Consider the following 50,446-nt stretch of genomic DNA (forward strand, 5'->3'; position numbering starts at 1 on the left):
GGTGCGACGACGCCGCGTCGTCGTCACTCTTACAGTGGTGATCGGCGCTGCGGTGCTTGGCTTTTCGTTGCGGCGTGCGCCCGGCGATTCCAACTTCTATTGGCTGACCCTGGCGTTGGCCGCCGTCTGGCTCGCGGGTGCATTCCTGTCCGGGCCGCTGCATCTGGGCGGTATCAACTGGCGCGGCCGCAATCAGCGCCCGGTGATCAGCGGCACGGCCATCGGCCTGCTGCTCGGTGGTATTTTCGTGCTCGGCGGCCTGGCTGCCCGCGAGATCCCGGCCGTTGCGTCCTTGGTCGCCCGGGTGCTGCAGTACGCGCATCAGGGATCGTTTTGGCTGGTCGTGGTGATTACCCTGATTAACGGTGTCGCCGAGGAGGTGTTCTTCCGCGGAGCGTTGTACACCGCGTTGGGTCGCCTTGCGCCAGTGGCGATTTCAACCTTGCTGTACCTGTGCGTGACGTTGGCCAGCGGCAACCCGATGCTCGGCTTTGCCGCAGTCATCCTCGGCACTGTGTGCGCGCTGGAGCGCCGGGCCAGCGGCGGGATCCTGGCTCCGATGCTGACCCACTTTTTCTGGGGCCTGATCATGGTGCTGGTGCTGCCGCCGATGTTCGGCGTCTAGACACGCCGGCTACTCGCGGGTGCCAATCACGTTGCGGGCCAGCGCGGCCAGTGCGCTGATGTGCAGCGGCCGCGCCAAGAACCAGTACAGGCGCCCCCGCAGTCCAGCCGGCACAAAGATCGCCCGCTGTGTGTACCTGCTGCCGCCGTCTTGCGGCGTGACCGTCATTTCCAGCCACGCCGTTCCCCGGGTGCGTCTGCGGGAACACAGTCGCAGCGTCGTACCGGGCTTGCACTCCGCCACCTGCCAACGTGCGTCGTTGTTGGCGGCGTTGTACGCGGCCGCCCATACTTGTTCGGGGCCTGCGGTTGTCGACGCAATCCGCAGGTCGGTGTAGACGACTTCGCCCGCCCAGTCCGGGTCGCTGGGCAGCGGTTCTGCCGGTTCCCGCTGCGGCGAGGGCCGGCCGGCGTCCGGCAGTCCCTGCGCCCCCCGGTTGAGCGCCAGCGACACGGCGCGGCGGTAGGGGGTGAGCCCGCCCGGCGGCGGGTCGATGATGGTATTGATGTCCGAATTACCCATCACCGCATCGCATTCCAGCGATTCGATCAGCGGGCGCGCTAAGCCGGATGGAATCGGGGTCACTGTCCCCACCCACAGGCTGGCGATCGACGGTGTCAGAAACGGCAGCACGAAGATGTAGCGCCGATGCAAGCCGGCGACGTCGGCGTAGACCCGCATCATGTCGCCGTACTCCAGCACGTCGGGTCCGCCGATATCCCAGGTGCGCGCTCGCTGTGTGCCGGGTACCTCAGCCGATGCCGCGGCGACCAGGTAGTGCAGCGCGTCGCGAACCGCGATGGGCTGGATCCGGTTGTGTACCCACTTCGGTGTAGTCATCACCGGTAGCCGCTCGGTGAGGTGCCGGATCATCTCGAACGACGCCGACCCCGAGCCGATCACCACACCGGCCTGCAGCACCACCGTCTCGATTCCCGAATCGATCAGCGCTTCACCCACGGCCCGGCGCGACTCGAGGTGTGGCGAGAGCCCGCTGCCTTCGGGATGCAACCCGGACAGGTACACCACCCGCCGCACGCCGGTGCGACGCGCGGCGGTCACGACGTTGCGGACCGAGCGACTCTCCTCGGCGGCGAAATCCTTCGACGTCCCCATCGAGTGGACCAGGTAGTAGACGACGTCCATGTGAGCGAATGCTGCGATCAGCGAGTCAACGTCGGCCAGGTCGCCGCGCGCCACCTCGACCCGCTCGCGCCATGGTACGTCGGCCAACTTGCCCGGGTTTCGCGCCAGGGCGCGCACGCGGTGACCTTCGTCGAGCAAGCGCGGCACCAATCGAGCACCGATGTAGCCGGTCGCACCGGTCACCAGACAGCGCAGTTGTCCCACCATTGATTCCCTCTCTGCATGTCAGTTATTCGCAACTGATGCAAAGAAGGATTGCCGGTTCGGTGGCCGCTAACCGTATTAGCGGTCGGTGAAGTTCGGCGTGCGGTGCTGTTGGAATGCCGTTGCGCCCTCGGCGAAGTCGTGCGATCTCAACAGCGCGGCCTGGCCGTGGAATTCGCGCTCCAGGGCCGCGTCCAATTCGGTCAATGTGGCCGCGTTGATCGAGTCCTTGGTCTTGGCGTAGGCCACGGCGGGACCCGCCAACAACGCCGAGATCACCTTGTCGACCTCCGCGTCGAACTCCTCGGCCGGGTAGACCGCGCTGACCAGGCCCGCGGACAACGCCTCGGCGGCCGGCAACCGCTCCGCCAGGAGTGCCATCCGCATGGCGCGGATCCGGCCGATCGCCGCGGCGACCAACGCCGAGGCGCCGCCGTCGGGCATCAATCCGATCTTGGTGAAGGCAAGCATGAAAAATGCTTTGTCAGAAGCCAATACAACGTCACATGCCAGCGCCAGGGAAACACCGACGCCTGCCGCGGGCCCCTGCACAATCGCGACGACCGGGCGCGGCGATGCGGTGATCGCCCGGATGGCGCGGTTGACCTCCGCGATGATCTCGGTGCCCGGCCCGCCGTTGGCGAGGTCGTCAGCACTCATGCCCGCACCCGAGCAGAAGCCGCGACCCGCGCCGCCCAAGCGCACCACTTTGACGCGCGGATCGGTGGCCGCGCTTTCCATCGCGTCGGCGATCCCGGTCAGCACCGGCGCGGTCACCGAGTTCAGGCTGTCCGGCCGGTCGATGGTCACCGCCAGCACACCGTCGGAAAGCGTGACGTCAAGACCTGCCACGGATGTCTGTGTGTCGAGCGCGGATTCCGGCATGGGGCCCACCCTAACCACCGGGTAAGCGACCGGGGTGCGCGGCCGTCGAGCGCGGCTGCGAAGATGCCAACGACCGGGTTGACGCGCGTCAGAGCAGACGAAAGGTCGGTGGATCATGGCGGGACCGCTGGGTGGATTACGGGTAGTGGAGCTGGCCGGCATCGGGCCGGGCCCCCATGCCGCAATGATTCTGGGAGATCTGGGTGCCGACGTGGTGCGCATCGATCGCCCGTCGTCCGGCCCCGGTGGTGTCGCCAAGGACGCCATGATGCGCAACCGGCGGGTGGTGACCGCCGATCTCAAGTCCGACGAAGGGCGCGAGACCGTCCTCAAACTGATCGCCAAGGCCGACGTGCTGATCGAGGGCTACCGCCCCGGCGTCACCGAGCGACTCGGTCTGGGTCCGCAGGACTGCGCGAAGGTGAACGAGGGGCTGGTCTACGCCCGGATGACCGGCTGGGGTCAGACCGGACCGCGCAGCCAGCAGGCGGGCCACGACATCAACTACATCTCGCTGAACGGCATCTTGCACTCCATCGGCCGGGTGAACGAACGGCCAGTCCCACCGCTGAACCTCGTCGGTGACTTCGGCGGCGGTTCGATGTTCCTGTTGCTTGGCATCCTGTCCGCGCTGTGGGAGCGGCAGAGCTCCGGTAAGGGTCAGGTCGTTGATGCCGCAATGGTGGACGGCTCCAGCGTGCTGGTCCAGATGATGTGGCAGATGCGCGCCTCGGGGATGTGGACCGACGCGCGCGGTACCAACCTGCTCGACGGCGGCGCTCCCTACTACGACAGCTACGAATGCGCCGACGGCCGCTATGTGGCGGTCGGGGCCATCGAGCCGCAGTTCTACGCGGCCATGCTGACCGGGCTGGGCCTGGAAGGCGCCGATTTGCCCGGGCAGAACGACGTCAGCCGCTGGACCGAACTGAGAGCGGTGCTCACCGAAAAGTTCGCCAGTCAAGACCGCGACCACTGGGCCAAGGTGTTCGCCGAGTCCGATGCGTGCGTGACGCCGATCCTCGCGTTCGGCGAGGTGCAGACCGAGCCGCACATCACCGAGCGCAACACCTTCTACGAGGTCAACGGCGGTCTACAACCGCTTCCGGCGCCGCGGTTCTCCCGCACCGCGCCGGGCACACCGCGCCCCGCGGCGCCGGTGACCGACGTCGCGGCTGTGCTCAACGACTGGGTATAGTCCCCAACCAACAAGTTGGTCGGCAAGACTCGAAAGGACTCGCATGGAGATCAAAGACGCCGTCGCCGTCGTCACCGGGGGTGCCTCAGGTCTGGGCCTGGCCACCACCAAGCGACTGCTCGACCGCGGTGCCCAGGTGGTCGTGATCGACCTGCGTGGCGAAGACGCAGTCCGCGAGCTGGGTGACCGTGCGCGCTTCGTCGAAGCCGACGTCACCGACGAGGCCGCCGTCGGCGCCGCGCTGGACGCCGCGGAGTCGATGGGCACGGTGCGAATCAACGTCAACTGCGCCGGCATCGGCAACGCCATCAAGACGCTGTCCAAGGACGGCCCGTTCCCGCTGGAGCAGTTCAAGAAGGTGGTCGGGGTCAACCTGATCGGTACGTTCAACGTGCTGCGGCTGGCTGCTGAGCGCATCGCCAAGGCCGAGCCGGTCGGCCCCGAAACAAGCCCAGAGCGTGGCGTCATCATCAACACCGCCTCGGTCGCCGCGTTCGAAGGCCAGATCGGCCAGGCTGCCTACTCGGCGTCCAAGGGCGGCGTCGTCGGCATGACACTTCCAATCGCGCGCGACCTGTCGCGCGAGTTCATCCGCGTGGTGACCATCGCGCCGGGGTTGTTCAAGACTCCGCTGCTGGGCTCGTTGCCCGAGGAGGCGCAAGCGTCGCTGGGTAAGCAGGTGCCGCACCCGGCGCGGCTGGGTGACCCCGACGAGTACGGCGCGCTGGCCGTGCACATCGTGGAAAACCCGATGCTCAACGGCGAGGTCATCCGCCTCGATGGCGCGATCCGCATGGCGCCTCGCTGAGCGCGACCTAAGGTCCAAACACAAAAACCCCCGCGATAGCGGGGGTTTTGTTGGCAGAAAGATCAGTGAGATCTACGGAACCAACGGGAGACTTGGGGTTCGGCCATAAGTAGCCGTGCAAGCAAGCTCATGATGGTCAGCTCGCGTTAGGTAGCGGGTGCCAGTCTTCAAGCTGCTCGGAGGTCTCACCTTCCACCAGCACGTCGCCGTGGTAGAGGGCCTCGAAGTCAACCTTGATGACGTCTGCGCTTGAGTCGTCGATCCACATGACACTTAGCCTAAGAGCAACCATTAAGGATTCTTTGAGTCACGATTCGGAAAATGGTGGCAATTTACTCGCCAGTAGGTTCGTCTGAGGTGTAGCGCCGGATTTGGCCCATGAGCGGCTTAGTTACCGCCCACTTTTCTAGCCAGACTCTTACTGTTCGCGAGTTTGAAACCGCATCGAACCAATTGGGCTCGTACCCCGTAGCTCGTGTTGGAATCGTTTGACACCTGTCACTTACCGCGGCTAGGTTGCCGCGCATATGGTGGGCGCCCCCGCGGGACTGCCACCGGGGGAGGAAGCACAGATGCTGCCACGGATCGCTCGGCTGGCCATCGCCGCTCCGCGCCGAATCATCGCGGTCGGGGTGCTGGTTTTCATCGCCGCAGCGGTCTTCGGTATCCCGGTCGCCAATACCTTGGCCCCCGGCGGTTTCCAGGACCCGAACTCGGAGTCCGCACGCGCCATCGCGGTGCTGGCCGACAAGTTCGGGCAGAGCGGTCAGAAGATGCTGATCCTGGTGACCGCACCCGCGGGCGCCAACAGCGAAGCGGCCCGCAAGGTGGGCACCGATCTCGTCGACCGGCTGCAGCACTCGCCGTTGGTGTACAACGTGACTTCCCCCTGGTCGGCGCCGTCGCAGGCCGCCGCCGACCTGATAAGTAAGGACGGCAAGTCCGGGTTGATCGTGATCAACCTCAAGGGCGGGGAAAACGATGCGCAGAAAAACGCCCAAGCCCTGTCGGATCGGCTGGTGCACGACCGTGACGGCGTCACCGTCCGCGCCGGCGGGTCGGCGATGGAATATGCCCAAATCAACACCCAGAACCAAGACGACCTCTTGGTCATGGAGATGATCGCGCTGCCGCTGAGCTTCCTGGTGTTGATCTGGGTGTTCGGTGGGCTGCTGGCGGCGGCGTTGCCGATGGCGCTGGGCGCGCTGGCCGTCGTCGGCTCGATGTCGGTGTTGCGACTCATCACCTACACCACTGAAGTGTCGATCTTCGCGCTGAACCTGAGCACCGCGATGGGCTTGGCACTGGCGATCGACTACACGCTGCTGATCGTCAGCCGCTACCGTGACGAGCTCGCCGAGGGCCGCGACCGGCACGAGGCGCTGATCCGGACCATGGCCACGTCCGGGCGTACGGTGCTGTTTTCCGCGATCACCGTCGCGTTGTCGATGTCGGCCACCGCGCTGTTCCCGATGTACTTCCTTAAGTCGTTCGCCTACGCCGGGGTCGCCACCGTCGCGTTCGTCGCGACCGCATCCATCGTGCTGACCCCGGCCGCGATCGTGCTGCTGGGCCCGCGGCTGGACTCGCTGGACGTGCGCCGGCTGCTGCGACGGATGCTGGGCCGCCCCGATCCCGTGCGCAAGCCGGTCGAGCTGGGGGCACCTCCCGATCTCGGGGGAATGTTCTGGTACCGGTCGAGCAAGTTCGTGATGCGCCACTGGCTGCCGGTCGGTCTGACCGTCGTCGCGCTGCTGGTGATGCTCGGCCTGCCGTTCCTGCGGGTGACGTGGGGCTTCCCCGATGACCGGGTGCTGCCGCGATCCGCGTCGGCGCACCAGGTCGGCGACCAGATGCGCACCAACTTCGCGCACGATTCCGCGACGTCGGTGCCCGTCGTCATCCCAGATGTGCGCGGCGTCAGCCCGGCGGGCCTCGACGTCTATGCCGCGGCGTTGTCGCGGGTGCCCGACGTGTCGGCGGTATCAGCGCCGAGCGCGACGTTCGTCGGCGGAAACCCGGTCGGGCCGCCCGCGGGAGCCACCGGGCTGGCTGACGGCAGCGCGTTCTTGACCGTCAGCAGCACGGCGCCGCTGTTTTCACCGGCGTTCGACACGCAACTCAGACGTTTGCATCAGGTGCCCGGGCCGGCCGGCCGCTCGGTTGAGATGGCCGGCGTCGCGCAGGTCAACCGCGACAGTGTCGATGCGGTGACGGATCGACTTCCGGCGGTGCTGGGCGTGATGGCCGTGATCACCTTCATCTTGCTGTTCCTGCTCACCGGCAGCGTGGTGCTGCCGGTGAAGGCGCTGATGTGCAACATGCTCTCGCTGACCGCGGCGTTCGGCGCGCTGGTGTGGATCTTCCAGGACGGCCATCTCGGCGCGTTGGGAACGACGCCGAGCGGCACCCTGGTGGCGAACATGCCGGTGCTGTTGTTCTGCATCGCGTTCGGCTTGTCGATGGACTACGAGGTGTTCCTGCTCTCCCGGATCCGTGAGTACTGGCTGCAGTATCGGCCGGCAAACTCGACCGCCAAACAGGCGCACGCCGCCAACGACGAGGCGGTGGCGCACGGTGTTGCGCGCACCGGCCGGGTGATCACCGCGGCCGCGCTGGTCATGTCGATGTCGTTCGCCGCGCTGATCGCCGCGCACGTGTCGTTCATGCGCATGTTCGGTCTCGGCCTGACGCTGGCCGTGTTCGCCGACGCGACCCTGGTGCGGATGGTCGTGGTCCCGGCATTCATGCATGTGATGGGCCGCTGGAACTGGTGGGCGCCCAAGCCGTTGGTGTGGCTGCACGAACGATTCGGCATCAGCGAGGGGCCGGCCGAACGGGCCTTGCCGATCGAGCCGATCACGATCCCGGTGCAGCACAATGGGCACCCGGTTGCCGAGCCGGTGACGAAAATCGGTTGAATAGGGCTCACGCCGCGTTGGCGATATCGATAGCCATGTTGCGGATCGTCAGTCACGGGCGTCGCGGAGCTTTATGCTGAGGTCCGTTGTGGGTCAGATAGGTGGGGGAATGACAGCAGCGGCGACAGCGACGCTTGACAACCCGTTTTTCGCGCGTGTGTGGCCGGTCGCGGCCGCTCACGAAGCCGCGGCGGTTCGGGCCCTGCGGCGGGAGAACCTAGCCGGCTTGTCGGGCCGGGTGCTGGAAGTCGGTGCGGGTGTCGGAACGAATTTTCCGAACTACCCCGCTTCCGTCGAGCAGGTAATTGCGGTGGAGCCCGAGTGGCGACTGGCGGTCCGCGCCCGCGCTGCTGCCCTCGCGGCGCCTGTTCCGATTGTCTTGACCAACGAGACCGTGGAGGGGTTCAGCGGCGGGGAGTCGTTCGACGCGGTGGTGTGCTCGCTGGTGCTGTGCTCGGTGCGCGACCCCGCGGCGGTGCTGCGGCGGCTGTACGCCTTGCTGCGGCCGGGCGGGGAGTTGCGCTTTCTTGAGCACGTGGCCAGCCCCGGTATCCGCGGACGGCTGCAACGGTTTGCCGATGCGACAGTGTGGCCGCGGTTCCTGGGTAACTGCCACACCCATCGCAATACCGAACGCGCGATCGTCGACGCCGGATTCGAGGTGCACACGTCCCGGCGGGAGTGGACGCTACCCGCCTGGTCGCCCATGCCGGTGTCGGAGCTGCTGCTGGGGCGCGCGCCGGGGAGTTACTTAAGCAGGGCCGGCAGCCGCTGTAGCAACCCCGGCAACGCCTCACTCGCCGACTCGCGGATGCTGATGGTGGCGCTGTCGGACAGCGGCGTGGGCTCGGGATTGACCTCGATCACGACGGTGCCGCGCGACACCGCAAGATCGGCGAGGCCGGCGGCCGGATAGACGATCGCCGAGGTCCCCACTACCACCATCACGTCGGCCGCCTGGGTCGCCTCGACCGCCTGCTGCCAGGGTCCTTCGGGCAGCTGCTCGCCGAACCAAACGATGTCGGGCCGGATCAGGCCGCCGCACTCCGGGCACAGCGGCGGTTGCACCTCGAGTGCCGGTTCGGTCATCTCGGGCAGAGTCTCGCTGTAAGCTATATCGCAACTTGCACAACGGAATTCGAAAAGGCTGCCGTGTAGATGGTGCACCGGCGCACTGCCTGCGCGTTCGTGCAAGTCGTCGACGTTCTGGGTGATGACGCTGACGTCGGCGTAGTCTTGCCACGCGGCGATGGCCCGGTGCCCGTCGTTAGGTTCGACGGTGCCCACCAGATAGTGCCGCCACAAATACCAGCCCCACACCCGCTCGGGATTGTCGAGCCAGCCCTGGGTGCTGGACAGCTCGTAGGGGTCGAAACGGGCCCACAATCCGTTCTTGTCGTCGCGAAATGTCGGCACCCCGCTCTCTGCGGAGATCCCCGCGCCGCTAAGCACCGTCACTCGCATGCCCACAAACATAGCGGTGGTTGGGTAATACTGGATACGTGGAGCTGGGCGAATGGCTGCGGGTCGACCTCAAGGGCGGCCGGCCGTTGTTCGACCAGCTCCGGACGCAGGTCATCGATGGTGTGCGAGAAGGCGCTTTGGCGCCCGGCAGCCGCTTGCCCACGGTCCGCGACCTGGCCGGGCAACTCGGAGTGGCCGTCAATACGGTGGCGCGTGCATATCGTGAGCTAGAGACTGCGGCCATTGTCGAAACCCGTGGTCGCTTCGGCACTTTCATTGCCCGCTACGACCCGACCGACGCGGCGATTGCGGCCGCGGCCCGCGAATACGTCCATGTCGCGCGCGGACTCGGGCTGGGGAAGGCAGACGCGCTGCGCTACATCGAGGCGGTGCCCGACGAGGATCCGCGCTAGCCGAATTCGAGCAGCGTTAGGCATGGCCGCAGCGCTCTGAAAACACGGGCGCGATAGATCATCGACACCGCGGCGTTGAAGGCGCGACCGCGTCCCGGTGGTAGCCGCAAATCGTGGACCGCCCGGACACCCGGCACGTTGTGCACCAGGTCAGCCACCTGGGCAATCGACAGGCTGAACGGCAACGGCGGCCCCTTGTAACGTCGCGAGGTTCGCGTGCCGCGCCGGCTCACCCGGGACACCCAAGTGGGGGGCAGGTCGAACATCATCGCGCCGCCGGGAAATCTTTTGGCGCACTGGGTAATCAACCCCATCGACTGCTCGGGTTGTAGATACATCAGCAGCCCCTCGGCGGTGATGAACACGCCGCCGGCCGGGTCCACCGAGTCCATCCAGCTGTAGTCCAGGGCCGACTGCGCGCACACCGACACCCGCGGCGAGGTCGGCAGCAGCCGGGCTCGAACATCGACAACCTCGGGTAAATCGACTGTCAGCCAACGGAATTGAGCGTCCGGAAGGGCATCGTCCAGCCGCCAGAAGCTGGTTTGCAGGCCCTCGGCCAACGCAGCGACCGTGGCAGTCGGGCGCGCAGCCAGATAAGACGCGGTCTGGGTGTCGAAGAGCCGTGCGCGCAGCGCGATGTCCTGGCGAGGCGGGCCGAACTTCGCGAAGTCGTAGTCGATCGAATCGGCCAGCGCGATCGCCGTCGGATCGACGATCAGGGGTTCGGGGCGGCGTGCTTCTTGTGCCCGCGCATTCAGCGTCAGCAGGGCGGTCTCGGAGACGCCGTCCAGGGAAACCTTGTCTTTCTCGGGATCTTGAGCGGGGGCCATCGAGCCAAACCTTACCGATGTTTGCCCGTGGACATCAGCGCAGCAGTTTGGCCAGAGTGCGCAGGTTGCGTGTCGTGGTCGACGACTTGTACCGCGCCTTGCCCATCGTCTTGCCGATCGTGCTGTCCAGCGTGCTGCCCTTGGGCACCTGCCAGTAGATGACGCCGTCACCGCGGCTGATCTTCTCGTCGGGGCCGGCTTTATCGGCCAGCGCGGCGAGCTCTTCGAGCACCGCGGCGCCACCGTCTGGTGCGGCGACGAACGTGACGTAGGACTGATAGCCGTCGACCTCGGGCTCGAACGGGTAGGCGTCGAGGATGGCGCGCACCGCCTCGACGTCGTAGGCCAGCACCCACGCGTCGTAACCGAACCTTTCGCGCAAGGTGGCTTCGGCCTTCTTGCGCACCCCGGCCGTCTTGGCCGACGACTCCAGCGCCACGTTGCCACTGGCCAGGATGGTGCGCACGGCTGTGAACCCCGCGTCGGTGAGGGCCGCCGCGACTTCGGCCATTTTGAGATTGATGCCGCCGACGTTGACGCCGCGCAGGAACAGGGCGTACTTGGTCATGATCCGATTGCACCAGAACGACGTAGTCTCTGGGGATGGGACGCCAAGTCTTCGACGACAAGCTGCTGGCACTGATCAAAGGGAACTCCCTCGGGGTGCTGGCCACGATCAAGCGCGACGGGCGGCCGCAACTGTCAAACGTGAGCTATCACTTCGACCCGCGTGAGTTGGTGATTCGGGTATCGATCACCGAGCCGCGGGCCAAAACTCGCAATCTGCGCCGGGACCCGCGGGCTTCGGTGCTAGTCGACTCCGACGACGGCTGGTGCTATGCCGTCGCCGAGGGCACGGCGGAACTGACGCCCCCGGCCGCCGCGCCCGACGACGACACCGTCGAAGCGCTGATTGCGTTGTATCGCAACATCGCCGGTGAGCATCCGGATTGGGACGAGTACCGCGACGCGATGGTCACCGATCGGCGAGTGGTGCTGACGCTGCCGATCTCGCACCTCTATGGCATGCCTCCGGGCAAGCGGTAGTCGGGCTAGGCTTGCCGGTATGGCTGAATCGAACTCCAAGCAGGACGCTTCGGGGGCAGAGGACGAGAACAAGCGCAAGTTTCGCGAAGCCCTGGAACGCAAGATGTCCAACTCTGCGGGCGGATCCGACCACAAAGATGGTGGCGGCAAGCAGTCTCGCGCGCATGGAGCCGCGGGCAGCCGTCGGGAATTCCGTCGCAAGAGCGGCGGCTAAACCCGTTGGTATAACCGGCTTTTCGGCTAGCTTTGGCGCGAGCGCAATAGGCTGACCGAAGGGTCTGCTTGGCCCGGCTTTCCACGCAGGCTTCCCCGGGTGCTGGGATGCTCGAAGTTGAGCTGAGACGGATCGTTTTGGTATGCCCAATCCGCGATGATCGTGCGCTGGAGGAACTTCCAGCGGCCGTCGTGGCGGATGTAGGTGTCCAGGTACCGGCCGCCGATGACGACGTCGATGTCGTGTTCTGGACCGGCGAAGGTGTGAAACACCAGGCAGTAGATCTCGCCGCGGGCGCCGTCCTCCTCGACTACGAAGTTCGTGGTGGTGATGTTGTGTTGGGAGACACGTACATACGGCTCCGCCGCCTGTAGCTGCGCGATGAACTGTTCGACGCCGCCCGACGAGAACGAGCCGTGCGCGTCGGTCGCCTCGGGGTGGTAGAGGCTGCGAAGCGTTTCATAGTCGGCACGGTCGACGGCCCGGCAATAGGCGGCGACGAGCGCGTGCAGTTCGTCGCGGTCCAGCATCAGTGCCAATTTCGCCTCGTCTACCACCAGGTCACGATAACTCGGCGGTTATCCGCTGGTCGCTACCGCCTTTCCGGTAGGTAGTCTGTCGATCACATAGGTCATCGGTCTTTGGGTGTTCAGCGGAAGGTTGGTCGTTGACAGTGAAACTTTGGCTCGCTCAAGATCCAGAGGCCGACGCGCTGCTGGACAAGGATCCGCTGGCCCTGCTCATCGGGATGGTTCTCGATCAGCAGGTGCCTTTCGAGACCGCCTTCTCGGGGCCGAAGAAGATCGCGGACCGCATCGGCAGCTTCGATGCAGCTGAGATCGCCGAATACGACCCCGACAAGTTCGCTGCCCTGTGCTCGGAAAAGCCTGCGATACATCGCTTTCCGGGATCAATGGCCAAACGTATCCAGACCTTGGCCCAGATCGTCGTGGATCGCTACGACGGCGACGCCGCCGGGTTGTGGACCGCCGGCGACCCCGACGGCAGCGAGTTGCTGCGGCGAATCAAGTCGCTGCCCGGTTTCGGCGAGGTGAAGGCGCAGATCTTCCTGGCATTGCTGGGTAAGCAGTACGGCGTCACACCGAAAGGCTGGCGCGCGGCCGCCGGGCAGTTCGGCAAGGCCGGCACCCACATCTCCGTTGCCGACATCGTCGACGCCCAATCGATGGGTGAAGTGCGTTCATACAAGAAGCAGATGAAAGCGGCAGCCAAGGCGGCTAAGTAGTAGGTCACCAGAAGGGAAGGGCGGCAACGTGAAGACACACCTAACGTGTCCGTGCGGAGAAGCCATCGTCGGCAAAGATGAGGACGAGCTGGTCGAGCTGACTCAGTCTCACCTGTCCAGCGTTCATCCGGGTTTGGAATACGACCGCGACGCAATTCTGTTCATGGCGTACTGACTAACACCCCCCCCGCACATAGGCGAGCGCGCGTGCCGTGCGGGACACGCGCGCTCGCGCTAGGGGAGGGGTTGGTTGGCTTCTAGGGCACCACGGTCGAGCCGATGGTGGGCAGGAACTGGCACTGCTTCTCTTTGGTCGTGACCTGACCGAAGATCGTCGACATGATGCTGCCCGAACCCGTGTCGGCGATTCCGGTCAATGTCGTCGGCCCCTCGGGATTGATGTCGGTGCGTGGCTTGAGCGTCAAGGTGCCCGACTTGCCGGTGGTCAGGTTCACCCAGGTGACATTCAGCGGCAGCTTCTGCACCTCGGCCGGTCCGGGTGTGCCGACCGCGGTGAACACGTAGGCGGTCTGGCCGGCCTGCGGGCCTGGCAGCGGAATTGTGGCCGGGCCGGCCACCGACAGTGCGGCAGCTATCGCGCTACTGCCGTCCGCGAGGCAATTGCTGCCGATCGAGGGATACATGAAGTCTTGCGTAATCGGGGCGCCGGGGCCGAAATCCGGACCCGCCGCCGCGGGGGCGCCCGGCGCCGGAGTCGGGTTTGGTGCTGGTGCGGGTGCAGCGGCCGGGGCGGGGTCCGGGCCCGGGACGGGCGCAGCTGCCGGTGCGGCTACCGGAGGAAGTGCCGCGTCCGGTGCGGACGGGGCGGGGCCGGGTGCCGCACCCGGAGCGATCCCGTGGGGTGCCGGTGCCGCCGGCGGCGTGGCCGCCGGCGGATTAGCCGAAGGAGCGGCAATCGGGGCCGGACCCGCGGCACGTGCCGGGTCGATGCCCGTCGGCAGATGTGCCTGGGCCCCCGGTACGACGCCGACCGCGGGCACGTGCTCGGCCGGCGCGGCGCCCGGCGCCGGAGCCGGCGCGCCCGGAATCGGGGCGCCCGGCTCCTGTACGAACTGGTTCACCGTCGCGGCCACATTCTTCGATTCGGTGGGCGCGGACGGGTTGTGGGCGAACGCTTGCGCGGCGGCCATCAGCAGTTGGGTCGCTTGGCTGGGGTCGCTTGCCGCTTGCTGGATGATCGGGCTCAACTGCGACAGCGCGGGTAGGCCCGGTAGCCCCTGGGCGGGGCTGGGTTGCGGCGGTGTCGGCTGCGGTGCCGCCGGGTCGGCTGCCGCGCTCGGGCAGAGCCCGAACGCGGCAGCCGATGCCACGACGACAGCGGCGAAACCTCTGGACAGATTCCAAGTGCTTGCCACGATGTCCTCCGGTCCTTCGGTGGTGGGTTAGCCGTTTAGCAGACTGATCAGGGCAGGGCCGAGAACAGCGACGGAGCCGGCGCGGCTGCGGCGGGTGCGGCCGGCGTCCCCGGGACGGCGCCCGTGGCCAGTGCCGGCAGGTCGCCCGGAAGCGACAGTTTCGGCGGCACACTCAGCGGCAGGCCGGGCAGGCTGGGCAGCGCCGGCATGTTGACATTCGCCACCTGGGACAGCGGTGACGTGGCCGGCGCGGCTGCGGCAGGTGCCGTCGGCGTCGACAAGCCCGGGATCATCGAGCCCAGCCCGGGGATTCCGGAACTCGCCGGAGCGGCGGGGGCCGCCGGTGTCGACTGCGCCAGTCCGGGGATCGAGCCCAGTCCGGGGATCGTCGGGCTGGCCGCCGTGGGGGCGGTCGGCGCGGTTGCGGCCGGCGTGAGTCCCGGAATGGACGGGATACCCGCCGGGGCAGCTGCCGCGGGCTGTGCGGCCGAGGCCAGGCCCGGGAAGGTGATGCCGGGCTGGGCCGGCGCGGCCGGCGGCTGAGCGCCGAGCGCGGTGGCGAGGTTTTGCAGAATCTGCGGAGCGTTGGCCGCCGAGGCGATCAGCTGCTGCGGGATGTTCTGCACCGGGTCGGGCATCGCCGGCACGGGGTCGGCGTGGGCGATACCGCCGGTGAGTAGGGCGGCGGACGAACCGACGACGACTGCGGCGGCTTTCGCGTAAGTCCAGATGGTTGGCATTGCTCCCCCAAGGGATCGACAACAGGTGACAGGCCCAAAAGCTACTGTGATGCTGGTGGGACTCAAGTGACACGTGTGGCATTTATTTGATCGTTACCGATACGAGCGGTGGCGGTGACCAGACGGTTGCTGGGCCACCCCGAACCGGGGATCGACGGCGAAGTCCGCAACGGCAGGTCAGACGGCGGTGGCGACGGAGAACGCCATGGCACCAGCCGCATCGCTAAAGTCAGGCGGGTAGACACCAATCCGGCCGCCCCGGCGGCACCCGCCTCCCGGCGGCTGGCGAGTCTGATCGGCTCCGCAGCGCCGTTGTTGTTGGTCGTGAGCATCGCCGCGCGGCTCGGCTTGACGTACCTGACGCCCAACGGCACGAACTTTGTCGACCTGCACGTATATCTCGGCGGTGCGGCCGCTATCGACCATCCCGGCACCCTGTACAACTTCGTCTACAGCGAGCACACGCCGGACTTCCCGCTGCCATTCACCTATCCGCCGTTCGCGGCGGTCGTCTTCTACCCGTTGCACCTGCTCCCGTTCGGCCTGGTGGGTTTTCTGTGGCAGGTCGCCATGATCGCCGCGTTGTACGGCTCGGTGCGGATCAGCCAGCGCTTACTCGGTGTCCAGCGCGGCACCGATCAGCGTGTCGCGATGGCGTGGACGGCGATCACCATGTGGATTGAGCCGCTGCGCAACAACTTCGACTACGGGCAGATCAACGTCTTCCTGATGCTGGGCGTGCTCTGGGCGATCTACACCACGCGCTGGTGGCTGACTGGGCTGTTGGTCGGCGTGGCCTCAGGAATCAAATTGACCCCGGCCATCGCGGGTGTCTACCTCGTCGGCGTCCGGCGGTTCGCCGCGGCAGCGTTTTCGGCGGTGGTTTTCTTTGCCACCGTCGCGCTGTCGGCGTTGATCGTCGGTGATCAGACTCGCTACTACTTCACCGATCTACTTGGCGACGCGCGCCGGGTGGGGCCCATCGCGACGTCGATCAACCAATCCTGGCGGGGCGGCATCTCCCGGATCCTGGGTTACGACGCCGGCTTTTCTCCGCTGGTCCTGGGCGCGATCGCCGTCACCGCGGTGCTGGCCGTCCTGGCGTGGCGCGCGGTGGACTCCTCGGATCGGCTCGGCAAGTTGTTGGTGGTCGAGATGTTCGGACTGCTGATGTCACCCATTTCGTGGACCCACCATTGGGTATGGCTGGTGCCGTTGATGATGTGGCTGATTCACGGCCCATTGCGCCAGCGAGCCGGCATGCGGATAGCGGGCTGGGGTTGGCTCGCGCTCACCATCGTCGGCGTGCCGTGGCTGCTGCTGTTCGCTCAGCCGAACATCTGGCAGATCAGCCGGCCCTGGTATCTGGCCTGGGCTGCGCTGGTCTACATCGTGGCGGCAATGGCAACGCTGATTGTCATCGCGGCATCCGGCCGTCGGGCTGCCGGGCGCGACTCGGCGCCGGTTCAGCAGCCGCAAGCGCGCACCGCGTCGTCGCTGGGCTAGCCCGCGACGATCCCGTTGATGTCGCGGGCCATCTCAACGTCGTTGCGCGTGATGCCGCCCTCGGAATGTGTAACCAGCGCGAAAGTCACTGTCCGCCAACGAATATCGATGTCGGGATGATGATCCTTGCTTTCGGCGTGCTCACCCACCCGGCGCACCGCATCAATGCCGGCCAGGAAGCTGTCGAATTTGATCGAGCGGCGCAAGGCTCCGTCGCTGTGCTCCCAGCCGTCGAGATCGGGCAGTGCGGCGTCGACTTGCTCGTCTGTCAAAACAGCCATGAGCCCAACGTACCGCCGGATGCCGCATCGGAGCCCCGTGGTTTCAGAGCGCCGATTTTGGGAAGCCAGAGTGAACCAGTTGCGCGGCCACCTCGTGAAACAATGAATGGCCCCGGAGTAGGGAGGCGCAAGGCCGCCATGAGCGAGAATCTGACGCCACACTTCGAAGACGTCCAGGCACATTACGACTTGTCTGACGACTTCTTCCGGCTGTTCCTTGACCCCACCATGACCTACAGCTGCGCCTACTTCGATCGGCTGCGAGACATCAGCCTCGAAGAGGCGCAGTTCCGCAAGATCGACCTGTCGCTGGGCAAGCTGGGGCTGCGGCCCGGTATGACGCTGTTGGACGTCGGCTGTGGCTGGGGCGCGACGGCGCGCCGCGCGATCGAGAAGTACGACGTGAACGTCGTCGGGCTGACGCTGTCCAAACACCAGGCCGCGCACGTGCAGAAAACCTTCGACGCACTCGACACCGCACGCAGCAGGCGGGTGTTATTGCACGGCTGGGAAGAATTCGACGAGCGGGCCGACCGGATCGTCTCCATCGGTGCTTTCGAGCACTTCGGCTATGACCGGTACGACGATTTCTTCGCGATGGCCTACCGCACCTTGCCCGATGACGGGGTGATGATGGTGCACACGATCACCATGCTGACCGCGGCACAGATCATGGAACACGGCTTGCCGATGACCGAGGAGCAGACAAGCTTCAACGATTTCATCGGCCGCGAGATCTTCCCCGGCGGCCAGTTGCCGGCGATCGAGATGGTGGAGTTCCACGCCTCGAAGATGGGATTCAACTTGGTGCGGCGGCAATCGCTGCGCCTGCATTACGCGAGAACGCTGGACCTCTGGGCCGCGGCATTGCAGGAGCGCCGAAGTGAGGCCATCAGGATTCAATCCGAAGAGGTCTACCAGCGATACATGAGGTACCTGACCGGTTGCGCCGATGCATTCCGGGACGGCTACATCGATGTCAACCAGTTCACGCTACGTAAGTAGCAGAACCTATTGCACCGCAAATAAATTCGGTCACCTCTCGTTGTGCGCTTCGATCGCCGTGGATGCCCTTGGCGAACCGCTGGTGGCGATCGGTTAACCTGCCGCATGGCCCCGATACAGCTCTCGATGGGAATCCCCTCCTTTGCGGCCGAGGCGCCGGGCAGCTGGGAGCACCTCACCGACTGGGCGCACCTGCTTCAGAGCTGCGGGTTCGACCGCGTGCTGGTCTCCGAGCACATCGCGTTCGGCATGCACATGGACGCGTACGCCGACCCCGGGGTAGGGGGGACTACCGGCGGTCGCCAGCCCACCGGCCCGGACGGGCCCTGGCTGGAGCCGCTCACGGTGCTGACTTACCTCGCGGCACGCACCGAGCGCATCCGGTTGGGCACCAACATCCTGCTCGCCGCGCTGCGTCCGGCCGCTGTTCTCGCGAAAACCGTTGCCACGCTTGATGTTTTATCCGGAGGTCGCGTCGATCTGGGGGTGGGCGTCGGCTGGCAACGCGAAGAGTACGACGTGGCCGGAGTGGATTTCGACAAACGCGGGGCCATCCTGGACCAGACGCTCGAGGTGTGCACCCGATTGTGGCGTGAGAACGAAGTCAGCTACGCGTCGCCGGAGTTGACCTTCGATCGGATCCACCAGATGCCCAAACCCCTGCAGCCCGGCGGGGTGCCGATCTGGGTGAGCGGCACGGTCAATCGTGCCGTCGCGCGCCGGCTCGCGCGATTCGGAAAGTATTGGATCCCTTGGGGTCAGGACGCCCGCGACATCGCCGACGGCATCGGGCGAATGCGGGAGGCGGTCGAACGCGCCGGCGGCGACCCGCAAGGTTTCGGCGTCACCGGCTCACTTCGGGTGAAGGCCGACGCCGACGACGGGCCGGATCTGGCTACCGTCGCCGCCGACGCGGCGGCGCTGGCGAAAGCAGGCGTCACGGACTTGCGGCTGACGCACTGGCCGCTGCGCTTCGGGAATCGCGAGCGCGACCTGCGCGCGTTCGTCGAAGCGGCGCGGGGCGCAGTAGCGGGCTGACCCGGCCATGCCGACCCAGATCGTCGTCGCCGGCGCCGTCATCCGCGGCTCCACCGTCTTGGTCGCGCAGCGCACCCGGCCACCGGAGTTGGCCGGCCGCTGGGAACTGCCGGGCGGGAAAGTCGCGCCCGGCGAAACCGAGCGCGCGGCCCTGGCCCGCGAGCTGGCCGAGGAGTTGGGCGTCCAGATCGGCGACGTCGTGGTGGGGGATCGTCTCGGCGACGATATTTCGCTGAACGACACGACGACGCTGCGGGCCTACCTGGTGCGCCTGGCCGCCGGTGAACCCCATCCGCACGATCATCGGGCGCTGCGCTGGGTGACGGCGTCCGAATTGCCCGGGGTCGACTGGGTACCCGCCGATCGCGAATGGTTAAAAGACCTGGCCCAAGCTCTTTGAGCCGCTTCTCGATAAGTCCACAGTCTTTCCGCAGTCAACATTCAGTTCTATTGCAGCCGACACGCGTGAAACTGGAAGGTACAAGCGTCACCGAACCCTTAACCTCGTTGTGCATGCAGTTAGCTATCCCGAAGGTGGTCAGGGCGGTGGGGCACGGCTTTCACGCCGGGGCCCGACCGTCCTCGACGCACAACTCTCAGGTTGATGGCGCGGACACTGACCAAAGGCTGCGGGGGCGAGCAGCCGAGAACTCTCCAGCACATCGCGATCGGGGTCGGGGAATTCGAACCCGGCGCCGCGACGCCGCGTCATTGAGTTAGGGAGGATTAACGCTTGACTGCGACACCACACGTCGGTGGGGCGCTCGAGGAGCTACTGGAACGCAGTGGGCGATTCTTCACGCCCGGTGAGTTCTCGGCGGATATGCGCACCGTCACCCGGCGCGGCGGGCGTGAAGGCGATGTGTTTTACCGCGATCGATGGAGCCACGACAAGGTGGTTCGCTCGACGCACGGCGTCAATTGCACGGGATCGTGCTCGTGGAAGATCTACGTCAAGGACGGGATCATCACCTGGGAGACCCAGCAGACCGACTATCCCTCCGTCGGCCCGGACCGGCCCGAATACGAGCCGCGGGGGTGCCCCCGGGGCGCCTCGTTCTCCTGGTACAGCTATTCGCCCACCCGGGTGCGCTATCCGTATGCCCGCGGCGTGCTGGTCGAGATGTACCGCGAGGCCAAAGCCCGGCTGAGTGATCCCGTGCTGGCCTGGGCCGACATCCAGGCCGATCCCGAGCGCCGGCGTCGCTACCAGCAGGCCCGCGGCAAGGGCGGGCTGGTCCGGGTGACTTGGGCCGAGGCCAGCGAGATGATCGCGGCGGCCCACGTGCACACCATCAAGACCTACGGTCCGGACCGCGTTGCCGGCTTCACGCCGATCCCGGCGATGTCGATGGTCAGCCATGCCGCGGGGTCGCGGTTCGTTTCCCTGCTGGGCGGCGTGATGACGTCGTTCTATGACTGGTACGCCGACCTGCCGGTAGCGTCGCCGCAGGTGTTCGGCGACCAGACCGATGTGCCCGAATCCGGCGATTGGTGGGACGCGTCGTATCTGATGATGTGGGGTTCCAACGTCCCGATTACCCGAACCCCGGATGCTCACTGGATGGCAGAAGCGCGCTACCGCGGCTCCAAAGTTGTTGTGGTGAGCCCGGATTACGCTGACAACACCAAGTTCGCGGACGAGTGGATGCGTTGCGCCGCCGGTACGGACGCCGCGCTCGCCATGGCGATGGGCCACGTCATTTTGACGGAATGCTATGTGCGTAACCATGTTCCGTTCTTTGTAGATTACGTCCGCCGCTACACCGATCTGGCGTTTTTGATCAAGCTCGACCAGCGCGGCGACGCGATGGTGCCGGGAAAGTTCCTTACCGCAGCCGATATCGGCGAGGAAGTCGAGAACTCGGCGTTCAAACCCGCGCTGCTCGACGAGGTTACCGACAAGGTCGTCGTGCCACACGGATCGCTGGGGTTCCGCTACGGCGAAGACGGCGTCGGAAAGTGGAACCTCGACCTGGGCTCGTTGATACCGGCGCTCAGCGTCGCACGGGCAGCAGGCGAATACGACTGCGCGCCGGTCGATCTGCCCAGCTTCGACACGATCGACGGCCACGGCGAAACAGCGCGCCGCGGGATACCCGTGCGCCGGGTCGGCAAGCATCTGGTCTGCACGGTGTTCGACCTGATGCTGGCGCATTACTCGGTCCGGCGCGACGGCCTGCCCGGCGAATGGCCCACCGGCTATGACGACCCCACTCAGCAGAACACCCCGGCATGGCAGGAATCCATCACCGGTGTTCCGGGGGCACAGGCGATCCGGATCGCCAAGGAATTTGCCCGCAACGCAGAGGAATCCGGCGGCCGGTCGATGGTCATCATGGGCGGTGGCATCTGCCATTGGTTCCACAGCGACGTGATCTACCGCTCGGTTTTGGCGCTGTTGATGCTGACCGGATCGATGGGACGCAACGGCGGCGGGTGGGCACACTACGTCGGCCAGGAGAAGGTGCGTCCACTGACCGGCTGGCAGACCATGGCGAACGCCAGCGACTGGTCGCGCCCGCCGCGCCAGGTACCCGGCGCCTCCTACTGGTATGTGCACACCGACCAATGGCGCTATGACAGCTACGGCGCGGACAAGCTGGCCAGCCCACTGGGCACCGGCAAGTTCGAGGACAAGCACACGGTCGACCTGCTGGCATCCGCGTCGGCGATGGGCTGGAGTCCGTTCTACCCGCAGTTCGACCGATCCAGTCTCGACGTGGCCGACGAGGCGGAAGCCGACGGGCGCGACGTATCCGACTATGTCACCGAACAACTCGCCCAACGCAAGCTGAAACTCTCGATCGCCGATCCCGACAATCCGATCAACTGGCCGCGGGTACTCACCGTCTGGCGCTCGAACCTGATCGGCTCCTCGGGCAAGGGCGGCGAGTATTTCCTGAAGCATCTGCTGGGCACGGACTCCAACGTGCAATCCGAGCCGCCGGCGGAAGGCGTACGGCCTCAAGACGTCAACTGGGACACCGAAATTCCCGAGGGCAAACTCGACCTGATGATGTCGATCGATTTCCGGATGACGTCGACGACGTTGGTGTCCGACGTGGTGTTGCCCGCCGCCACCTGGTACGAGAAGAACGACCTGTCCAGCACCGACATGCACCCGTACGTGCATGCGTTCAGCCCGGCGATCGACCCGCCGTGGGAAACGCGTTCGGACTTCGATGCATTCGCCGCCATCGCACGCGCGTTCAGCGCGATGGCGCAGCGCCATCTGGGAATCCGCCGCGATGTGGTGCTGACCGCGCTCCAGCATGACACCCCGGACGCGATGGCGTATCCAGATGGCGTACAGCGTGATTGGCTGCAAGGCGACGAGGTCCCGGTGCCCGGCCGGACGATGGGCAAGCTCACCGTGGTGGAGCGCGACTACACCGCGATCTACGACAAGTGGGTGACCCTGGGGCCGCTCGTGGACAAGTTCGGCGTGACCGTCAAGGGCTACACCGTGCATCCCTTCCGCGAGGTCAGCGAGCTGGCCGCCAAGTTCGGGGTGATGAATTCCGGTGTGGCCGCTGGCCGTCCGGCGATCACCACGGCCAAGCGGATGGCCGACGTGATTCTCACCCTGTCCGGTACCTGCAATGGCCGGCTGGCGGTCGAGGGTTTCCTGGAGCTGGAGAAGCGCACCGGGCAACGGCTGGCGCATCTGGCCGAGGGCAGCGAGGAACGGCGCATCACCTACGCCGACACCCAGACGCGGCCGGTCCCGGTGATCACCAGCCCGGAGTGGTCCGGCAGCGAGACGGGCGGCCGTCGCTACGCCCCGTTCACGATCAACATCGAACACCTCAAACCATTCCACACGCTTACCGGGCGAATGCACTTCTACCTTGCCCACGACTGGGTCGAGGAGCTTGGCGAACAGCTGCCCGTGTACCGGCCACCGCTGGACATGGCGCGGCTGTTCAACCAGCCCGAGCTTGGATACGACGGAATTGGGCTCACCGTTAGGTATTTGACGCCGCATTCGAAGTGGTCCTTCCACTCGACTTACCAGGACAACCTGTACATGTTGTCGTTGTCCCGCGGTGGTCCGACCATGTGGATGAGTCCCGGGGATGCCGCGAAAATTCAAGTACGCGACAATGATTGGATCGAGGCGGTGAATGCCAACGGCATCTATGTGTGCAGGGCGATCGTCTCGCACCGCATGCCCGACGGCGTGGTGTTCGTCTACCACGTGCAAGAACGCACGATCGACACGCCACGCACCGAGACCAACAACAAGCGCGGCGGCAACCACAACGCGCTGACTCGGGTGCGAATCAAGCCCAGCCACTTGGCCGGTGGCTATGGCCAGCACGCATTCGCGTTCAACTACCTGGGTCCTACCGGTAACCAGCGCGACGAGGTGACCGTGGTGCGCCGCCGCAGCCAGGACGTGACGTATTGATAGCCCGACCGACCCTTGCGGAGCGAGATCAACTATGAAGGTCATGGCGCAAATGGCGATGGTGATGAACCTCGACAAGTGCATCGGCTGCCACACCTGCTCGGTGACCTGCAAACAGGCCTGGACCAACCGCTCCGGGACCGAGTACGTGTGGTTCAACAACGTCGAAACCCGGCCCGGGGTGGGCTATCCGCGCACCTATGAGGACCAGGACCGCTGGCGCGGCGGGTGGATTCGCGACAAGAAGGGCCGGCTGCGGCTGCGCGATGGCGGGCGCCTGCAGAAGTTGCTGCGAATTTTTGCCAACCCCAGACTGCCCACCATCGGCGACTACTACGAGCCGTGGACCTACGACTACGAAAACCTGACCCAGGCGCCGGCCGGTGACACCTTCCCGACGGCCGCGCCGCGCAGCCTGATCAGCGGCGAGCAGATGAAGGTTTCGTGGGGATCGAACTGGGACGACAACCTGGCCGGCTCACCCGAGATCGTGCCCAACGACCCGATTTTGAAGAAGGTCAGCGAAGAGATCAAGCTGAAGCTCGAAGAGACCTTCATGTTCTACCTGCCGCGGATCTGCGAGCACTGCCTGAACCCTTCCTGCGTGGCCTCGTGCCCGTCGGGGGCGATGTACAAACGCACCGAGGACGGCATCGTGCTCGTCGACCAGGACCGCTGTCGCGGCTGGCGGATGTGCGTGTCCGGATGTCCTTACAAGAAGGTGTATTTCAACCACAAGACCGGCAAGGCCGAGAAGTGCACGCTGTGCTACCCGCGCATCGAGGTCGGGCTGCCCACCGTATGCTCGGAGACCTGTGTGGGTCGGCTGCGATACCTGGGGCTGGTTCTCTACGATGCCGACAAGGTACTCGAGGCGGCATCGGTGGAGAACGACGCCGACCTCTACGAGGCGCAGCGTCAGATCCTGTTGGACCCCAACGACCCCGAGGTGATCGCCGGCGCGCGGGCAGAGGGCATCGCGGACGAGTGGATCGAGGCGGCCCAGCAGTCACCGGTCTACGCCCTGATCAACACCTTCCGGGTGGCCCTGCCGCTGCACCCGGAATACCGGACCATGCCGATGGTTTGGTACATCCCGCCGCTGTCACCGGTGGTCGATGCGGTCAGCCACGACGGTCACGACGGCGAAGACCTGGGCAATCTGTTCGGCGCGCTGGAATCGCTGCGCATCCCTATCCAGTACCTGGCCGAGTTGTTCACCGCGGGTGACACCGAAGTCGTTGCGGGCGTGCTGAAGAGGTTGGCCGCGATGCGGTCCTATATGCGTGACATCAACCTCGGCCGCGAAACCCAACCGCACATTCCGCACTCGGTCGGGATGACCGAGGAAGAGATCTACGAGATGTACCGGCTGCTGGCCATCGCGAAATACGAAGAGCGCTATGTCATTCCGACGGCCTACGCGGCGGATCTGCCGGCCGCGGCTTTCGATTCGTCCAAGCCGGACGAGATGGGCTGCTCGTTGTCGTACGACGACGGTCCGGGCATGTATGAACACGGTCCGTTCGGCGAGGGCAGCGGAACTCCGGTGCCTGTCGCCGTGGAGACCTTCCACGCGCTCCAGCAACGCCAGCAGGGTCAGGAACCGCCCCCCGGTGGGCATCGCCGTGCCCGGGTTAACCTGCTCAACTGGGACGGCCACGGCGCACCTGCGGGCCTATTTCCCGACTCGGATTCGGTGCGGCGATGAGGCTGCTGACCCGGTCCCGGGAACGCCGCGGCGCGATCGGTGACCGGCTGGTGTGGCAGGCGGCGTCCCTGCTGCTGGCCTATCCGGACGACGGGCACGCCGCGCGACTGGCCACCGTCGACGAACTGATGGGCCACCTCAGCGGGCGGGCCGTCGAGCTTCTTGGGCAGACGGTCACGGCGCTAAGGGCTTTCGGGCCGATGGCCGCCGCGACCAACTATGTGGACACCTTCGACATGCGCCGGCGCGCCACGATGTATCTGACCTATTGGACCGCGGGGGACACCCGTAACCGCGGCAACGAAATGCTGGTGTTCGCCAATGCCTATCGCGGCGCGGGTGTGGAGCCGCCGCACTCCGAGGCGCCGGATCATCTGCCCGTCGTGCTGGAATTCGCCGCTACCGTCGACCCCGAGATCGGCCGGCGATTGCTGATTGAACACCGGGTGCCGATCGACGTGTTGTCGGGTGCCCTGACGGCTACCGGGTCGCCCTACGCGCACACCATCGCGGCGGTCTGCGAGACGCTGCCGGTCGCGACCAACCAGGAGGCCCGCCGGGCAGAGCGGCTTGCCAAGGCTGGTCCGCCCGCGGAATCCGTTGGGCTACAACCGTTTACCTTGACCGTCCCACCTAAGCGCACCAGCGAGGGCTGACGGCCGTGCACATGAAATTGCTCGAGATCTTCTGGGACGACGCGCCGTACGTTGTGCTGGCGATCGTGGCTGTGGGCACCTGGTGGCGGTACCGCTACGACAAGTTCGGCTGGACCACCCGTTCGTCACAGATCTACGAGTCCAAGCTGCTGTCGATCGGCAGCCCGCTGTTCCACTTCGGCAGCCTGATGGTCATCATGGGCCACGTCATCGGGCTATTCGTTCCGGAATCCCTGACCGAGTGGCTCGGGGTGAGCGATCACCTCTATCACCTGCAAGCCCTGCTACTCGGCGTACCCGCCGGCATAGCGGCCATTACCGGCATCGGCTTGTTGATCTACCGACGGCGCACCTACGCGCCGGTGTTTCTGGCGACCACCCGAAACGACAAGCTGATGTATGTCGTGCTGGCGTGCGCACTGGTGGCGGGGATGTGCTGCACCCTGGCCGGTGCCACGCACTTCGGCGAGCTGCACGACTACCGGCGCAAAGTATCGATCTGGTTCCGGTCGATCTGGATGCTCGACCCCCGCGGGGACCTGATGGCCCACGCGGCGTTCTACTACCAGATTCACGTGTTCATCGCCCTCGCGTTGTTCGCATTGTGGCCGTTCACCCGCCTGGTGCACGCGTTCAGCGCGCCGATCGGCTATCTGTTCCGGCCCTACATCGTCTACCGCAGCCGCGACGTGGCGGACAAGCACCAGTTGGTCGGTTCCGCACCGCGCCGGCGCGGCTGGTAGCAGCGGCCCCGTTTAGGCCGTCAAGCGTGCGATGTCGGCCTTGACCGTGGCCGCACCCTGCGTGTGGTCGTCCAGGACGCACGCCCCGCCCTGTTGCCACCGCGAATGCCTTGACCTACCGTTTTCTACGTTGCGAAGCGTTTGTCACTACTGAGGATTCCGGCCGCGATGCGAAGGTCGTCTGACCGATGTCGCGGCTGACATCGTGGTGGAGCCGGCCCGATCAGTTCGATTGGGTGAGCTCCTTTCTGCGCGAGCGTGACCTGATTCGATCGGCGCAGGTGATCCTGGCGATCGTCTCCGCGTCTGCCGTGTGGGTGCCGCTCACTGTCTTGGCCACCCAGCGCCGGCCCAGCGTGACGAGCGCGATCATCGGCGTGCTGGTCGTCGTGTTCGCCGTCGGTTCGGTCGCCTTCTGGCTGACGCACTGGCCTACGCGGCGCCAATCGCGCATCGCGGCGGTCACGGGCATGTTGTCAACCGGCGGCTGGAGCGTGGCCCAGCCCAGTGCGACGTTCGCTGCGCTCGCTTGTGCGGCCCTGGTGGTCACCGGAGCCTACGTCGCGCTGTTTCATAGCCCACGTCTGCTAATGCTCAATGCCGCCATCGTCGCGGTGGCCGCCACGATGGCGGCGCTGCGCTTGGCCGACGAAGCCGGTCTGGCCACCGCGGCCGCGGCGTTCTGGCTGATCTGGTATCCGAATTTCGCAGTGCCGCTGATCATTTGGGGCATTTCGCTGGCCATGGCAACCTATGTGGAGCGCGCCGAGCAAGATCCGCTCACCGGCTTGCTGAATCGACGGGCGTTCACCGAATCGGTCAGCCTCCGCCTGGCCGACCACCCTGCCGGGCACACTCATCTCGCCGTGATGATGGCCGATCTCGACGATTTCAAGCGCATCAACGACACCAGCGGTCATGCCGCCGGCGATCGCCTTCTGCAAGTAGTGGCCGGGCTACTGCGCGATCACGCTCCTGCCGAGGCCATCGTTTGCCGCGCCGGTGGGGAGGAATTTCTCGTCGCGCTGACTTGCACGCCCGGCGACGTCGCGCCACTTGCCGCACTGCTCTGCGAGGCGATCGCCAGGCATCCGTCCGGGATCACGGCCAGCATCGGCACCGCCAACGCCGAATTGCAGCGGCTGTACACGAGCGACGGGGGCGCTCTCGTCGAAAAGCTCGTCATCCTCGCCGACCACGCGATGTATGCGGCCAAACGCCGGGGTGGAAATCAGGCGCTTCAGGACGCGAGCTCCGAGCAGGGGTGTTGAGAGCGTTGAGGTGCTCAGTTCGCTATTGATGGGCCCCCGCTGCCACAATCACCGACGTGCCATTCCGCAATGTCGCCATCGTCGCTCACGTCGACCACGGCAAGACCACCCTCGTCGATGCGATGCTGCGCCAGTCCGGCGCATTGACGCATCGTGGCGACGACGCGGTCGAACGCCTGATGGATTCCGGGGACCTGGAGAAGGAAAAGGGCATCACGATCCTGGCCAAGAACACGGCCGTGCATCGCAAGCACCCGGATGGCACGACGACCGTCATCAATGTCATCGACACCCCGGGCCACGCCGACTTCGGTGGCGAGGTGGAGCGCGGGCTGTCGATGGTGGACGGCGTCCTGCTGCTGGTCGACGCGTCCGAGGGCCCGCTGCCGCAGACCAGGTTCGTGCTGCGAAAGGCGCTGGCCGCGCACCTGCCGGTGATCCTGGTCGTCAACAAGACCGATCGGCCGGACGCCCGGATCTCCGAGGTCGTTTCGGAGAGTCACGACCTGCTGCTCGACGTCGCATCCGACCTCGACGAGGAAGCACAGAAGGCAGCCGAGGACGCACTGGGCCTGCCGACGCTGTACGCCTCGGGCCGGGCGGGCATCGCCAGCACGACGGAGCCGTCCAATGGCGAGAACCCCGAGGGTGACAACCTCGATCCGCTGTTCGACGTTCTGCTCGAGCACATCCCGCCGCCGCAGGGCGATCCCGAGGCGCCGCTGCAGGCGCTGGTGACCAACCTCGACGCGTCGGCCTTCCTCGGACGACTCGCGCTGATCCGCATCTACAAGGGCCGGATCCGTAAGGGGCAGCAGGTCGCTTGGATGCGCGAGGTGGACTCCCATCCCGTCATCACGAACGCGAAGATCACCGAGCTGCTGGTGACCGAGGGCGTCGAGCGTACGCCCACCGACGAGGCCATCGCCGGGGACATCGTCGCCGTTGCGGGCATTCCGGAGATCATGATCGGCGACACCCTCGCCGACCTCGATCACGCGCACGCGCTGCCGCGCATCACGGTCGACGAGCCCGCCATCTCGGTGACCGTCGGCACCAACACCTCGCCGCTAGCGGGCAAGGTGAAGGGCCACAAGCTGACCGCTCGCATGGTGAAGTCGCGGCTCGACGCCGAACTCGTCGGCAACGTCTCCATCAAGGTCGTCGAGATCGACCGGCCCGATGCGTGGGAGGTGCAGGGCCGCGGTGAGCTGGCGCTGGCGGTGCTCGTCGAGCAGATGCGCCGCGAGGGTTTCGAGCTCACGGTCGGCAAGCCGCAGGTCGTCACGCAGACCGTCGACGGCAAGCTGCACGAGCCATTCGAGGCCATGACGATCGACTGCCCCGAGGAGTTCGTCGGCGCGATCACCCAGTTGATGGCCGGCCGCAAGGGCCGTATGGAGGAGATGACCAACCACGCGGCGGGCTGGGTCCGGATGGACTTCATCGTGCCCAGCCGCGGCCTGATCGGATTCCGTACCGACTTCCTCACCCTGACCCGCGGTACCGGCATCGCCAACGCGGTGTTCGACGGCTACCGGCCGTGGGCGGGCGAGATCCGGGCCCGGCACACCGGCTCGCTGGTGTCCGATCGGTCCGGCGCGATCACGCCGTTCGCGATGATCCAGCTCGCCGACCGCGGCCAGTTCTTCGTGGAGCCCGGCCAGGACACCTACGAGGGCATGGTCGTCGGAATCAACCCGCGCGCCGAGGATCTCGACATCAACATCACCCGGGAGAAGAAGCTGACCAACATGCGGTCCTCGACGGCCGACGTCATCGAGACGCTGGCCCGTCCGCTGGAACTCGACCTGGAGCAGGCGATGGAGTTTTGCGCGGTCGACGAGTGTGTCGAAGTGACCCCGGAGATCGTGCGGGTGCGCAAGGTCGAGCTGGACGCCACTTCCCGGGCGCGCAGCAAGGCCCGAGCCAAGGCTCGGGGCTAGGTTGTTGTTGCCCAACGCGGGCAGGATTCGCGAAGCCGCCGGGCAGGCGGTCGATACCCTGATGGTCGTGCTGCACCGCGCCCGCCACATTTTGCTGATGGCCGGCGTGCTGCTCGCGCTGGTGGGCCTGACGCTGGCGGCCTGCACCGTCAGCCCGCCGCCGGCACCGCAGAGCACCGACACTCCGCACAACACGCCGCCGCCACCGCAGCGCATCACCCAGATCATCATGGGCATCGACTCGATCGGCGCCGGGTTCAACCCACATCTGCTGTCCGACTTGTCTCCGGTGAATGCGGCGATCAGTGCCCTGGTGTTGCCCAGCGCATTTCGGCCGGTGCCCGATCCCAACACAGCCACGGGTTCACGCTGGGAGCTGGACCCGACCCTGCTGGTGTCCGCCGAGGTGACCAACCAGAACCCGTTCACGGTGACCTACAAGATCCGGCCCGAGGCGCAGTGGACCGACAACGCGCCCATCGGTGCCGACGACTTCTGGTACCTGTGGCATCAAATGGTCACCCAACCTGGCGTGGTCGACCCGGCCGGCTATGACCTGATCACCGGCGTGCAGTCGCTCGAGGGCGGCAAGCAGGCCGTCGTGACCTTCGCGCAGTCGTATCCGGCGTGGAAGGAACTGTTCAGCGATCTGCTGCCGGCGCACATCGTCAAGGATGTGCCGGGCGGCTTCGCCGCCGGATTGGTCAAGTCGCTGACGGTCACCGGCGGGCAATTCCGGGTGGAAAATATCGACCCGCAGCGCGACGAGATCCTGATCGCCCGCAATGACCGGTATTGGGGGCCGCCCGCCAAGCCCGCCCTGATCCAGTTCCGTCGTGCCGGTGCGCCGGCGGCGCTTGCCGACTCGGTACGCAACGGCGATACCCAGGTGGCTCAGGTGCACGGTGGCTCGGCATCTTTCGCGCAGCTGTCGGCCATCCCCGAGGTGCGGACCGCCCGGATCATGACGCCGCGGGTCATGCAGCTCACGCTGCGCGCCAACCAGCCCAAGCTCGCCGACACCGCGGTCCGCAAGGGGATTTTAGGATTGCTCGATGTCGACCTGCTCGCTGCGGTGGGCGCCGGCAGCGACAACACCATCTCGCTGGACCAGGCTCAGATCCGCGCCCCCAGCGACCCCGGCTACGAACCGACCGCGCCGCCGGCGATGACGAAACAGGCTGCGCTGGCGTTGTTTTCGGCAGCCGGGTATCAGGTTGAGAACAGCGCTCAGGTGCCCGAGTCGACGACCGTTGCGCCGACTACCGGGCCGCCGGAAGCAACTCGCGGCCGGATCAGCAAGGACGGCAAGCAGCTGTCGCTGGTGATCGGGGTGGCGTCCAACGACCCGACCTCGGTGGCCGTGGCCAACACCGCCGCCGACCAGTTGCGCAACGTCGGCATCGCCGCGTCGGTGGCGGCACTGGATCCGGTCACGCTGTATCGCGACGCGTTGAACAACAACCAGGTGGACGCCATCGTCGGCTGGCATCAGGCCGGTGGAAACCTGGCGACGCTGCTGGCATCGCGCTATGGCTGCCCCGCCTTGGAGGCGACGACCGTACCGAGTGCCACTGCGCCGCCGACGACTACACCCGTCGCCTCGACCTCACCGGCCGCGCCGCCGGGCACCCCGGTGACGCCCACCCCGACGGAGCCCAGTCGTCCGCCCGACCCCGGCGCGCTGGTGCAGGCGCCGTCGAACCTCACCGGGATCTGCGATCGCAGCATCCAATCCAACATCGATGCCGCTCTCAACGGCACCAAGAGCATCAACGACGTGATCACCGCGGTGGAACCGCGGCTGTGGAACATGTCGACGGTGTTGCCGATCCTGCAGGACACCACGATCGTCGGCGCGGGCCCGAGCGTGCAGAACGTCAGCCTCACGGGTGCGGTGCCGGTCGGCATCGTCGGCGACGCCGGTCAATGGGTGAAAACCGGGCCCTAGCCGCGAGATCAGTCGTCGCGGGACGCTCGCGGTGGGATCACGGTGTCGACGACCAGTGCCAGCTCGCGGCGATTCGGTGGTTCGCCGGTGAGCAGGAAGTGCTGGTTGATCAGGGCCGGGCCGATGCGCGCGGTCAGCGGGGTCAGCGTGGCCGGATCGATGTCGCCGGCCTCGACGGCGGCCTGCAGGATCGAATCGATGATCTTCAGCCGGGGGCTCACCACGGCGTCGGCGAAGATGGCGCGCATCTCGGGTTCGTGCAGCAGTTGGTGGATGATGTCCAGACCGGGGAAACCGGTCTTGCCCGCCAAGACGTCGCGGTGCGCGGTGAACACCGTCAGCAGAGTTTCGCGCGCCGACCGCCCGGACCTTGGTTCGGGGAGCGACGGCAGCGCGAACACCAGCGCGGCGTGCACCAGGTCGTGCTTGCTGCACCAGCGCCGGTATAGCGCGGCTTTGCCGGTTTGGGCGCGGGCCGCGATTCCTTCCATCGTCAGCCCGCCGTATCCGACCTGGGCCAGTTCGGCCAATGTGGCCTCGTAGAGCGCGCGTTCGAGCACCTCGCCGCGGCGGCGGCTGCGGATACCAGTCGGCGCTTCTTGAGTGGCTTGCGGCATTTCTCGATAGTAGCCGTAGGCGTTCCTATTTGGTGCGCCTCGGTGCAACACAACGACCGAGATTACCGGTTCGGCTGCGGGTAGGGTGCGTCCATGCCTGAGACTCCGCGGCTGTTGTTCGTCCACGCGCATCCCGACGACGAGAGCCTCAGCAACGGCGCGACGATCGCGTACTACGCCGCCCGTGGGGCGCAGGTGAGCGTTGTGACCTGCACTCTCGGCGAGGAGGGCGAGGTTATCGGGGACCGCTGGGCCGAGCTCGCGGTCGACCGCGCGGACCAGCTCGGCGGCTACCGGATCGGCGAACTGACCGCGGCATTGCGGGCGCTGGGCATCGGTGCGCCGATCTATCTCGGCGGAGCGGGACGCTGGCGCGACTCGGGCATGGCGGGCACCGACAACAAGCGGCGCCGCGAACGATTCGTCGACGCCGACGAGCGCGAGGCCGTCGGGGAGCTGGTCGCCATCATGCGCGGGCTGCGCCCGCACGTCGTCGTGACCTACGACCCCAACGGCGGATACGGGCATCCCGACCACATCCGCGCCCACACCGTCACCACCGCCGCGGTCGAAGCGGCCGGGGGCGCCGACTACCCGGGCGAGCCGTGGACGGTGCCGAAGTTCTACTGGACGGTGCTCGCGGTCAACGCATTCCTGACCGGGTGGCACGCCCTGGACCGCGACGATCTGCTGCCGGGGTGGACGATCCCGCCCCAAGAGGAATTCGACGTCGGGTATCCCGACGAGTCGATCGACGCCGTCGTGGCGACACCGCCGGATGCACTGGCCGCCAAGGTAGCCGCGCTCGGCGCGCACGCCACGCAGGTGGTCGTCGGGCCGACCGGCCGAGCCTGTGCCCTGTCGAACAACATGGCGCTGCCGATCCTTGGCGACGAGCATTACGTTCTGGTCGCCGGCTCCGCCGGGGATCGCGATGGGCGCGGTTGGGAGACCGATCTGCTCGCGGGACTAGATCTCGGCGGGTCCGCCGCGCGGTAGGCTGCGATGCAGGCAGCCACGGAAGGAATTCGTATGGACCCCGACCTGGACCCTAACCTGCAGCATTGGCAGGATCGACTCGACAGCTTGCAGTGGGTTATCGGCTCCATCATGTCCAACATCGACAGCGTCCCGACCTGACCGAAACCAAGCCACGCGCCGTGTCCATTGAGGATGGCGGCCCGACGGACCCCGCTATCCGCGTCGTGGTGCTGGCGCTATTGGCCGTCGACGGGGTCCTATCCGCGTTAGCCGGGGCCCTGCTGCTGCCTGTCTATATCGGCACCATTCCGTTTCCGATCAGCGGATTGATCAGTGGGCTGGTCAACGCCGCACTGGTCTGGGCAGCCAGCCGATGGACCCGCTCGGCGCGGGGGGCGGCGCTGCCGCTGTGGACGTGGCTGTTGACCGTGGCGGTGATCAGCATGGGCGGTCCCGCCGACGACGTGATTTTGGGAGGTAGTGGGCTGATGGCCTACGGCGCCCTGCTGCTGATCGTGCTCGGGGTGACACCGCCGGTGATCGTGATGTTCCGGCACGGCCACCACTACGGCTGACAAGTACCGGCCTGGCGCTAATGTTGCGCATATGGCACCGGATATGGTTGCCGAAATTTAGATACTGGGACGCGCGGATGAAATTCGATCGTTGGGAAGTTACACCAAGGTGCCGCTGACTCCGGGCCAGGAGCCCACCGCTCTGGGAAATCCCGTTATTCCGCCGAAGGCCAGCGCGTCTGCGCTACGGCGGGTGTTGCGCCGGGCTCGTGACGGTGTCGCGCTGAACGCCGGTGAGGCGGCCGTGGCGATGACTGCGCGCGGTGCTGACCTCGCCGACTTGTGCGCGAGCGCGGCGCGGGTGCGCGACGCGGGGCTGGAATCAGCGGGCCGGCGCGGCGTAGACGGCCGGCTGCCGATCACGTATTCGCGCAAGGTATTCATCCCCGTCACTCATCTTTGCCGGGACAGCTGCCACTACTGCACGTTCGTCACCGTGCCGGGCAAACTTCGCGCCCAGGGCGCCGGCATGTATCTGGAGCCCGACGAGATCCTCGACATTGCCCGGCGTGGCGGCGAACTAGGTTGCAAGGAAGCGCTATTCACTCTCGGCGACCGCCCGGAGGACCGCTGGCCGCAGGCTCGCGAATGGCTCGGTGAACGCGGCTACGACTCGACGCTGTCCTATGTGCGCGCGATGGCGATCCGCGTGCTGGAGGAAACCGGGCTGTTGCCGCACCTGAATCCGGGCGTGATGAGCTGGTCGGAGATGTCGCTGCTCAAGCCGGTGGCGCCGTCGATGGGCATGATGCTCGAGACGACGTCGCGGCGGCTCTTCGAGACGAAAGGGCTTGCGCACTACGGCAGCCCGGACAAAGACCCTGCGGTGCGGCTGCGCGCGCTTACCGATGCGGGACGGCTGTCGATTCCGTTCACCACCGGCCTGCTGGTCGGCATCGGGGAGACGCTGGACGAGCGGGCCGATACGTTGCATGCGATTCGCAAGTCGCACAAGGAATTCGGTCATGTTCAAGAAGTCATCGTGCAGAATTTCCGGGCCAAGCAACACACCGCTATGGCGGGTGTCCCCGATACCGGCATCGAGGACTACCTGGCGACTATCGCGGTAGCGCGGTTAGTGCTCGGTCCCGGCATGCGTATCCAGGCACCGCCCAATCTGGTGTCCCGCGAGGAGTGCCTGGCGCTGGTCGCCGCCGGAGTCGACGACTGGGGCGGGGTGTCACCTCTGACGCCCGACCACGTCAACCCCGAACGGCCCTGGCCCGCTCTGGACGAGCTGGCCGCCGTGACCGCCGAGGCGGGATTCGACTTGGTGCAGCGATTGACCGCGCAGCCCAAGTACGTCCAGGCGGGTGCCGCGTGGATCGATCCGCGGGTGCGGGGACATGTTGTGGCGCTGGCTGATCCGGAGACCGGCCTGGCTCGCGACGTCAACCCCACCGGGATGCCCTGGCAGGAACCCGACGAAGCACAGTCGACCGGACGGGTCGATCTCAATGCGGCGATCGATACCGAGGGCCGCAACAGCGAGGCGCGCAGCGATCTCGACAGTGCGTTCGGTGATTGGGAATCGATCCGCGCGCGGGTGCACGAGCTGGCTGCCAACGCCCCCGAGCGTATCGACACCGACGTGCTCGCCGCGCTGCGCTCGGCCGAGCGCGACCCCGCCGGCTGCACCGACGACGAGTACCTGGCCCTGGCTACAGCGGATGGCCCAGCGCTGGAAGCGGTTGCCGCGCTGGCAGATTCGCTGCGCCGCGACACAGTCGGCGACGACGTGACGTTCGTAGTGAACCGCAACATCAACTTCACCAACATCTGCTACACCGGGTGCCGGTTCTGTGCTTTCGCGCAGCGCAAGGGCGATGCCGACGCGTATTCGCTGTCCGCACAGGAGGTGGCCGACCGCGCCTGGGAGGCGCACGTCGAAGGTGCGACCGAGGTGTGCATGCAGGGCGGGATCGACCCCGAGCTGCCCGTCACCGGCTACGCCGACCTGGTCCGCGCCGTCAAGGCCCGGGTCCCGTCGATGCACGTGCACGCCTTTTCCCCGATGGAGATCGCCAACGGCGTGACCAAGAGTGGGTTGAGCGTTCGCGAGTGGCTGATCAGCCTGCGCGAGGCCGGGCTGGGAACCATCCCGGGCACCGCCGCCGAGATCCTCGACGACGAAGTGCGCTGGGTGCTCACCAAAGGCAAGTTGCCCACCTCGATGTGGATCGACATCGTGTCCACCGCGCACGAGGTGGGCCTGCGGTCGTCGTCGACGATGATGTACGGACACGTCGACAGCCCACGGCACTGGGTCGGCCACCTCAATGTGCTGCGCGAAATTCAGGACCGCACCGGTGGCTTCACCGAATTCGTGCCACTACCGTTCGTGCATCAAAGCTCACCGTTGTATCTGGCCGGTGCGGCCCGCCCGGGCCCCACCCACCGCGACAATCGGGCGGTGCACGCGTTGGCGCGAATCATGTTGCACGGCCGCATCTCTTCGATTCAGACCAGCTGGGTCAAGCTCGGAACCGAGCGCACCCAGGTGATGCTCAACGGCGGCGCCAACGACCTGGGCGGCACGCTGATGGAGGAAACCATCTCTCGGATGGCCGGCTCCGAACACGGGTCGGCGAAGACGGTGGCGGAGTTGGCCGCTATCGCCGAAGGGATCGGTCGCCCGGCGCGCCAGCGCACCACCGACTACAGCCCACTGGCTGCATAGCTGTTGACGCCTCTCAGTGGCGAATTCGTAGCCGCGCCGACCGGAGAACGCTGGGCCGACTGCGGCTACTGCTCAAGGATTACTGAGCCAGCGGTTGGGCTCAGTAGTTGTTACAGACGACCGCGACTTGCTGGATCGTGTTGAAGTACTTCGCGGCGGCCGGCATGCCCTGGATCTGCGCAGCCATCTGCTGGCGCTTGGGCGGCGGAGCGGCGAGGAACTGCCGGATGTAGTTCTGCGCGAACGGCGAACTGTTCAATTCCTGGGCGGTCGCCGGATCGTTGGCGTTGAGTGCCGCCATCACCTGCGGATAGCTGCAGGTTGTGTTGATGATCGGATCCAGCGGGTCTGCCGAAGCAACCCCCGCCGCGGCGCTCAACGCCACTGCCGCACCACCGACCGCGGCTGCCAGTTTGCTTAACGACAGCGTCATCATGCTTGGACACCTTCCCCGGATTGTCATCATGCTTGGACACCTTCCCCGGATTTACAAAGCCAACGACGGCTATCTGATCTGCCCTAATGGCTGCCGTCTCGGACGAGGCTACCAGCCGCTGCGGGCGTTCTTTTGTTTCACGTTTATTCGTAGCCCCGGCCCCGAACGTAACTATCCACAGGATCAACGCCGGGGTGACGTTGGTCACACGGCGGAAATCGTCTGGGTGATTACTGCTCGCCGATCTCGTCGCCGCGTTCGAATAGTCGATGCGGCGACCTGCACGGCTGCGAGACTGCCCGTATGGAAACTCGGCAATCATCGTGGCGTGCCAACTGGTTGACGTGTATGTGCAACGTCTAGTATCAGTAACCGAAAGCTTTGCTTTGGCGGCCGGATGCGTCGCGGCGAAGTTAACAGCAGCCCACACGAGCACTACATCGAGTAAACGTTGAGGAGTCGTCCGTGACGTACACGATCGCCGAACCCTGCGTCGACATCAAAGACAAGGCGTGTATTGAAGAATGCCCCGTCGACTGCATTTATGAGGGCGCTCGGATGCTTTTCATCCACCCCGACGAGTGCGTGGACTGTGGGGCCTGCGAGCCGGTCTGCCCCGTCGAGGCGATCTATTACGAAGACGACGTGCCCGAACAGTGGAGCCAATACACACAGATCAACGCCGACTTCTTCGTTGAGCTGGGTTCGCCCGGTGGTGCGGCCAAGGTCGGGATGACCGAGAATGACCCGCAAGCGGTCAAGGATCTGCCGCCGCAGGGCGAAGGAGACTAGGGGGAACCAGTGCTGCAGGAGCCCAGGGGGGGCCGGCCTGCCGTGTCGGCGTCCCTGCCGGAATGTCCCTGGGACACCCTGGCCGACGCGAAAGCGCTGGCCAGCACCCATCCGGACGGTGTCGTCGACCTATCCGTCGGGACCCCGGTAGATCCCGTCGCGCCGGTGATTCAAGAGGCGCTGGCGGCTGCTAGCTCCGCACCCGGGTATCCCGCGACCGCCGGCACTGCCGAGCTGCGTGGATCCGTGGTCGCGGCCCTGGGTCGCCGCTTCGGCGTCACCGGGCTCGCCGAGTCCGCCGTGTTGCCGGTGATCGGCACCAAGGAACTCATCGCCTGGCTACCGACTCTGTTGGGCCTCGGCCCCGCCGATGTGGTGGTGGTTCCCGAGCTTGCCTACCCCACCTATGACGTCGGCGCCCGGCTGGCCGGTGCGCAGGTCGTCCGCGCGGACTCGTTGACCCAACTGGGGCCGCAGTCGCCGGCGCTGGTCTACCTCAATTCGCCGGGCAATCCGACCGGACGTGTGCTGGGCCTCGAGCATATGCGCAAGGTCGTCGGGTGGGCGCGGGAACGCCGCGTCGTGGTGGCGTCCGACGAGTGCTACCTGGGGCTTGCCTGGGAGGCGGAGCCGTTGCTTGCCTGGGAGGCGGAGCCGTTGTCGGTGCTGCACCCCGCTGTCTGCGACGGTGACCACACCGGATTGCTGGCCGTGCATTCGCTGTCGAAGAGCTCGTCGCTGGCGGGGTACCGGGCCGGCTTCGTCGCCGGTGATCCGGCCCTGGTCGCCGAGCTGCTGGCGGTGCGCAAGCACGCCGGAATGATCGTGCCGACACCGGTGCAGGCCGCCATGGTGGCCGCTCTGGACGACGACGACCACGAAAAGGTGCAGCGCGAGTGCTACGCCCGGCGCCGCGCCGCCCTGGCGCCGGCCCTGCGCATCGCGGGTTTCGTCATCGACGATTCCGAGGCCGGGCTGTATCTGTGGGCTACCCGCGGCGAGCCGTCGCGCGACACCGTCGGGTGGTTGGCCAACCAGGGCATCCTGGTGGCGCCCGGCGAGTTCTACGGCCCGCGCGGCGGGCGCCATGTGCGCGTCGCCCTGACCGCCACCGACGAGCGCATCGAGGCCGCGGTGCAAAGGCTCACCGCGTCGCGGACAGCCTGATCGCGAGAAATCGCGCATCGCCGCTACCGCCGACCCGCGCAACCGGCACAATGCATCGAAGGCATTACCCAACCGCTCGGGGTAAGGAATGTTGTCGTGACAACTTCGGCTAGCAAACTGCGCCTCCCGCTGCCGGTTGAGGACATAGCCAAGCGCATCTTTCTCGGAAAGCCGCTGATCACTGAGGAGCTCGCAGGCGAGAAACTATCGAATCCGGTTGCGCTGGGCGCGCTTTCGCCCGACGCGATCTCGTCGACCGCCTATGGTCCGGAGCAGATTTTGATCGAACTGCTGCCGGCGGCGGGGCTGGCGGCGTTTGCCTTACTGCTTCCGCTGACCGGCGTAATCCTGCTGATTCTGGTGCTGGTGACCGCGTCGTATCGGCAGGTCGTGATGGCTTACACCCGCGCGGGCGGGTCCTACATCGTGGCGCGGGAGAATTTCGGGCCGCGGGTCGCTCAGGTCGCCGCTGCGGCGTTGTTGATCGACTATGTGGTCACGGTCGCCGTGCAGTCGGCGGCGGGGACGGTGGCGGTGGTGTCGGCCATCCCGGCGTTGGGGCCGCACAGCCTGCAAATCACGGTCGGTGTGGTGCTGCTCATCTGCTTCTTGAACCTGCGCGGGTTGAGGGAGGCGGGATGGCAGTTCGCGTTTGCCACCTACTTCTTCATCCTGATGGTCGGCCTGATGATCGTGGTGGGCATCGCGCGGGTCATCATCGGCGATCTGCCGGTCTACGACCCATCGCAAATGCCCGGAACGGTGCCCGTACATCATGGTGACGGCCTGGTGATGGGCGCGAAGATCCTGACCTTGCTGCGCTCGTTCGCGAACGGCGGTTCTTCGCTAACCGGGGTCGAGGCGATCTCCAACACCGTCGACGTCTTTCGAAAGCCGCAGGGCCGCAACGCACGTCGCGTGCTCACCGCGATGGCGACCGTGCTGGGAATCTTGCTCGCAGGTGTCGCCTATCTCGCGTACGCCACGCACGCGACGCCGTACCAGAGCGAATACCCGTCGGTTCTTTCGCAGATTGCGCGCGCGGTGTTCGGTGGTGGCACGGTTGGCAACGTCTTCTACATCCTGGTCCAGACGGCGACGGCAGCCATTCTGTTCACCGGTGCAAACACCAGTTTCAACGGGTTCCCGGCGCTGGCGAGTTTCGTCGCCGAAGACCGCTTCCTGCCCCGGCAATTGATGAAACGCGGTCACCGCCTGGTGTTTTCGAACGGCATCATCGCGCTCACCGCACTGTCGGTGATTCTGCTTGTGACGACCGGCGGTTCGGTCAACGCGCTGGTCCCGTTCTACGCGATCGGCGTGTTCACTGGATTCTCGATGGCCGGCTACGGCATGACCAAACACCATCTGACCAAGCGGGAACCCGGCTGGCGCACCCGGTTGGTGATCAACCTGTCCGCGGGAATCCTGTCCACCATCGTGGTCGGCATCTTCGCGGTGGCGAAGTTCACCGAGGGGGCGTGGCTGGTAGTCGTCGTCTTCCCGATACTGGTGTTCCTGCTGATGCGGCTGAATCAGGAATATCGGGCTGAGGCCGCAATTCTTGAGATGTTCCGTACCGACCGGCCCGATTTGGTGAAGTACGCGCGGCACAAGGTGTTCGTGTTCGTGAACTCGGTCGACCTCGCGGTAATCGAAGCGCTGCGCTACGGCAAGGGACTGCTGGCCGACGAAATGATCGCGGTGCACTTCATGGTCGACGCCGCATATGCCGCGCAAATACGAAAGCGCTGGGATCACTTCGAACTCGACACCAGGTTGCGAGTCGTGGACTGCCCGGACCGGCGGGTCATTCGGGCCGCACAGCTGTTTATCGCTAAGGCTCGTGACGAACACCGGGATACCAATGTGACGGCGCTGTTGCCACGCCGCACGTATAACCCGTTGGTGGGCCGACTACTTCACGACCGCACCGCGGACAAGATCTCCCGAGCGGTCAGCATGATCCCGGATGCGGCGGCGACGATCGTCCCTTACGACGTCCAAACGCGGATCGAGGAGGCGTACCCGGAACGCTTCGAGCAAAGGATCGCGCGCGAACTCGAAAAATTCGGCGAATGGGTCACCCGCGACGAGGACCAGAAGGTCGAAGCCTACGAGCATCCCGACCCGTCGCGTTCGGTGATCACCGTCGCGGGCCTGATTCCCGGGCGCAGCGCCACCTTCGAAGGGCGGGTCAACGAGGTCGAGGACACCAGCAAAGGCAGGCGCACCATTCGGTCGATCGTGGTGGGCGACCACAGCGGCGAGATCAGCGTGGTCTTCCAATCCGGCCGCGGGGGAGCCGACATTCAACCGGGCCAGCTGTTGCGCGTCACCGGCAAACCCAGGCAGAGCGGCAACCGGCCGATGTCGATGGTCGACCCGATGTACCACATCGTGGAGGACCCGGCACAGGCCGGCCGGGCCGGGCCACCGCAATCCAACACCAGCTGAGCATTAACGTGTGGACGGCCACCCCGGCGTTCCGTGGAAAGGACGACAGTGAAACGACTGCGAGCCATATTGGCGTCGATAGTGAGTGTCGCATTCACCGCCAACGGATATCGGCCGTTGAGCAAGGGCGGGTACGGTTCCGTTTTCGCGTTCGCCTACGGCGTATTCGCCTCCGAGCTACCACTGCCGATGCTCGGTGTCCAGTTCACCACGCTGGCTGCGCTGTCGCGCCGGTTGCCCGCGCGCACACTGCGATTGAGCTGGCTGCTGTCGGCGGTGTCGGCCGTTGGCCTGCTTGGGTTGCGTCATCTGGGGCAGCAAGCTAACGAGCCGCTGACCGCCGCGCTGGACGCCGGACTGGGTACCGACCGCCGCACCGAGTCGGGTGATCTGTGGAAGCGGCCCGCGCCCGGCGGCGCGACAGCGAAGAGGCCCGGCGCCGCCCGGATGCTACGGATCTACCGCGACTACACGCACGACGGCGATATCAGCTACGGCGAGTGCGGTTCGCGCAACCATCTCGACATCTGGCGACGGCCCGACCTCGACCGCAACGGGCGCGCCCCGGTGTTGCTGCAGATCCCCGGCGGTGCCTGGATGACGGGAAACAAACGCGGACAGGCACATCCGTTGATGAGCCATTTGGCCGAATTGGGCTGGGTCTGCGTGGCAATCAACTACCGACTCAGCCCGCGTTCCACCTGGCCCGACCAGATCGTCGATGTCAAGCGCGCGATCGCGTGGACGAAGGAGCACATCGCCGGCTACGGCGGCGACCCGGACTGGATTGCGGTCACCGGGGGTTCGGCCGGCGGACACCTGACCGCGCTGGCCGCGCTCACCGGAAATGACCCGCGGTTCCAGCCTGGCTTTGAAGGCGCCGACACCCGGGTGGATGTGGCGGTGCCGTTCTACGGCGTCTACGACTTCACCGCGACCGGCGACGCGATACATCCGCTGATGGCGGCGATGGTGGCCAAGAACGTGTTCAAGCTCAGCCGCACGGATATCGCCGAGCCGTTCCGGTTGGCTTCGCCGATCGCCCACGTGCATCAGGATGCCCCACCGTTTTTCGTGCTGCACGGCACCAACGACTCATTGGTCCCCATCGACCAGGCCCGCAGCTTCACGGCCCGGCTTCGCGAGGTCAGCCGCGAGCCGGTGGTCTACGCCGAGTTGCCGTGGGCGCAGCACGCGTTCGATATTTTCGGCTCGGCCCGCGCGGCGCATGCCGCGGTGGCAGTCGAGCAGTTCCTCGCCGAGATGTATGTGCGCCGCGACCGGCAGAGTTCAACGGCGTCCGCGGGCGCTTAAAGACTTCGCATGCCGATAAACACCAGCACACAGCCCGCCGCGGCCAACAGGCTGGCTACCTCGACGCGCCGGCGCGACCGGATCCAGATTTGCAGTGCGACCATCCAGGCGCGCGTCTGCTGGGGAGCCAGCAGGTAGGCCAGCAACGGGATCTCCACGAGCGCGAACGCCACGACATGAAACATCAGCAGCGCGCTGAACTGTGTCATGGCGGCGGTCCCCGAGGCTACGATCGCGGCCAGCGCCGCCAGATAATCCACCGATGGGAGCGCGATCCCAAGACCGGCCACCCCGGCCACCCATAGCGAACGGCCGTGCAGTAGCCGTCGGGAAAACCGGCCCAAGCCGTGATGGTCGCGGACGTCCGACTTGTCGGTCACTCGGGGTTTGAATCGCCCGACCTTGTCCTTGAGCACGACCTGTGCGCTCAGTGCCAGGGCGACAAGCATTGCCGTCCCGCCGATCAGTATCTGAAGTTTCGGCAAGGTGATGTGCGACGAGCTGAGCAGCCTGCGCTGAAGTCCGAACACGACGGACAGGCCCACGCTCATGCCCATCGCGAAGCCTCCGCACAAGAACGCGAACAATTGCAGCATCGGTCTGGGCCGGTTCAGCATCAGCACCGTCATGCCGATCCGGAACGGCTCGACGCTCATCGCGAAGGCCATTACCAGCAGGGTGATCCACATGTCAGGGTTCGGCTGCCTAGGCGTCCGACCGGGTGAATTCGCGCAGCAGGATAGCGACGGACGAGTTCTGCATGAGCGTCACGTTACCGTCTGCTCTGCAGGCCGGCGTGTTGCGCCTCGCGAGATGCTCTCGCTAGATGCTTACACCCCAATGGAATACGCGCGACGTCAGCGTGACGATGCCCAGCGAGACCGTCGCGACGACTGTGAGTCCTATCACAGCCACGACGAGTGGGCGCCATCCGGTGCGTGCGATTTGGCGGAAATCGGTGTTGAGTCCGACGCCGGCGAAGGTGAGCAGAAACGCCCACTTCGACACGTTCGCCAGGTTTGCGGTCTGCCCCAACGTCAGCCCGCCTGCGGTCGCGATCGCCGACACCGCCAGGAAGCCGAGCACGAACTTCGGGAACTTCTGCCAGATGAACGCCGCCTTCGCTGTTGCGCCGGGGGCGATCTCATCGGCCTGTCCGCGCGCGGCCCAATACAGCGCGAAACCCAGGACGACAAACCCGATCAGCGCATTGCGGGTCGACTTGACCAGTACCGCGATCTTGCCGGCATGCTCGGAATACAGGTAACCGGTGGCGGTGGTCTCGGCGGTGTTGTCCACGGAAAGGCCTGCCCACAGCCCGAATTCGTGATCGGTCAGCCCTATCGCATGTCCCAGCGGTGGCAGCACGAACAGCGACACCGCGCCCAACGCCAGGATGGCCGCGATCGCGTAGCTGACATCGGAGTTGCGAGCCCGGATCGCGCCCTTGGCGGCCACGATCGCCGACACACCGCAAACCGAGGTGCCTATTGCCAGCAGCGAGCCAAGCTTGCCGGATAACCCGAAAGCCCGCGCAACGACGATGATGACGGTTCCCGCGACCGTCATGTCCACCAGAATCTGGACCAGGCTGATCGCACCGAGTTTGGCGATATCGCCGAGCACGAAACGCGCGCCCAGCACCACGATGCCGATCTTCAACCAGAATTCGTAGGTCTGTACGCCCGGCCGAAATATCGGGTGCAGGCCGACGGTGTTGGTGATCAGCAGCCCAATCACGATGGCCCACAACACGTATTCGATGTCGGGCACCCGCCAGTGTTCGTGTTTGGCCAGCGCGTTCCACCAGACCTGGGCGTATTTGCCCAGCAGGCCGACGGCGATCAGCAGCAAAACACCCGGCACGTAGTCCAGTGGTTGCCTGCTGGTAAAGGTCGGTTCGTCCAGCGTTTCATACGGCTGGATTCCAGTGGTGCTCATGCGATCACCACGGAATCTTCGGGAGCGCATTGGCCACCGCCAAAGCGGCGACCACACCGGCGACAAGCGTCGCCCACCAGTCCACCGATATCGAGCCGACCCGCTTGCGCCAATCACTCACGCACGCATATTTGCCTGAGCGGCGCCGCAGGCCAAGTGATTGGATCGCGCTGAATCTAGCTAGCGGGCCGTTGTGGGCTGCGCTCGTCGAGTAACGCGATGACCGCGGCGGCGAGATCGTCGATGTCGGTGCCGGAGGTGTCGAGCACCAGGTCCGGGCTTTCCGGCGGTTCGTAAGGCGCGTCGACACCGGTCAGGCCCTTGAGCTCACCCCTGCGCACCCGTGCGTAAAGGCCTTTGGGGTCACGCTTTTCGCACTCGGCCAGTGAGGTGGCGACGTGCACCTCGATGAACGGAAGCTTGGCGGCGTCGTTGAGTGCTCGGGCGGTCTCGCGGTCCGACTTCAGCGGTGACACCAGCGAGGCCAACGCGACCACGCCCGCGTCGGCCAGCAGTCGAGTCAAATGGCCAACGCGCCTGATGTTTTCGGTTCGGTCACCGGGGGAGAAGCCCAAATCGTCCGACAAGCCATGGCGCAGGTTGTCGCCGTCCAGCAGATAGGCCACTCGCCCGGATTCGACGAGTGCCCGCTCCACGGCGACCGCGACGGTCGACTTGCCGGATGCGGGCAGGCCGGTGAACCAGATCGTCGCCCCGGCCTGTCCGGTGGCATGCCAACGATGGCCGCGATCGAGCGCCGAGGGATGCCAGCGGATGTCGGTGCGCGGGTGGGTGCCCGGCTTGACCTCTCGAGCCTCGATGATGGTGCCGGCGCCGACGGTGTCGTTGGTGGTCTCGTCGATCAGGATGAACGCGCCACTGTCGCGATTGTCGGTGTAGCTGTCGGCGATGACGACCGAACTGGTCCGCAGGGTCACGGTGCCGATGTCGTTGAGTACCAGCTCAACTGGCTGATCGAGCTCGTCGAGCGTCTCGGGGTCCAGCCGCGATTGCAGTTCTTGCACGGTGGCCCGCACGGTCTTGCTGGTTTGTTTGAGCGCCAGCCGGTCGCCGGCCCGCAGTGGGGTGTCGACGAACCAGCACACGGTCGCGTCCAGTTCCCGGGCGGCCACCGGCAGGACGGCGTCGTCGGCGCCGCTGACCAGGACGTCACCGCGGCCCACGTCGATGTCGTCGGACAGCTCTATCGAAACCGACAGCGGTGCAACACCTGTGGTGCGTTCGTCGTCGAGGGTGTCCAGCGCGGTCACCGTCGAGCGGGTGCCGGCGGGCAACGAGATCACCGGGTCCCCCACGGACAGCGTGCCCGCCGCCAGCCGCACGGTGTAGCGCCGCCGCACGTCGGCGGTCGGACGCGACACCCATTGCACCGGCAGGCGCAGTCGCGACGGCTCGGCGTTCGGCGCGGCCAGTTCGATGCTCTCCAGATACTCCAGCAGGGTCGGGCCGCGGTACCACGGCGTGCGGTCGGAGCGGTGCACGACGTTGTCGCCGTGCTTGGCCGCGAGCGGGATCACGGTGATGTCCACCTCGCCCAGGCGCGCCGCCAACTGCCGCAGCTGGTCCTCTACGTCGGCGAACCCGGCCTGGTCGAAGTCGATCAGGTCGATCTTGTTGACCGTCGCGACAAAGTGCTTGATGCCTAATAACTTTGCGATACGGGCGTGGCGGCGGGTTTGCCGCAGCACCCCGGCGCGCGCGTCGACCAGCAGGATGGCCACGTGGGCGTTGGAGGCGCCGGTGAACATATTGCGGGTGTAGCGCTCGTGGCCGGGAGTATCGGCCAGGATGTAGCTGCGGGCGGCGGTGGAGAAGAACCGGTACGCGACGTCGATCGTGATGCCCTGTTCACGCTCGGCGCGCAGGGCGTCCGACAGGGCCGCGAGATCGGCGATGCCCTCCTCGTCGGTCACGGCTTCCAGGTGATCCAGCGGCAGGCTATCGGTGTCGTGCAGCAGCCTCCCGATCAGGGTGCTCTTGCCGTCGTCGACCGACCCCGCGGTGGCGATGCGCAGCAGCTGACGTGTGATGCCCTTGGCAAGCAAGGTCTTTGAAGTATTCTCGGTGGCCGTCATCAGAAGTAGCCCTCTCGCTTGCGGTCTTCCATCGCGGCGGCCGACGTGCGGTCGTCGGCCCGCGTTTCGCCGCGCTCGGACACTGTCGCGGCCGAGATCTCGGTGATCACCCGGGCGATGTCGGTCGCCCGAGAACGCACCGCCCCGGTAATGGTCAGGTCGCCGACCGTGCGGTAGCGCACCCATTCCAAGGCGGCCGATTCGTCGTCGATCGGGTTGGCGTACTCCGACACCGCCAGCAGGATGCCGTCGCGCTCGAACACCTCGCGCTCGTGGGCATAGTAAATCGACGGTATCTCAAGGTCTTCCAACTCGATGTAGCGCCAGACGTCCAGTTCGGTCCAGTTGCTCAGCGGGAACACCCGCACCTGTTCGCCCTTCTTGATTCGGCCGTTGTACAGCGACCAGGGCTCTGGGCGCTGCGCGCGGGGATCCCACTGACCGAATTCATCGCGGAAGCTGAGGATGCGTTCTTTGGCGCGGGCCCGCTCCTCGTCGCGGCGGGCACCGCCGAAGGCCGCGTCGAATTCACCGGCCTCCAGCGCGTCGAGCAGGGTGCGTGTCTGTGCCCGGTTGCGTGAGGCGCTAGGTCCGGGATCAGGGACCCGGCCTTTGTCGATGGACTCCTGAACCGACGCGACGATCAGTTTGTGTCCTTCGCCGGTGACCCGGCGGTCACGAAACTCGATGACCTCGTCGAAGTTGTGACCAGTGTCGACGTGCATCACCGGAAACGGCAGCGGTAGTGGTCGAAAAGCCTTCTCCGCCAATCGGAGAAGCACGATCGAGTCCTTACCGGCCGAGAACAACAGGACGGGCCGCTCGAGTTCGGCGACGACCTCGCGGATGATGTGTACGGCTTCTGCTTCCAGCAGCCGCAATTCGTCGACCCGGGTTTCGGTCGTGGTGGTCATGTCGGTAGCCCCTCTCGTTGCGCCTCGGTCCGGTACCGGTCCACCCAGTCGTCGGAACGCTGGTCGGCTTGACGCTCGAGCACCGGTTGGGGCGCCAGCTGCGGGTCGAGGCCGAGTGCCTCGAGGATGGTGCCCACCACCTGAGTCAGGTTGCGCCACAACACCGGATACGGAATCTCCATCGGTTTTACGTCCTCTTCGGCAAACCAGTTTCGCCAGCCTTGTTCCTGGGCGCGCAGCATGGTGATGACGTGCGCGATGGCTCCCGCGTGATAGGTGGCACGCGCATCGCGGACCGGGTCGGGCCGCCCGCGCCAGACCCGGGTCTGCGCCGCGCGCCAGAACGAGACCGCCTGCGAGACCACATCGGGCCGATAGACGTAGACCAGCAGTGGCTCCTCGCCGACGACGTCGCGGATCGCGGACAGCAGGCCGTCGCCCGACCGATTCGGCAGCCCGCTGGCGCGCTCCAGCAGCAGCGGCGTTTGGTTCCACATCAGCTTGCCGCCCCAGATGCCGTTCGGTGTCCTGCCGACGGTGCGGATGTAGTCGCGCCAGATCTCCGGCGGCGCGAGGTCCGGCTTTCCGACATCTAGCGGATCGAGTAACCGCAGCACCGACTCGTCCTGCAGGCCGTCGAACCACTCGCGCGGCTGCGGTGCCTGGCTGGTGGTGGGCAGATACTGAAAGAATTCCTGCGGCTCGCCGGCCACGCCGGTCGCGCGCAGCGATTCGACGAGCAGCGTGCTGCCGCTGCGCTGGGATGCCAGCACCAAATAGGACGACGGATTCACTGCCACCAGCAAAGCCTAGCCGGAGGGAAATCCGCTGCAACACGCAGATTTACGTTCACGCTGAGCATAACTACAAACCGAATTCGCCTGGTGCTCGTGAAGTTTGCTGGCGAGCACTATCCTGGCGCAATGGCATCGAGCGTGTCCGGGAAGATCGCGTTCGTCACCGGCGGCGCCTCCGGCATCGGCGCCGCGCTGGCCACCAAGTTGGTCGACGGGGGCGCCGAGGTGTGGATCGCCGATCGCCAGCTGGGCGCGGCGCAGGAGCTGGCGCAGGTCCTGCGGCGGGACGGCGGCAAGGCGCACGCGATCGAGCTCGATGTCCGCAGTTACCCAGCGTTCGAACGCGCCGTGGCGGAGGCGGCGCGAGAATCCGGGCGGATCGACTACCTGTTCAACAACGCCGGCATCGGCGTTGGCGGTGAGATCGACTCGTACACCCTGGATGACTGGAACGACGTTTTCGACGTCAACCTGCGCGGCATCGCCTATGGCATCCAAGCGGTGTATCCGGTAATGATCCTGCAGCGCTCGGGTCATATCGTGAACACCGCCTCGATGGCCGGTCTGCTCGCCGCTCCCGGCACCGGAAGCTACACCGCGACCAAACACGCCGTCGTCGGGCTTTCGAAGGCGCTGCGGGTGGAGGCTGCCCGCCACGGCGTGCGGGTGTCGGTGCTGTGTCCGGGCGCGATCCGGACTCCGATCCTCACCGGCGGCGAGTACGGGCGGTATCACGGTGTCAGCGACGAGGAACTCCTCAAATTCTGGGAGCTGGCCCGGCCGATGGCGCCCGATAAGTTCGCCGAGCGCGCGCTTCGCGCCGTGTTACGCGGCGACGCGATCATCATTCTGCCCGCCTGGTGGCGGGCGCTGTGGTACCTGGACCGCCTGTTGCCGGCCCTGTCGACGCGCATGTCGCTACTCACGCTCAAGCGCCTACGCGACATGTCGCGTGACGCGTCCTGAGCGATATACGTCCAGGAAACAGCGAAAACACCACGCGCACTTCGGGATTAGCCAAAACTAGATGTGCCCCGGCGATTCCGGGGGAGGGACAATCGGCTCCATCGGCGGTGCGATCGGTGGCGGCGCAATCGGTTCCATCGGCGGTGGCTGGACTACCGGCGGTGGCGGCGGCGCAGCGATGGGTGGCGGCGGAAGGTACGGGCTTCCCAGGCACGCCGCATCCGCGGGCATGGACATGCATTGCGGATCCAGTGGGCCGGTGGGAGGTCCGGGCGGTGCGGGAGGTGCGGGTGGCCCCACCCAATACGGACCGCCCATACACGCGGCGTACCCGGGATTCTGCAGGCATCGGGGGTCGTCTGGACCGGTGGGCAGATCGGTCGCAAACCGGTTGAGCAACACCGGCGTACCCGGCGTTGCGTTCACCGGCGCTTCGGTGGGTATTGCTGCCGTAATAGCAACGGCTGCAGATACATTCGTGATCGCCGTACAGATGCCCACAATGATGGAACGGGTCATGATCCCCCCTTTTAGCCGGACCCCACAGCCGACTCTTCATTACCGTCAATGTGGACAATCGCACTCCGCAAAGCGCAGGTCAAGACCCGGTATCCGACGAGTTATGGCAACCGAGGGGCGCCCGACGGCCGGTGCGGTTCTAGGAGTCGGGGTCCCACGTGCCCGGCATCATCGGCATGCGTGGGCCGCCGCCGAACGCATCGTCTTCCAACACCGTTAATCCGGCTGGCGCCGTGACGATCTCGGTGGGCCTGGTGCCGGAGAAGCCCGGGTTCCGGGGGGCATGGTCCGCAGCCACCGGCGCCGGCTCTGACTCCAGGTCCAGGTATTCATAGCCGCGGCCGAGTTGTTTGGCCTTCGCCCGGCGGCGGCGCCGATCCGGAGTCCGTTCGTCCGGCTGTGCCACCACAACTGCCTCCACGATGCCCGGCTTGGCCGCCTTCCTCGCACTGGCGTCGGCGGTTGCCGCCCGCTTGGCGTCCGCGGTCAGGCCACCGAGCAGGTAGGACAGCCCTTCGATGGTGGTGACGGGTGGTGCCGATGGCGGGG

General features: G+C 66.1%; 47 protein-coding genes and 1 pseudogene (1 of these 48 running past the window's edge). 29 read left to right on the forward strand and 19 right to left on the reverse strand.

Features of this window, described 5'->3' with window-relative positions:
• Positions 1 to 625: the 3' portion of a CPBP family intramembrane glutamic endopeptidase gene (locus tag DB708_RS19115; protein ID WP_108924539.1), read on the forward strand. The gene continues 98 nt to the left of window position 1, outside the view; 625 of the gene's 723 nt are visible here — the last part of the coding sequence; its start codon lies off the left edge, out of view; its stop codon occupies positions 623 to 625.
• Between the two features lie 9 nt (positions 626 to 634).
• Here the strand turns inward: DB708_RS19115 and DB708_RS19120 are convergent, their stop codons facing one another.
• Positions 635 to 1,978: a DUF2867 domain-containing protein gene (locus tag DB708_RS19120; protein ID WP_108924540.1), complete on the reverse strand. Its 1,344-nt coding sequence runs from the start codon at positions 1,976 to 1,978 to the stop codon at positions 635 to 637.
• A gap of 75 nt (positions 1,979 to 2,053) precedes the next feature.
• Positions 2,054 to 2,860: an enoyl-CoA hydratase gene (locus tag DB708_RS19125; RefSeq protein WP_108924541.1), complete on the reverse strand. Its 807-nt coding sequence runs from the start codon at positions 2,858 to 2,860 to the stop codon at positions 2,054 to 2,056.
• A 115-nt stretch (positions 2,861 to 2,975) separates the two neighbouring features.
• Between DB708_RS19125 and DB708_RS19130 the strand changes: the two genes are divergently transcribed.
• Positions 2,976 to 4,058, forward strand: a complete 1,083-nt coding sequence (locus DB708_RS19130; RefSeq protein ID WP_108924542.1) for a CaiB/BaiF CoA transferase family protein — start codon at positions 2,976 to 2,978, stop codon at positions 4,056 to 4,058.
• A 43-nt stretch (positions 4,059 to 4,101) separates the two neighbouring features.
• A complete protein-coding gene (locus DB708_RS19135) occupies positions 4,102 to 4,866 on the forward strand; it encodes a 3-hydroxyacyl-CoA dehydrogenase (RefSeq protein WP_108924543.1) in 765 nt (254 codons plus the stop codon).
• A 136-nt stretch (positions 4,867 to 5,002) separates the two neighbouring features.
• Here the strand turns inward: DB708_RS19135 and DB708_RS28010 are convergent, their stop codons facing one another.
• The gene (locus DB708_RS28010) at positions 5,003 to 5,134 is read right to left on the reverse strand and encodes a hypothetical protein (protein WP_108924594.1); all 132 of its coding nucleotides are present in this window, start codon (positions 5,132 to 5,134) and stop codon (positions 5,003 to 5,005) included.
• A gap of 304 nt (positions 5,135 to 5,438) precedes the next feature.
• Between DB708_RS28010 and DB708_RS19145 the strand changes: the two genes are divergently transcribed.
• Positions 5,439 to 7,787, forward strand: coding sequence for an MMPL family transporter (locus DB708_RS19145; protein ID WP_108924595.1), 2,349 nt, complete (start codon positions 5,439 to 5,441; stop codon positions 7,785 to 7,787).
• A 109-nt stretch (positions 7,788 to 7,896) separates the two neighbouring features.
• Positions 7,897 to 8,526 (forward strand): annotated as a pseudogene (locus DB708_RS19150) (class I SAM-dependent methyltransferase); the annotation flags it as partial.
• Between the two features lie 8 nt (positions 8,527 to 8,534).
• Here the strand turns inward: DB708_RS19150 and DB708_RS19155 are convergent.
• Entirely contained in the window at positions 8,535 to 9,251 is a 717-nt protein-coding gene (locus DB708_RS19155) for an SIR2 family NAD-dependent protein deacylase (RefSeq protein WP_108924596.1), read from the reverse strand.
• A 38-nt stretch (positions 9,252 to 9,289) separates the two neighbouring features.
• On the opposite strand from DB708_RS19155, the gene DB708_RS19160 reads away from it, so the two are divergent.
• The gene (locus tag DB708_RS19160; protein WP_108924544.1) at positions 9,290 to 9,664 is read left to right on the forward strand and encodes a GntR family transcriptional regulator; all 375 of its coding nucleotides are present in this window, start codon (positions 9,290 to 9,292) and stop codon (positions 9,662 to 9,664) included.
• Here the strand turns inward: DB708_RS19160 and DB708_RS19165 are convergent.
• Together DB708_RS19165 and DB708_RS19170 are read right to left on the reverse strand one after the other, a co-directional pair.
• Positions 9,661 to 10,497: a class I SAM-dependent methyltransferase gene (locus DB708_RS19165; RefSeq protein WP_108924545.1), complete on the reverse strand. Its 837-nt coding sequence runs from the start codon at positions 10,495 to 10,497 to the stop codon at positions 9,661 to 9,663. The genes DB708_RS19160 and DB708_RS19165 overlap by 4 nt on opposite strands.
• Before the next feature lie 34 nt (positions 10,498 to 10,531).
• The gene (locus DB708_RS19170; RefSeq protein WP_108924546.1) at positions 10,532 to 11,065 is read right to left on the reverse strand and encodes a DUF1697 domain-containing protein; all 534 of its coding nucleotides are present in this window, start codon (positions 11,063 to 11,065) and stop codon (positions 10,532 to 10,534) included.
• A gap of 35 nt (positions 11,066 to 11,100) precedes the next feature.
• Here DB708_RS19170 and DB708_RS19175 point away from each other — a divergent pair, with 35 nt between their 5' ends.
• Both DB708_RS19175 and DB708_RS19180 read left to right on the forward strand, forming a co-directional pair.
• Entirely contained in the window at positions 11,101 to 11,544 is a 444-nt protein-coding gene (locus DB708_RS19175) for a PPOX class F420-dependent oxidoreductase (protein ID WP_108924547.1), read from the forward strand.
• 19 nt (positions 11,545 to 11,563) lie between these two features.
• On the forward strand, positions 11,564 to 11,758 hold the full coding sequence (locus tag DB708_RS19180; protein ID WP_108924548.1) for a DUF5302 domain-containing protein: 195 nt from the start codon (positions 11,564 to 11,566) through the stop codon (positions 11,756 to 11,758).
• A gap of 26 nt (positions 11,759 to 11,784) precedes the next feature.
• On the opposite strand, the gene DB708_RS19185 is transcribed toward DB708_RS19180, so the two are convergent.
• The gene (locus DB708_RS19185) at positions 11,785 to 12,318 is read right to left on the reverse strand and encodes a nuclear transport factor 2 family protein (protein ID WP_108924549.1); all 534 of its coding nucleotides are present in this window, start codon (positions 12,316 to 12,318) and stop codon (positions 11,785 to 11,787) included.
• A 113-nt stretch (positions 12,319 to 12,431) separates the two neighbouring features.
• Between DB708_RS19185 and DB708_RS19190 the strand changes: the two genes are divergently transcribed.
• Complete coding sequence (locus DB708_RS19190) at positions 12,432 to 13,004, forward strand: HhH-GPD-type base excision DNA repair protein (protein WP_108924550.1); 573 nt, start codon at positions 12,432 to 12,434, stop codon at positions 13,002 to 13,004.
• 28 nt (positions 13,005 to 13,032) lie between these two features.
• A complete protein-coding gene (locus DB708_RS19195) occupies positions 13,033 to 13,179 on the forward strand; it encodes a DUF1059 domain-containing protein (RefSeq protein WP_108924551.1) in 147 nt (48 codons plus the stop codon).
• Positions 13,180 to 13,261: 82 nt separating this feature from the next.
• Here the strand turns inward: DB708_RS19195 and DB708_RS19200 are convergent, their stop codons facing one another.
• Positions 13,262 to 14,380, reverse strand: a complete 1,119-nt coding sequence (locus tag DB708_RS19200) for an Rv1157c family protein (protein WP_108924552.1) — start codon at positions 14,378 to 14,380, stop codon at positions 13,262 to 13,264.
• 47 nt (positions 14,381 to 14,427) lie between these two features.
• Positions 14,428 to 15,120 carry a hypothetical protein gene (locus tag DB708_RS19205; RefSeq protein ID WP_108924553.1) on the reverse strand — a complete coding sequence of 231 codons (693 nt, stop codon included), beginning with the start codon at positions 15,118 to 15,120 and terminating at the stop codon, positions 14,428 to 14,430.
• A 219-nt stretch (positions 15,121 to 15,339) separates the two neighbouring features.
• On the opposite strand from DB708_RS19205, the gene DB708_RS19210 reads away from it, so the two are divergent.
• Entirely contained in the window at positions 15,340 to 16,626 is a 1,287-nt protein-coding gene (locus tag DB708_RS19210) for a mannosyltransferase (protein ID WP_235616857.1), read from the forward strand.
• On the opposite strand, the gene DB708_RS19215 is transcribed toward DB708_RS19210, so the two are convergent.
• Entirely contained in the window at positions 16,623 to 16,907 is a 285-nt protein-coding gene (locus DB708_RS19215; protein WP_108924554.1) for a 4a-hydroxytetrahydrobiopterin dehydratase, read from the reverse strand. The genes DB708_RS19210 and DB708_RS19215 overlap by 4 nt on opposite strands.
• A 138-nt stretch (positions 16,908 to 17,045) precedes the next feature.
• Here DB708_RS19215 and DB708_RS19220 point away from each other — a divergent pair, with 138 nt between their 5' ends.
• The 10 genes from DB708_RS19220 to DB708_RS19265 all read left to right on the forward strand — a co-directional run bounded on the left by DB708_RS19220 (position 17,046) and on the right by DB708_RS19265 (position 31,645).
• On the forward strand, positions 17,046 to 17,912 hold the full coding sequence (locus DB708_RS19220) for a cyclopropane mycolic acid synthase family methyltransferase (RefSeq protein ID WP_108924555.1): 867 nt from the start codon (positions 17,046 to 17,048) through the stop codon (positions 17,910 to 17,912).
• A gap of 105 nt (positions 17,913 to 18,017) precedes the next feature.
• Positions 18,018 to 18,950, forward strand: a complete 933-nt coding sequence (locus DB708_RS19225) for a TIGR03619 family F420-dependent LLM class oxidoreductase (protein ID WP_108924556.1) — start codon at positions 18,018 to 18,020, stop codon at positions 18,948 to 18,950.
• A gap of 7 nt (positions 18,951 to 18,957) precedes the next feature.
• The gene (locus tag DB708_RS19230) at positions 18,958 to 19,350 is read left to right on the forward strand and encodes a (deoxy)nucleoside triphosphate pyrophosphohydrolase (protein WP_108924557.1); all 393 of its coding nucleotides are present in this window, start codon (positions 18,958 to 18,960) and stop codon (positions 19,348 to 19,350) included.
• Positions 19,351 to 19,683: 333 nt separating this feature from the next.
• Positions 19,684 to 23,367 carry a nitrate reductase subunit alpha gene (locus DB708_RS19235; protein ID WP_108924558.1) on the forward strand — a complete coding sequence of 1,228 codons (3,684 nt, stop codon included), beginning with the start codon at positions 19,684 to 19,686 and terminating at the stop codon, positions 23,365 to 23,367.
• Positions 23,368 to 23,401: 34 nt separating this feature from the next.
• A complete protein-coding gene (narH, locus tag DB708_RS19240; protein ID WP_108924559.1) occupies positions 23,402 to 25,078 on the forward strand; it encodes a nitrate reductase subunit beta in 1,677 nt (558 codons plus the stop codon).
• Positions 25,075 to 25,734, forward strand: a complete 660-nt coding sequence (narJ, locus tag DB708_RS19245) for a nitrate reductase molybdenum cofactor assembly chaperone (RefSeq protein ID WP_201263562.1) — start codon at positions 25,075 to 25,077, stop codon at positions 25,732 to 25,734. Before narH ends, narJ begins: the two co-directional genes overlap by 4 nt.
• A gap of 11 nt (positions 25,735 to 25,745) precedes the next feature.
• Positions 25,746 to 26,477, forward strand: a complete 732-nt coding sequence (gene narI / locus DB708_RS19250) for a respiratory nitrate reductase subunit gamma (RefSeq protein WP_108924560.1) — start codon at positions 25,746 to 25,748, stop codon at positions 26,475 to 26,477.
• Between the two features lie 188 nt (positions 26,478 to 26,665).
• On the forward strand, positions 26,666 to 27,748 hold the full coding sequence (locus DB708_RS19255; RefSeq protein ID WP_108924561.1) for a GGDEF domain-containing protein: 1,083 nt from the start codon (positions 26,666 to 26,668) through the stop codon (positions 27,746 to 27,748).
• Positions 27,749 to 27,804: 56 nt separating this feature from the next.
• A complete protein-coding gene (typA, locus tag DB708_RS19260) occupies positions 27,805 to 29,694 on the forward strand; it encodes a translational GTPase TypA (RefSeq protein ID WP_108924562.1) in 1,890 nt (629 codons plus the stop codon).
• 97 nt (positions 29,695 to 29,791) lie between these two features.
• The gene (locus DB708_RS19265; RefSeq protein ID WP_409347619.1) at positions 29,792 to 31,645 is read left to right on the forward strand and encodes an ABC transporter family substrate-binding protein; all 1,854 of its coding nucleotides are present in this window, start codon (positions 29,792 to 29,794) and stop codon (positions 31,643 to 31,645) included.
• A gap of 8 nt (positions 31,646 to 31,653) precedes the next feature.
• Here DB708_RS19265 and DB708_RS19270 read toward each other — a convergent pair whose 3' ends face one another.
• The gene (locus tag DB708_RS19270) at positions 31,654 to 32,262 is read right to left on the reverse strand and encodes a TetR/AcrR family transcriptional regulator (RefSeq protein ID WP_201263563.1); all 609 of its coding nucleotides are present in this window, start codon (positions 32,260 to 32,262) and stop codon (positions 31,654 to 31,656) included.
• Positions 32,263 to 32,355: 93 nt separating this feature from the next.
• Between DB708_RS19270 and mshB the strand changes: the two genes are divergently transcribed.
• The 3 genes from mshB (at position 32,356) to DB708_RS19285 (ending at position 36,498) form a co-directional block, all read left to right on the forward strand.
• Positions 32,356 to 33,261, forward strand: coding sequence for an N-acetyl-1-D-myo-inositol-2-amino-2-deoxy-alpha-D-glucopyranoside deacetylase (gene mshB, locus DB708_RS19275; RefSeq protein ID WP_108924563.1), 906 nt, complete (start codon positions 32,356 to 32,358; stop codon positions 33,259 to 33,261).
• Between the two features lie 92 nt (positions 33,262 to 33,353).
• Positions 33,354 to 33,818 (forward strand): hypothetical protein, encoded by a 465-nt coding sequence (locus DB708_RS19280; protein WP_108924564.1) that lies wholly within the window; start codon positions 33,354 to 33,356, stop codon positions 33,816 to 33,818.
• 109 nt (positions 33,819 to 33,927) lie between these two features.
• Positions 33,928 to 36,498 carry a bifunctional FO biosynthesis protein CofGH gene (locus tag DB708_RS19285; protein ID WP_108924565.1) on the forward strand — a complete coding sequence of 857 codons (2,571 nt, stop codon included), beginning with the start codon at positions 33,928 to 33,930 and terminating at the stop codon, positions 36,496 to 36,498.
• Positions 36,499 to 36,598: 100 nt separating this feature from the next.
• Here the strand turns inward: DB708_RS19285 and DB708_RS19290 are convergent, their stop codons facing one another.
• A complete protein-coding gene (locus tag DB708_RS19290) occupies positions 36,599 to 36,931 on the reverse strand; it encodes a hemophore-related protein (RefSeq protein WP_108924603.1) in 333 nt (110 codons plus the stop codon).
• A 468-nt stretch (positions 36,932 to 37,399) separates the two neighbouring features.
• Here DB708_RS19290 and fdxA point away from each other — a divergent pair, with 468 nt between their 5' ends.
• The 4 genes from fdxA to DB708_RS19310 all read left to right on the forward strand — a co-directional run bounded on the left by fdxA (position 37,400) and on the right by DB708_RS19310 (position 42,664).
• Positions 37,400 to 37,726 (forward strand): ferredoxin, encoded by a 327-nt coding sequence (fdxA, locus tag DB708_RS19295; protein WP_066814753.1) that lies wholly within the window; start codon positions 37,400 to 37,402, stop codon positions 37,724 to 37,726.
• 42 nt (positions 37,727 to 37,768) lie between these two features.
• Complete coding sequence (dapC, locus tag DB708_RS19300) at positions 37,769 to 38,893, forward strand: succinyldiaminopimelate transaminase (protein ID WP_108924566.1); 1,125 nt, start codon at positions 37,769 to 37,771, stop codon at positions 38,891 to 38,893.
• Positions 38,894 to 38,989: 96 nt separating this feature from the next.
• Complete coding sequence (locus tag DB708_RS19305; protein ID WP_108924567.1) at positions 38,990 to 41,350, forward strand: amino acid permease; 2,361 nt, start codon at positions 38,990 to 38,992, stop codon at positions 41,348 to 41,350.
• A gap of 48 nt (positions 41,351 to 41,398) precedes the next feature.
• Positions 41,399 to 42,664 (forward strand): alpha/beta hydrolase, encoded by a 1,266-nt coding sequence (locus tag DB708_RS19310; RefSeq protein ID WP_108924568.1) that lies wholly within the window; start codon positions 41,399 to 41,401, stop codon positions 42,662 to 42,664.
• Here the strand turns inward: DB708_RS19310 and DB708_RS19315 are convergent.
• The 5 genes from DB708_RS19315 to stf0 form a co-directional block, all read right to left on the reverse strand.
• Positions 42,661 to 43,353 (reverse strand): GAP family protein, encoded by a 693-nt coding sequence (locus DB708_RS19315; protein WP_108924569.1) that lies wholly within the window; start codon positions 43,351 to 43,353, stop codon positions 42,661 to 42,663. The genes DB708_RS19310 and DB708_RS19315 overlap by 4 nt on opposite strands.
• 133 nt (positions 43,354 to 43,486) lie before the next feature.
• Complete coding sequence (locus DB708_RS19320; RefSeq protein WP_108924570.1) at positions 43,487 to 44,605, reverse strand: YeiH family protein; 1,119 nt, start codon at positions 44,603 to 44,605, stop codon at positions 43,487 to 43,489.
• A gap of 176 nt (positions 44,606 to 44,781) precedes the next feature.
• Positions 44,782 to 46,701 (reverse strand): adenylyl-sulfate kinase, encoded by a 1,920-nt coding sequence (gene cysC, locus DB708_RS19325; RefSeq protein ID WP_108924571.1) that lies wholly within the window; start codon positions 46,699 to 46,701, stop codon positions 44,782 to 44,784.
• Positions 46,701 to 47,615 (reverse strand): sulfate adenylyltransferase subunit CysD, encoded by a 915-nt coding sequence (gene cysD, locus DB708_RS19330; RefSeq protein WP_108924572.1) that lies wholly within the window; start codon positions 47,613 to 47,615, stop codon positions 46,701 to 46,703. Before cysD ends, cysC begins: the two co-directional genes overlap by 1 nt.
• Complete coding sequence (stf0, locus tag DB708_RS19335) at positions 47,612 to 48,415, reverse strand: trehalose 2-sulfotransferase (protein ID WP_108924573.1); 804 nt, start codon at positions 48,413 to 48,415, stop codon at positions 47,612 to 47,614. The genes cysD and stf0 overlap by 4 nt, the downstream gene beginning before the upstream one ends.
• Before the next feature lie 123 nt (positions 48,416 to 48,538).
• On the opposite strand from stf0, the gene DB708_RS19340 reads away from it, so the two are divergent.
• The gene (locus DB708_RS19340) at positions 48,539 to 49,378 is read left to right on the forward strand and encodes an SDR family NAD(P)-dependent oxidoreductase (RefSeq protein ID WP_108924574.1); all 840 of its coding nucleotides are present in this window, start codon (positions 48,539 to 48,541) and stop codon (positions 49,376 to 49,378) included.
• A 57-nt stretch (positions 49,379 to 49,435) separates the two neighbouring features.
• Here DB708_RS19340 and DB708_RS28015 read toward each other — a convergent pair whose 3' ends face one another.
• Both DB708_RS28015 and DB708_RS19350 read right to left on the reverse strand, forming a co-directional pair.
• The gene (locus DB708_RS28015) at positions 49,436 to 49,897 is read right to left on the reverse strand and encodes a hypothetical protein (protein WP_201263564.1); all 462 of its coding nucleotides are present in this window, start codon (positions 49,895 to 49,897) and stop codon (positions 49,436 to 49,438) included.
• Between the two features lie 139 nt (positions 49,898 to 50,036).
• Positions 50,037 to 50,446, reverse strand: a 410-nt coding sequence (locus DB708_RS19350; RefSeq protein WP_457852095.1) for a PPW family C-terminal domain-containing PPE protein, incomplete at its 5' end; no start/stop codon positions are given.

Origin of the sequence: Mycobacterium montefiorense (genome assembly GCF_003112775.1) — a bacterium.
GTDB lineage: Bacteria > Actinomycetota > Actinomycetes > Mycobacteriales > Mycobacteriaceae > Mycobacterium > Mycobacterium montefiorense.

Bases quoted from the DNA above. Each gene is read 5' to 3' on its own strand.
- cysD (WP_108924572.1), bottom strand. From the start codon at position 47,615: ATGACCACCACGACCGAAACCCGGGTCGACGAATTGCGGCTGCTGGAA.
- DB708_RS19290 (WP_108924603.1), bottom strand. From the start codon at position 36,931: ATGACGCTGTCGTTAAGCAAACTGGCAGCCGCGGTCGGTGGTGCGGCA.
- DB708_RS19225 (WP_108924556.1), top strand. From the start codon at position 18,018: ATGGCCCCGATACAGCTCTCGATGGGAATCCCCTCCTTTGCGGCCGAG.
- DB708_RS19135 (WP_108924543.1), top strand. From the start codon at position 4,102: ATGGAGATCAAAGACGCCGTCGCCGTCGTCACCGGGGGTGCCTCAGGT.
- DB708_RS19120 (WP_108924540.1), bottom strand. From the start codon at position 1,978: ATGGTGGGACAACTGCGCTGTCTGGTGACCGGTGCGACCGGCTACATC.
- DB708_RS19170 (WP_108924546.1), bottom strand. From the start codon at position 11,065: ATGACCAAGTACGCCCTGTTCCTGCGCGGCGTCAACGTCGGCGGCATC.
- DB708_RS28010 (WP_108924594.1), bottom strand. From the start codon at position 5,134: ATGTGGATCGACGACTCAAGCGCAGACGTCATCAAGGTTGACTTCGAG.
- DB708_RS19270 (WP_201263563.1), bottom strand. From the start codon at position 32,262: ATGCCGCAAGCCACTCAAGAAGCGCCGACTGGTATCCGCAGCCGCCGC.
- DB708_RS28015 (WP_201263564.1), bottom strand. From the start codon at position 49,897: ATGACCCGTTCCATCATTGTGGGCATCTGTACGGCGATCACGAATGTA.
- DB708_RS19205 (WP_108924553.1), bottom strand. From the start codon at position 15,120: ATGCCAACCATCTGGACTTACGCGAAAGCCGCCGCAGTCGTCGTCGGT.
- DB708_RS19175 (WP_108924547.1), top strand. From the start codon at position 11,101: ATGGGACGCCAAGTCTTCGACGACAAGCTGCTGGCACTGATCAAAGGG.
- DB708_RS19320 (WP_108924570.1), bottom strand. From the start codon at position 44,605: ATGAGCACCACTGGAATCCAGCCGTATGAAACGCTGGACGAACCGACC.
- DB708_RS19315 (WP_108924569.1), bottom strand. From the start codon at position 43,353: ATGTGGATCACCCTGCTGGTAATGGCCTTCGCGATGAGCGTCGAGCCG.
- DB708_RS19155 (WP_108924596.1), bottom strand. From the start codon at position 9,251: ATGCGAGTGACGGTGCTTAGCGGCGCGGGGATCTCCGCAGAGAGCGGG.
- mshB (WP_108924563.1), top strand. From the start codon at position 32,356: ATGCCTGAGACTCCGCGGCTGTTGTTCGTCCACGCGCATCCCGACGAC.
- DB708_RS19220 (WP_108924555.1), top strand. From the start codon at position 17,046: ATGAGCGAGAATCTGACGCCACACTTCGAAGACGTCCAGGCACATTAC.
- DB708_RS19265 (WP_409347619.1), top strand. From the start codon at position 29,792: ATGGCCGGCGTGCTGCTCGCGCTGGTGGGCCTGACGCTGGCGGCCTGC.
- DB708_RS19165 (WP_108924545.1), bottom strand. From the start codon at position 10,497: ATGGCCCCCGCTCAAGATCCCGAGAAAGACAAGGTTTCCCTGGACGGC.
- DB708_RS19230 (WP_108924557.1), top strand. From the start codon at position 18,958: ATGCCGACCCAGATCGTCGTCGCCGGCGCCGTCATCCGCGGCTCCACC.
- narH (WP_108924559.1), top strand. From the start codon at position 23,402: ATGAAGGTCATGGCGCAAATGGCGATGGTGATGAACCTCGACAAGTGC.
- DB708_RS19255 (WP_108924561.1), top strand. From the start codon at position 26,666: ATGTCGCGGCTGACATCGTGGTGGAGCCGGCCCGATCAGTTCGATTGG.
- DB708_RS19180 (WP_108924548.1), top strand. From the start codon at position 11,564: ATGGCTGAATCGAACTCCAAGCAGGACGCTTCGGGGGCAGAGGACGAG.
- DB708_RS19215 (WP_108924554.1), bottom strand. From the start codon at position 16,907: ATGGCTGTTTTGACAGACGAGCAAGTCGACGCCGCACTGCCCGATCTC.
- DB708_RS19340 (WP_108924574.1), top strand. From the start codon at position 48,539: ATGGCATCGAGCGTGTCCGGGAAGATCGCGTTCGTCACCGGCGGCGCC.
- DB708_RS19125 (WP_108924541.1), bottom strand. From the start codon at position 2,860: ATGCCGGAATCCGCGCTCGACACACAGACATCCGTGGCAGGTCTTGAC.
- DB708_RS19130 (WP_108924542.1), top strand. From the start codon at position 2,976: ATGGCGGGACCGCTGGGTGGATTACGGGTAGTGGAGCTGGCCGGCATC.
- narJ (WP_201263562.1), top strand. From the start codon at position 25,075: ATGAGGCTGCTGACCCGGTCCCGGGAACGCCGCGGCGCGATCGGTGAC.
- cysC (WP_108924571.1), bottom strand. From the start codon at position 46,701: ATGACGGCCACCGAGAATACTTCAAAGACCTTGCTTGCCAAGGGCATC.
- DB708_RS19145 (WP_108924595.1), top strand. From the start codon at position 5,439: ATGCTGCCACGGATCGCTCGGCTGGCCATCGCCGCTCCGCGCCGAATC.
- narI (WP_108924560.1), top strand. From the start codon at position 25,746: ATGAAATTGCTCGAGATCTTCTGGGACGACGCGCCGTACGTTGTGCTG.